Annotated in this window: 63 protein-coding genes, 2 tRNA genes and 1 other RNA gene (1 of these 66 running past the window's edge); 47 read left to right on the top strand and 19 right to left on the bottom strand. The window is 39.1% G+C overall.

Features of this window, described 5'->3' with window-relative positions:
* Positions 1-7: 7 nt before the first annotated feature.
* Positions 8-80: transfer RNA gene (locus ACTO1Y_RS00885), tRNA-Thr, on the bottom strand.
* Between the two features lie 107 nt (positions 81-187).
* Positions 188-937: a lysophospholipid acyltransferase family protein gene (locus ACTO1Y_RS00890; protein ID WP_373113076.1), complete on the bottom strand. Its 750-nt coding sequence runs from the start codon at positions 935-937 to the stop codon at positions 188-190.
* 131 nt (positions 938-1,068) lie between these two features.
* Between ACTO1Y_RS00890 and ACTO1Y_RS00895 the strand changes: the two genes are divergently transcribed.
* The 5 genes from ACTO1Y_RS00895 to galE all read left to right on the top strand — a co-directional run bounded on the left by ACTO1Y_RS00895 (position 1,069) and on the right by galE (position 7,205).
* Entirely contained in the window at positions 1,069-3,405 is a 2,337-nt protein-coding gene (locus ACTO1Y_RS00895; protein ID WP_441348012.1) for a cation-translocating P-type ATPase, read from the top strand.
* Between the two features lie 101 nt (positions 3,406-3,506).
* Positions 3,507-4,184 (top strand): tRNA (adenine(22)-N(1))-methyltransferase, encoded by a 678-nt coding sequence (locus tag ACTO1Y_RS00900; RefSeq protein WP_441348013.1) that lies wholly within the window; start codon positions 3,507-3,509, stop codon positions 4,182-4,184.
* A complete protein-coding gene (locus ACTO1Y_RS00905) occupies positions 4,171-4,968 on the top strand; it encodes a Nif3-like dinuclear metal center hexameric protein (protein ID WP_441348014.1) in 798 nt (265 codons plus the stop codon). The genes ACTO1Y_RS00900 and ACTO1Y_RS00905 overlap by 14 nt, the downstream gene beginning before the upstream one ends.
* A 16-nt stretch (positions 4,969-4,984) precedes the next feature.
* Positions 4,985-6,082 (top strand): NAD(P)/FAD-dependent oxidoreductase, encoded by a 1,098-nt coding sequence (locus tag ACTO1Y_RS00910; RefSeq protein ID WP_441348015.1) that lies wholly within the window; start codon positions 4,985-4,987, stop codon positions 6,080-6,082.
* A gap of 103 nt (positions 6,083-6,185) precedes the next feature.
* The gene (galE, locus tag ACTO1Y_RS00915) at positions 6,186-7,205 is read left to right on the top strand and encodes a UDP-glucose 4-epimerase GalE (RefSeq protein ID WP_441348016.1); all 1,020 of its coding nucleotides are present in this window, start codon (positions 6,186-6,188) and stop codon (positions 7,203-7,205) included.
* A 208-nt stretch (positions 7,206-7,413) separates the two neighbouring features.
* On the opposite strand, the gene ACTO1Y_RS00920 is transcribed toward galE, so the two are convergent.
* On the bottom strand, positions 7,414-7,617 hold the full coding sequence (locus tag ACTO1Y_RS00920; protein ID WP_441348017.1) for a ferredoxin: 204 nt from the start codon (positions 7,615-7,617) through the stop codon (positions 7,414-7,416).
* Positions 7,618-7,662: 45 nt separating this feature from the next.
* On the opposite strand from ACTO1Y_RS00920, the gene ACTO1Y_RS00925 reads away from it, so the two are divergent.
* The 6 genes from ACTO1Y_RS00925 (at position 7,663) to pdxT (ending at position 11,522) form a co-directional block, all read left to right on the top strand.
* Entirely contained in the window at positions 7,663-8,145 is a 483-nt protein-coding gene (locus ACTO1Y_RS00925; RefSeq protein ID WP_006149846.1) for an SAG1386/EF1546 family surface-associated protein, read from the top strand.
* Between the two features lie 8 nt (positions 8,146-8,153).
* On the top strand, positions 8,154-8,825 hold the full coding sequence (cmk, locus tag ACTO1Y_RS00930) for a (d)CMP kinase (protein ID WP_441348018.1): 672 nt from the start codon (positions 8,154-8,156) through the stop codon (positions 8,823-8,825).
* A gap of 137 nt (positions 8,826-8,962) precedes the next feature.
* Positions 8,963-9,301: a zinc ribbon domain-containing protein YjdM gene (locus ACTO1Y_RS00935; RefSeq protein WP_441348019.1), complete on the top strand. Its 339-nt coding sequence runs from the start codon at positions 8,963-8,965 to the stop codon at positions 9,299-9,301.
* A 2-nt stretch (positions 9,302-9,303) separates the two neighbouring features.
* The gene (locus tag ACTO1Y_RS00940) at positions 9,304-9,936 is read left to right on the top strand and encodes a Pr6Pr family membrane protein (protein ID WP_441348020.1); all 633 of its coding nucleotides are present in this window, start codon (positions 9,304-9,306) and stop codon (positions 9,934-9,936) included.
* Positions 9,937-10,073: 137 nt separating this feature from the next.
* Positions 10,074-10,949 carry a pyridoxal 5'-phosphate synthase lyase subunit PdxS gene (pdxS, locus tag ACTO1Y_RS00945; protein ID WP_441348021.1) on the top strand — a complete coding sequence of 292 codons (876 nt, stop codon included), beginning with the start codon at positions 10,074-10,076 and terminating at the stop codon, positions 10,947-10,949.
* Entirely contained in the window at positions 10,950-11,522 is a 573-nt protein-coding gene (gene pdxT / locus ACTO1Y_RS00950; RefSeq protein ID WP_441348022.1) for a pyridoxal 5'-phosphate synthase glutaminase subunit PdxT, read from the top strand.
* A gap of 32 nt (positions 11,523-11,554) precedes the next feature.
* On the opposite strand, the gene trhA is transcribed toward pdxT, so the two are convergent.
* Together trhA and ACTO1Y_RS00960 are read right to left on the bottom strand one after the other, a co-directional pair.
* Positions 11,555-12,202 (bottom strand): PAQR family membrane homeostasis protein TrhA, encoded by a 648-nt coding sequence (trhA, locus tag ACTO1Y_RS00955; protein WP_254727027.1) that lies wholly within the window; start codon positions 12,200-12,202, stop codon positions 11,555-11,557.
* On the bottom strand, positions 12,192-12,647 hold the full coding sequence (locus ACTO1Y_RS00960) for a DUF1836 domain-containing protein (protein WP_006149868.1): 456 nt from the start codon (positions 12,645-12,647) through the stop codon (positions 12,192-12,194). The genes trhA and ACTO1Y_RS00960 overlap by 11 nt, the downstream gene beginning before the upstream one ends.
* A 134-nt stretch (positions 12,648-12,781) precedes the next feature.
* On the opposite strand from ACTO1Y_RS00960, the gene ACTO1Y_RS00965 reads away from it, so the two are divergent.
* From ACTO1Y_RS00965 to trxB, 7 genes are all read left to right on the top strand, one after another.
* The gene (locus tag ACTO1Y_RS00965) at positions 12,782-13,282 is read left to right on the top strand and encodes a GNAT family N-acetyltransferase (RefSeq protein WP_006149788.1); all 501 of its coding nucleotides are present in this window, start codon (positions 12,782-12,784) and stop codon (positions 13,280-13,282) included.
* A gap of 13 nt (positions 13,283-13,295) precedes the next feature.
* Entirely contained in the window at positions 13,296-13,787 is a 492-nt protein-coding gene (locus tag ACTO1Y_RS00970; RefSeq protein ID WP_006149794.1) for a methylated-DNA--[protein]-cysteine S-methyltransferase, read from the top strand.
* Between the two features lie 11 nt (positions 13,788-13,798).
* Positions 13,799-14,155 carry a Spx/MgsR family RNA polymerase-binding regulatory protein gene (locus ACTO1Y_RS00975; RefSeq protein ID WP_036757721.1) on the top strand — a complete coding sequence of 119 codons (357 nt, stop codon included), beginning with the start codon at positions 13,799-13,801 and terminating at the stop codon, positions 14,153-14,155.
* A 156-nt stretch (positions 14,156-14,311) separates the two neighbouring features.
* Positions 14,312-15,112, top strand: a complete 801-nt coding sequence (locus ACTO1Y_RS00980; protein WP_006149849.1) for an amino acid ABC transporter permease — start codon at positions 14,312-14,314, stop codon at positions 15,110-15,112.
* On the top strand, positions 15,112-15,855 hold the full coding sequence (locus ACTO1Y_RS00985) for an amino acid ABC transporter ATP-binding protein (RefSeq protein ID WP_045615514.1): 744 nt from the start codon (positions 15,112-15,114) through the stop codon (positions 15,853-15,855). The genes ACTO1Y_RS00980 and ACTO1Y_RS00985 overlap by 1 nt, the downstream gene beginning before the upstream one ends.
* A gap of 79 nt (positions 15,856-15,934) precedes the next feature.
* The gene (locus ACTO1Y_RS00990) at positions 15,935-16,159 is read left to right on the top strand and encodes a DUF4059 family protein (protein ID WP_006149844.1); all 225 of its coding nucleotides are present in this window, start codon (positions 15,935-15,937) and stop codon (positions 16,157-16,159) included.
* Positions 16,160-16,224: 65 nt separating this feature from the next.
* Complete coding sequence (gene trxB, locus ACTO1Y_RS00995) at positions 16,225-17,136, top strand: thioredoxin-disulfide reductase (protein WP_303943868.1); 912 nt, start codon at positions 16,225-16,227, stop codon at positions 17,134-17,136.
* Between the two features lie 32 nt (positions 17,137-17,168).
* Here trxB and rlmB read toward each other — a convergent pair whose 3' ends face one another.
* On the bottom strand, positions 17,169-17,897 hold the full coding sequence (gene rlmB / locus ACTO1Y_RS01000; RefSeq protein ID WP_441348023.1) for a 23S rRNA (guanosine(2251)-2'-O)-methyltransferase RlmB: 729 nt from the start codon (positions 17,895-17,897) through the stop codon (positions 17,169-17,171).
* Positions 17,898-17,939: 42 nt separating this feature from the next.
* Complete coding sequence (def, locus tag ACTO1Y_RS01005; protein ID WP_414311231.1) at positions 17,940-18,551, bottom strand: peptide deformylase; 612 nt, start codon at positions 18,549-18,551, stop codon at positions 17,940-17,942.
* 159 nt (positions 18,552-18,710) lie between these two features.
* On the opposite strand from def, the gene ACTO1Y_RS01010 reads away from it, so the two are divergent.
* The 5 genes from ACTO1Y_RS01010 to ACTO1Y_RS01030 all read left to right on the top strand — a co-directional run bounded on the left by ACTO1Y_RS01010 (position 18,711) and on the right by ACTO1Y_RS01030 (position 23,567).
* Positions 18,711-20,030: a CapA family protein gene (locus tag ACTO1Y_RS01010; protein ID WP_441348024.1), complete on the top strand. Its 1,320-nt coding sequence runs from the start codon at positions 18,711-18,713 to the stop codon at positions 20,028-20,030.
* A 24-nt stretch (positions 20,031-20,054) separates the two neighbouring features.
* Complete coding sequence (locus ACTO1Y_RS01015; RefSeq protein ID WP_441348025.1) at positions 20,055-20,882, top strand: HAD family hydrolase; 828 nt, start codon at positions 20,055-20,057, stop codon at positions 20,880-20,882.
* A 1-nt stretch (position 20,883) separates the two neighbouring features.
* Positions 20,884-21,519 carry an SGNH/GDSL hydrolase family protein gene (locus ACTO1Y_RS01020; RefSeq protein ID WP_247922133.1) on the top strand — a complete coding sequence of 212 codons (636 nt, stop codon included), beginning with the start codon at positions 20,884-20,886 and terminating at the stop codon, positions 21,517-21,519.
* Positions 21,520-21,579: 60 nt separating this feature from the next.
* Positions 21,580-21,927, top strand: a transfer-messenger RNA (tmRNA) gene (gene ssrA, locus ACTO1Y_RS01025).
* Between the two features lie 305 nt (positions 21,928-22,232).
* A complete protein-coding gene (locus ACTO1Y_RS01030; protein ID WP_441348026.1) occupies positions 22,233-23,567 on the top strand; it encodes an Nramp family divalent metal transporter in 1,335 nt (444 codons plus the stop codon).
* A gap of 79 nt (positions 23,568-23,646) precedes the next feature.
* Here ACTO1Y_RS01030 and ACTO1Y_RS01035 read toward each other — a convergent pair.
* A tRNA-Ser gene (locus ACTO1Y_RS01035) sits at positions 23,647-23,734 on the bottom strand.
* A gap of 162 nt (positions 23,735-23,896) precedes the next feature.
* Here ACTO1Y_RS01035 and ACTO1Y_RS01040 point away from each other — a divergent pair.
* The 4 genes from ACTO1Y_RS01040 to ACTO1Y_RS01055 all read left to right on the top strand — a co-directional run bounded on the left by ACTO1Y_RS01040 (position 23,897) and on the right by ACTO1Y_RS01055 (position 29,922).
* Positions 23,897-24,637 carry a DeoR/GlpR family DNA-binding transcription regulator gene (locus ACTO1Y_RS01040; RefSeq protein ID WP_441348027.1) on the top strand — a complete coding sequence of 247 codons (741 nt, stop codon included), beginning with the start codon at positions 23,897-23,899 and terminating at the stop codon, positions 24,635-24,637.
* Complete coding sequence (gene pfkB, locus ACTO1Y_RS01045; protein ID WP_441348028.1) at positions 24,634-25,545, top strand: 1-phosphofructokinase; 912 nt, start codon at positions 24,634-24,636, stop codon at positions 25,543-25,545. Before ACTO1Y_RS01040 ends, pfkB begins: the two co-directional genes overlap by 4 nt.
* A complete protein-coding gene (locus ACTO1Y_RS01050) occupies positions 25,542-27,497 on the top strand; it encodes a PTS fructose transporter subunit IIABC (RefSeq protein WP_441348029.1) in 1,956 nt (651 codons plus the stop codon). Before pfkB ends, ACTO1Y_RS01050 begins: the two co-directional genes overlap by 4 nt.
* Positions 27,498-27,585: 88 nt before the next feature.
* Positions 27,586-29,922 carry a DNA translocase FtsK gene (locus ACTO1Y_RS01055; RefSeq protein ID WP_441348030.1) on the top strand — a complete coding sequence of 779 codons (2,337 nt, stop codon included), beginning with the start codon at positions 27,586-27,588 and terminating at the stop codon, positions 29,920-29,922.
* Positions 29,923-29,962: 40 nt separating this feature from the next.
* Here ACTO1Y_RS01055 and ACTO1Y_RS01060 read toward each other — a convergent pair whose 3' ends face one another.
* Positions 29,963-30,370 carry a DUF6556 family protein gene (locus ACTO1Y_RS01060; protein ID WP_414400862.1) on the bottom strand — a complete coding sequence of 136 codons (408 nt, stop codon included), beginning with the start codon at positions 30,368-30,370 and terminating at the stop codon, positions 29,963-29,965.
* Between the two features lie 136 nt (positions 30,371-30,506).
* Here ACTO1Y_RS01060 and ACTO1Y_RS01065 point away from each other — a divergent pair, with 136 nt between their 5' ends.
* From ACTO1Y_RS01065 to abc-f, 10 genes are all read left to right on the top strand, one after another.
* Positions 30,507-31,649 (top strand): cysteine desulfurase family protein, encoded by a 1,143-nt coding sequence (locus ACTO1Y_RS01065; protein ID WP_414400861.1) that lies wholly within the window; start codon positions 30,507-30,509, stop codon positions 31,647-31,649.
* Between the two features lie 8 nt (positions 31,650-31,657).
* Positions 31,658-32,872 (top strand): tRNA uracil 4-sulfurtransferase ThiI, encoded by a 1,215-nt coding sequence (gene thiI, locus ACTO1Y_RS01070; protein WP_368910779.1) that lies wholly within the window; start codon positions 31,658-31,660, stop codon positions 32,870-32,872.
* A 135-nt stretch (positions 32,873-33,007) separates the two neighbouring features.
* A complete protein-coding gene (locus ACTO1Y_RS01075) occupies positions 33,008-33,832 on the top strand; it encodes an alpha/beta hydrolase (RefSeq protein WP_441348031.1) in 825 nt (274 codons plus the stop codon).
* 21 nt (positions 33,833-33,853) lie between these two features.
* A complete protein-coding gene (locus ACTO1Y_RS01080) occupies positions 33,854-34,594 on the top strand; it encodes an esterase family protein (protein WP_006150028.1) in 741 nt (246 codons plus the stop codon).
* A gap of 12 nt (positions 34,595-34,606) precedes the next feature.
* The gene (locus tag ACTO1Y_RS01085) at positions 34,607-35,773 is read left to right on the top strand and encodes an ATP-grasp domain-containing protein (protein WP_441348032.1); all 1,167 of its coding nucleotides are present in this window, start codon (positions 34,607-34,609) and stop codon (positions 35,771-35,773) included.
* A gap of 158 nt (positions 35,774-35,931) precedes the next feature.
* Positions 35,932-36,837 (top strand): aquaglyceroporin Gla, encoded by a 906-nt coding sequence (gene gla, locus ACTO1Y_RS01090; protein WP_441348033.1) that lies wholly within the window; start codon positions 35,932-35,934, stop codon positions 36,835-36,837.
* 165 nt (positions 36,838-37,002) lie between these two features.
* Entirely contained in the window at positions 37,003-37,536 is a 534-nt protein-coding gene (locus tag ACTO1Y_RS01095) for a YutD family protein (protein WP_441348034.1), read from the top strand.
* 16 nt (positions 37,537-37,552) lie between these two features.
* Positions 37,553-38,638, top strand: a complete 1,086-nt coding sequence (gene rlmN, locus ACTO1Y_RS01100) for a 23S rRNA (adenine(2503)-C(2))-methyltransferase RlmN (RefSeq protein WP_000804756.1) — start codon at positions 37,553-37,555, stop codon at positions 38,636-38,638.
* 1 nt (position 38,639) lies between these two features.
* Positions 38,640-39,113 (top strand): VanZ family protein, encoded by a 474-nt coding sequence (locus tag ACTO1Y_RS01105; protein ID WP_441348035.1) that lies wholly within the window; start codon positions 38,640-38,642, stop codon positions 39,111-39,113.
* A 1-nt stretch (position 39,114) separates the two neighbouring features.
* Positions 39,115-40,656, top strand: coding sequence for a ribosomal protection-like ABC-F family protein (gene abc-f / locus ACTO1Y_RS01110; protein ID WP_049527818.1), 1,542 nt, complete (start codon positions 39,115-39,117; stop codon positions 40,654-40,656).
* 100 nt (positions 40,657-40,756) lie between these two features.
* On the opposite strand, the gene ACTO1Y_RS01115 is transcribed toward abc-f, so the two are convergent.
* From ACTO1Y_RS01115 to ACTO1Y_RS01145, 7 genes are all read right to left on the bottom strand, one after another.
* Positions 40,757-42,031 carry a hypothetical protein gene (locus tag ACTO1Y_RS01115; RefSeq protein ID WP_441348036.1) on the bottom strand — a complete coding sequence of 425 codons (1,275 nt, stop codon included), beginning with the start codon at positions 42,029-42,031 and terminating at the stop codon, positions 40,757-40,759.
* A gap of 115 nt (positions 42,032-42,146) precedes the next feature.
* Positions 42,147-43,421 carry a hypothetical protein gene (locus ACTO1Y_RS01120; protein WP_441348037.1) on the bottom strand — a complete coding sequence of 425 codons (1,275 nt, stop codon included), beginning with the start codon at positions 43,419-43,421 and terminating at the stop codon, positions 42,147-42,149.
* Positions 43,422-43,528: 107 nt separating this feature from the next.
* Positions 43,529-43,768 carry a zinc-ribbon domain-containing protein gene (locus tag ACTO1Y_RS01125; protein ID WP_441348038.1) on the bottom strand — a complete coding sequence of 80 codons (240 nt, stop codon included), beginning with the start codon at positions 43,766-43,768 and terminating at the stop codon, positions 43,529-43,531.
* A gap of 27 nt (positions 43,769-43,795) precedes the next feature.
* A complete protein-coding gene (locus ACTO1Y_RS01130) occupies positions 43,796-44,602 on the bottom strand; it encodes a peptidylprolyl isomerase (RefSeq protein WP_441348039.1) in 807 nt (268 codons plus the stop codon).
* A 53-nt stretch (positions 44,603-44,655) separates the two neighbouring features.
* Complete coding sequence (locus ACTO1Y_RS01135) at positions 44,656-45,486, bottom strand: HAD family hydrolase (protein ID WP_441348056.1); 831 nt, start codon at positions 45,484-45,486, stop codon at positions 44,656-44,658.
* A gap of 16 nt (positions 45,487-45,502) precedes the next feature.
* Positions 45,503-46,246: a DeoR/GlpR family DNA-binding transcription regulator gene (locus ACTO1Y_RS01140; RefSeq protein WP_441348040.1), complete on the bottom strand. Its 744-nt coding sequence runs from the start codon at positions 46,244-46,246 to the stop codon at positions 45,503-45,505.
* Positions 46,247-46,359: 113 nt separating this feature from the next.
* Positions 46,360-46,887 carry a hypothetical protein gene (locus ACTO1Y_RS01145; RefSeq protein WP_441348041.1) on the bottom strand — a complete coding sequence of 176 codons (528 nt, stop codon included), beginning with the start codon at positions 46,885-46,887 and terminating at the stop codon, positions 46,360-46,362.
* Between the two features lie 178 nt (positions 46,888-47,065).
* Between ACTO1Y_RS01145 and rpsP the strand changes: the two genes are divergently transcribed.
* The 7 genes from rpsP to ACTO1Y_RS01180 all read left to right on the top strand — a co-directional run bounded on the left by rpsP (position 47,066) and on the right by ACTO1Y_RS01180 (position 50,176).
* Positions 47,066-47,338: a 30S ribosomal protein S16 gene (gene rpsP / locus ACTO1Y_RS01150; protein WP_049520696.1), complete on the top strand. Its 273-nt coding sequence runs from the start codon at positions 47,066-47,068 to the stop codon at positions 47,336-47,338.
* 19 nt (positions 47,339-47,357) lie between these two features.
* Complete coding sequence (gene kphA / locus ACTO1Y_RS01155) at positions 47,358-47,597, top strand: RNA-binding protein KphA (RefSeq protein WP_000379617.1); 240 nt, start codon at positions 47,358-47,360, stop codon at positions 47,595-47,597.
* Positions 47,598-47,639: 42 nt separating this feature from the next.
* The gene (locus tag ACTO1Y_RS01160; RefSeq protein WP_153224793.1) at positions 47,640-47,984 is read left to right on the top strand and encodes a MazG nucleotide pyrophosphohydrolase domain-containing protein; all 345 of its coding nucleotides are present in this window, start codon (positions 47,640-47,642) and stop codon (positions 47,982-47,984) included.
* A complete protein-coding gene (locus tag ACTO1Y_RS01165; protein WP_441348042.1) occupies positions 47,974-48,525 on the top strand; it encodes a hypothetical protein in 552 nt (183 codons plus the stop codon). The genes ACTO1Y_RS01160 and ACTO1Y_RS01165 overlap by 11 nt, the downstream gene beginning before the upstream one ends.
* Positions 48,526-48,598: 73 nt before the next feature.
* The gene (rimM, locus tag ACTO1Y_RS01170) at positions 48,599-49,117 is read left to right on the top strand and encodes a ribosome maturation factor RimM (protein ID WP_441348043.1); all 519 of its coding nucleotides are present in this window, start codon (positions 48,599-48,601) and stop codon (positions 49,115-49,117) included.
* On the top strand, positions 49,107-49,826 hold the full coding sequence (gene trmD / locus ACTO1Y_RS01175; RefSeq protein ID WP_441348044.1) for a tRNA (guanosine(37)-N1)-methyltransferase TrmD: 720 nt from the start codon (positions 49,107-49,109) through the stop codon (positions 49,824-49,826). Before rimM ends, trmD begins: the two co-directional genes overlap by 11 nt.
* An 11-nt stretch (positions 49,827-49,837) precedes the next feature.
* Entirely contained in the window at positions 49,838-50,176 is a 339-nt protein-coding gene (locus ACTO1Y_RS01180; protein ID WP_004253071.1) for an ATP cone domain-containing protein, read from the top strand.
* 29 nt (positions 50,177-50,205) lie between these two features.
* Here ACTO1Y_RS01180 and ACTO1Y_RS01185 read toward each other — a convergent pair whose 3' ends face one another.
* The gene (locus ACTO1Y_RS01185) at positions 50,206-50,526 is read right to left on the bottom strand and encodes a hypothetical protein (protein WP_223332811.1); all 321 of its coding nucleotides are present in this window, start codon (positions 50,524-50,526) and stop codon (positions 50,206-50,208) included.
* A gap of 92 nt (positions 50,527-50,618) precedes the next feature.
* Between ACTO1Y_RS01185 and ACTO1Y_RS01190 the strand changes: the two genes are divergently transcribed.
* A complete protein-coding gene (locus tag ACTO1Y_RS01190) occupies positions 50,619-50,834 on the top strand; it encodes a YdbC family protein (protein WP_004253080.1) in 216 nt (71 codons plus the stop codon).
* 51 nt (positions 50,835-50,885) lie between these two features.
* Here the strand turns inward: ACTO1Y_RS01190 and ACTO1Y_RS01195 are convergent, their stop codons facing one another.
* Entirely contained in the window at positions 50,886-51,425 is a 540-nt protein-coding gene (locus ACTO1Y_RS01195) for a biotin transporter BioY (protein WP_004253081.1), read from the bottom strand.
* Positions 51,426-51,565: 140 nt separating this feature from the next.
* Positions 51,566-52,912, bottom strand: a complete 1,347-nt coding sequence (gene gor / locus ACTO1Y_RS01200; protein ID WP_441348045.1) for a glutathione-disulfide reductase — start codon at positions 52,910-52,912, stop codon at positions 51,566-51,568.
* A 238-nt stretch (positions 52,913-53,150) separates the two neighbouring features.
* On the opposite strand from gor, the gene ACTO1Y_RS01205 reads away from it, so the two are divergent.
* Positions 53,151-54,338, top strand: coding sequence for an efflux RND transporter periplasmic adaptor subunit (locus ACTO1Y_RS01205; RefSeq protein WP_441348046.1), 1,188 nt, complete (start codon positions 53,151-53,153; stop codon positions 54,336-54,338).
* A protein-coding gene (locus ACTO1Y_RS01210; RefSeq protein WP_254727123.1) for an ABC transporter ATP-binding protein crosses the window boundary here: on the top strand, positions 54,322-54,495 show its 5' portion. 528 nt of this gene lie beyond the right edge of the window; 174 of the gene's 702 nt are visible here — the first part of the coding sequence; its start codon is at positions 54,322-54,324; its stop codon lies off the right edge, out of view. The genes ACTO1Y_RS01205 and ACTO1Y_RS01210 overlap by 17 nt, the downstream gene beginning before the upstream one ends.

Raw genomic sequence — 54,495 nt, forward strand, 5'->3', positions numbered from 1 at the left:
TAAATGATGCTAATTGCCGGGATCGAACCGGCGACCTCATCCTTACCATGGATGCGCTCTGCCTACTGAGCTAAATCAGCTTACCAAGAAAGTATACTATAGATTTAGGCTTTTGTCAATATGTTGAAGAGTATCTTAACTCATTGAAAAAAGCCCAAGTAATCAACTTAGGCTTGTGAAGATTGGATTATTGTAGTTGTTTTCTCTTTTTGTCTGGGTCCCAAACAAAACTTGCTACAAAGGTAAAGAGAATTGTCAGAATTCCGATAACAATTGCGAGAATCAAGGCAGGGATACGGATGAACCACCAGAGTGGATTTGGTTTTTTGTTATTGTGCCATTGTTTTGTTTCTTCATCTAAACGTTGAAATTCAGATTGGATACGGTCTGCAACCATCTCAATTCCTTCATCATTCATCTTTTTAATATCAGAGATATCAATCGGATTTCCGAAGTTCATATCAATACGTTCACGGCTGACAAGCCCTTTTAGAGTCATAGGACCAGTATAGGTAACAGGCATGATGCGAACCTTGGCCATCTTTGCAATGAGAGCTACACCACCCTTAACATCATTGGAATGACGACTACCGCTTGGAAACATAATTAGTGAACGATTACTTTTTTTAAGAACATTGATTGGATACTTGATGGCAGAAGAATTTGGATTTTCTCGGTCAATCGGGAAGGCGCCACACATGCGAATCCACCAACCAAAGATACGATTTGAAAAGAGTTCTTTTTTGGCCATAAAGACAAATTGTTTCGGTTTTGTTGCAAAAGCCATGTAGACTGGATCCCACCAAGTACGGTGTGGGGCAACAAGGATATAGTTCTCATCTAAACTTGGAATTTTTTCAGTATTGTGAAAGTGAGCATTTCCATTGATCGACCATAAAATCAACATAACTAGCCCACGTAGATAAGTATAAAACATGGTGTCTCCTTCAGTTTTCTTTCTTTTATTATACCCTATCATAGTAGGACAGGCAAATGTTTTTTGTAAAGGCTGAAAAGCTCTTTATTTGAAATTAGAATTATTCAAAAAAAAATGATATGATAGAATTTATGGATAAAAATAAAATTATGGGCTTAAGCCAATCAGAAGTTAAAGATCGTCAGAAACAGGGACAGGTCAATGATTTCAAAGCTTCAGCTAGTACCAGTACCTGGCAGATTATAAAGCGAAATGTCTTTACTTTATTCAATGCATTAAACTTTGCCATCGCCTTAGCGCTCGCTTTTGTTCAAGCATGGAGCAACTTGGTCTTCTTTGCGGTTATCTGTTTTAATGCTTTTTCAGGAATTGTAACTGAATTACGTGCCAAGCATATGGTTGATAAACTCAATCTCTTGAATAAAGAAAAGATTACGACTATTCGTGATGGACAAGAGATCGCTTTGGACCCTGAAGAGCTTGTTTTGGATGATGTGATACGCTTGTCTGCAGGGGATCAGATTCCAAGTGATGCGATTGTATTAGAAGGCTTTGCAGAAGTCAATGAAGCCATGTTAACAGGCGAGAGTGACCTGGTACAAAAAGAAGTCGAAGACTTGATACTGTCAGGAAGCTTTCTTGCAAGTGGGTCTGTCTTTGCACAGGTTCATCATGTTGGAGCAGACAACTATGCTGCTAAACTCATGCTTGAAGCTAAGACCGTTAAACCAATCAATTCCCGTATCATGAAATCACTTGATCAACTTGCAGGCTTTACTGGGAAAATCATCATTCCATTTGGAATTGCCCTCTTGCTTGAAGCTTTGGTCTTAAAAGGTTTACCCCTTAAATCTTCTGTAGTGAATTCTTCTACAGCTCTTTTGGGGATGTTACCTAAGGGAATCGCACTTTTGACCATTACCTCTCTTTTAACCGCTGTTATCAAGCTAGGTTTGAAGAAGGTCTTGGTGCAGGAGATGTATTCTGTTGAAACCCTTGCACGCGTGGATATGCTTTGTTTGGATAAAACAGGTACCATCACTCAAGGGAAGATGCAGGTTGAGACTGTTCTTCCTCTGACCCAGGCTTATGACAAGGATGCTATTGCAAAAATACTAACCAGCTATATGGCACACAGTGAGGATAAAAATCCAACTGCTCAAGCTATTCGAAAGCGTTTTACGGGAGAGGTAGCCTATCCGATGATTTCTAGTCTTCCATTTTCTAGTGATCGAAAATGGGGAGCGATGGAATTGGAAGGTCTCGGAACTGTTTTCTTAGGTGCACCTGAGATGTTGTTGGATGCTGAAGTTCCTGAAGCTAGGGAAGCTCTTGAACGAGGGTCTCGTGTCTTAGTTTTGGCTCTAAGTCAAGAAAAGCTTGACCACCACAAAACGCAGAAACCATCGGATATGCAAGCCTTGGCTCTGCTTGAGATTCTAGATCCTATCCGAGAAGGGGCTGCTGAAACTTTAGACTATCTACGTTCTCAGGAAGTAGGGTTGAAAATTATATCTGGTGATAATCCAGTTACCGTTTCAAGTATTGCTCAAAAAGCAGGTTTTGCAGATTATCATAGCTATGTAGATTGTTCAAAAATCACGGACGAGGAATTGATTGCTATGGCTGAGGAGACAGCGATTTTTGGACGTGTCTCGCCTCATCAAAAGAAACTGATTATCCAAACTCTGAAAAAAGCAGGTCATACTACTGCCATGACAGGAGATGGTGTCAATGATATCCTTGCTCTCCGCGAGGCAGATTGTTCCATCGTGATGGCTGAAGGAGATCCAGCGACTCGTCAGATTGCAAATCTGGTTCTCTTGAACTCAGACTTTAATGATGTTCCTGAGATACTCTTTGAGGGTCGTCGTGTAGTTAATAATATAGCTCACATTGCTCCAATTTTCTTGATTAAGACCATCTATTCATTCTTATTGGCAATCATCTGTATTGCAAGTGCATTGTTAGGTCGTACTGAATGGATTTTGATTTTCCCGTTTATCCCGATTCAGATTACCATGATTGACCAGTTTGTGGAAGGTTTCCCGCCGTTCGTATTGACCTTTGAACGAAATATCAAACCTGTGGAACAAAACTTCCTCAGAAAGTCCATGCTTCGTGCTTTACCAAGTGCCTTGATGGTAGTCTTTAGCGTTCTATTTATTAAAATTTTTGGAACAAGTCAAGGTTGGTCAGCCATTGAAATTTCAACACTTCTGTATTATCTACTGGCATCGATTGGTTTCATGTCTGTAGTTAGAGCTTGTTTGCCATTTAGTCTGTGGCGTGTCCTCTTGATTATTTGGTCAGTTGGTGGCTTCCTTGGAACAGCTCTATTTCCAAAAATTCAAAAATTGCTTGAAATTTCAACACTTACAGGACAAACATTACCTGTCTATGGCATTATGATGGTCATATTTGCTGTCATTTTCATCCTGACAAGTCGTTATCAAGCTAGAAGATAAAGAAAGGCTGCAATCCTTGATTGCGGTCTTTTTTAGGTACAGGATTGCTAGATAAAATATGGTATAATAAAGGGAAATAGAGTTTTTGAAAGTGAGAGAAGATGATTTCAAAGAGATTAGAAACGGTAGCTTCCTTTGTACCTCAAGGAGCCGTTTTGCTAGATGTAGGAAGCGATCATGCTTATCTACCTATTGAATTGGTTGAAAAAGGTCACATCAAGCGTGCCATTGCAGGAGAAGTTGTAGAAGGTCCCTATCAATCTGCAGTTACAAATGTTGAAAGTCATGGTTTGACTGAGAAAATTCAGGTTCGTTTAGCCAATGGTTTAGCAGCTTTCGAAGAAAGTGACCAGGTCTCTGTCATCACTATTGCTGGAATGGGTGGTCGTTTGATTGCTACGATTTTGGAAGAGGGATTAGGTAAACTAGCCAATGTTGAGCGTTTGATTCTTCAACCGAATAATCGTGAAGACGAGTTACGTAGTTGGCTACAAGAGCATGGTTTTCAAATCATAGCAGAAAGTATCCTAGAAGAAGCTGGGAAATTCTATGAGATCATAGTTGCAGAAGCTGGCGAAATGAAGCTATCAGCTACTGATGTTCGGTTTGGCCCCTTCTTGTCCAAAGAAGGCAGTCCAGTCTTCATCCAAAAATGGAAAAAAGAAGCTGCTAAGCTTGAGTTTGCCCTTAGTCAAATTCCAGAAAAAAATCAAGAAGAACGTCAGGTTCTAGTAGATAAAATTCAAGCCATCAAGGAGGTGCTCCATGAAAGCAAGTGAAGTGATTAAGCGTTATGAAGCCTATTGTCCTCAAGAATTTTCTATGGAAGGCGATAGTCGTGGACTGCAAATTGGAGCCTTAGATAAGGAAATTCAAAAGGTCATGGTTGCTCTTGATATCCGTGAAGAGACAGTCGCTGAAGCTATTGAAAAGGGTGTTGATTTGATTATCGTTAAGCACGCCCCTATCTTTCGTCCAATCAAGGATTTGGTAGCTAGTCGTCCTCAAAATCAAATTTACATCAATCTCATCAAGAACGATATTGCCGTCTATGTTAGCCATACTAATATCGATATTGTTGAAAATGGTCTTAATGATTGGTTCTGCCAACTTTTGGGTATTGAGGATACAACTTATTTGCAGGAAACAGGTCCTGAACGTGGGATTGGCCGTATTGGAACTATTAGACCTCAAACATTTAAGGAATTTGCTGACCATGTTAAGGAAGTCTTTGGTCTAGATAGCCTTCGTATGGTGTATTATCATGAGAGTGATTTGCAAAAAACAATCTCAAGAGTGGCTATCTGTGGTGGCAGTGGGCAATCTTTCTATTCTGATGCTTTAGCAAAAGGAGCAGATCTTTATATCACTGGTGATATTTATTATCATACTGCCCAAGATATGCTGTCAGATGGTTTGTTAGCTCTGGATCCGGGACACTATATCGAAGTGCTTTTTGTCGAAAGAATCGCAGCGCTCTTGAACGAATGGAAGAAAGAGAATGCTTGGTCTCTCGAAGTTGTCGCAAGTCAAGCTTCTACCAATCCATTCCATCATATCTAGTTAGAAGGTAAAGACAATGAAAAAAGTTGCCATTGTAGGAGCAGGGATTGTAGGGGCAACTGCCGCCTACTACCTCTCTAAAGAAGCAGATATCGAAGTAACGGTTTTTGATCATGGAAAGGGCCAAGCAACTAAGGCCGCAGCAGGAATTATTAGTCCCTGGTTCTCTAAACGACGTAATAAAGCTTGGTACAAGATGGCTCGCCTAGGAGCGGACTTTTATGTAGATTTATTAGCTGACTTAGAAAAAATTGGTCAAAAGGTTGATTTCTACCAGCGCTCAGGAGTCTTCCTTCTCAAAAAAGATGATTCCAAGCTCGAGGAACTCTATGACTTAGCCTTGCAACGTAGAGATGAATCTCCCTTAATTGGCGAATTAGCCATTTTGGACCAAGCTGCTGCAAGCAGCCTATTCCCTGGTCTAAAGGGATTTGAGAGATTGCTCTATGCTTCTGGAGGAGCTCGAGTAGATGGCCAACTTTTAGTTAGTCGCTTGCTTGAAGCCAGTCAAGTGAAGGTGATAAAGAAAGAGGTCAGTCTAAAATCTCTATCATCAGGCTATCAAATAGACAATCATGTTTTTGATCAAGTCATATTGTCTACGGGAGCTTGGCTTGGTCACATTTTGGAACCTTTAGGCTATGAAGTTGATGTTCGTCCTCAAAAGGGGCAACTCCGAGATTACCAAGTGGAACAAGACATGGGAGCTTATCCTGTAGTTATGCCTGAAGGTGAGTGGGATTTGATACCATTTCCTGGAGGCAAGTTATCTCTAGGAGCTACTCATGAAAATGATATGGGCTTTGACTTGACAGTGGATGAAACCTTGCTCGATCAAATGGTTGTGGCGGCGAGTACATTTTATCCAGCCATGGCTGAGGAAATTTCATCTGGTGAACGTGTGGGGATTCGTGCTTATACAAGTGATTTCTCTCCATTTTTCGGACAGGTTCCCAACTTATCAGGAGTCTATACAGCAAGTGGTTTAGGATCTTCAGGTTTAACGACTGGTCCTATTATCGGTTATCATCTAGCTCAAATGGTTCAAGGGAGAAGTGGAGTATTAAATCCAGCAGATTATCCGACTGAAAGATACATTAAAAAGAAACAATAGTAAATCTTTTACTTAGATTTTACGATAGTGTTAGGAAAGTAAATGACTTTTCCTATCAAAAATGGTAAAATGAAAAAAATAATCCAGGAATTGAGGAAATGAAATGCAAGAAAAAATTCTGGTAACAGGTGGAGCAGGTTTTATCGGAACTCACACTGTCATCGAACTGGTCCAAGCTGGACACCAAGTAGTTGTCGTGGATAATTTGGTCAATAGTAGCCGTAAAAGTCTTGAAGTAGTCGAAAGAATCACTGGGGTAGAAATTCCTTTTTACGAAGCTGATATTCGTGATACAGATACACTTCGTGATATTTTCAAACATGAAGAACCAACAGGTGTAATTCATTTTGCAGGTTTGAAAGCTGTTGGTGAGTCAACTCGTATCCCGTTGACCTACTATGATAACAATATTGCAGGTACTCTCAGTCTCTTGAAAGTCATGGAGGAGACAAATTGTAAAAATATCATCTTTAGCTCATCAGCAACAGTATATGGAGATCCTCATACAGTTCCAATCTTAGAAGATTTCCCACTTTCAGCTACTAACCCTTATGGTCGTACCAAGCTAATGCTTGAAGAAATCTTGACAGATATCTATAAAGCCGATTCAGAATGGAACGTTGTGTTGCTTCGTTATTTCAACCCAATTGGAGCTCATAAGAGTGGTGACTTAGGTGAAAATCCAAACGGTATTCCAAACAACCTTTTGCCATATGTGACACAAGTTGCAGTTGGTAAGTTGGAACAAGTTCAAGTATTTGGGGATGACTACGATACTGAAGATGGAACAGGTGTACGTGACTATATCCACGTTGTTGATCTTGCGAAAGGACACGTTGCAGCACTTAAGAAACTTCAAAAGGCTTCAGGTCTAAATATTTATAATCTTGGTACAGGAAAAGGTTACTCTGTTCTTGAAATTATCCAAAATATGGAAAAAGCTGTTGGTCGCCCAATTCCTTACCGAATTGTTGAACGTCGCCCAGGTGATATTGCAGCTTGCTACTCAGATCCAGCAAAAGCTAAGGCAGAGCTCGGTTGGGAAGCAGAACTTGGTATTACAGAGATGTGTGAGGATGCATGGCGTTGGCAAAGTCAGCATCCAAATGGATTTGAAGATTAAATAAAAAGAGGTATTATAGAAAAAAGAGGAAGAAATTCCTCTTTTTTAACAATCAATAGAAAATAGCAACTAAAAATCCATCAGTTATAAAAATGTTTAACGAACAATTAAAATAGAATAAAATAAGTCTGTAAAAAGACTATAAATTTCTATAAAAATATGCTAAACTAGAGGGAGTGGAAAATAGAGGTCTATGCTCCACCAAAATTTAAGATTCATCTTTGATCAGAGCGCGGGTAGGGCAATTTTTAACGGCTTCTAAAACATCGTCGCTGCAAGTGATTTCTCTCTCTAATTGCTCAGAATCATCGAAAAAACGGACGATGCCATTATCATGGTAATCAAATAAATCCGAATAAGTTTGGCAAAGCCCACAGGCAATGCAGCGTTCAGGTATAAGCATAATTTTCATATTTACATTGTAATAAGAAATTAAAAAAAACTCAAGGAGTAAGGTATGGAAAAGGAACCGTGGCAAGAAGATATTTATGAAAACCAGGAAGAAGAAACAAGAACAGAACGTCGCCATCGTAATCAATATGATTCAGGTATCTTGGCTAATCATATTTTAACTGTTTTAGCAATTATTTTCTTTGTGATTGTTGTTGGGATGATAGTCGTACTAGTTTACTTGTCATCTGGTGGAAGTGACCGCACTTCGACATTGAAAGATTTTTATGATTCTTCAGCTCCAAAAGTAGAAGAAGTTACAACAGTGGCTACTACTGCTCAGTCAACAGAAGCAGAGACAACTCAACAAGAACATACAGAGGCGCATACTGATTCTGAAGGAACTATTACAGTTTTGCCAGGAGAAGGGGAAGCAGCGATTGCAGCTCGAGCAGGGATTTCTATTGCTCAACTTGAAGCTTTGAATCCTGGTCATATGTCTACTGGGACTTGGTTTGCAAATCCTGGTGATGTCCTTAAGACAAGATAGGAGTAACGATGAAAACAATTCAGATTGCTATTGATGGACCAGCTTCTAGTGGTAAGAGTACAGTAGCTAAGATTATTGCTAAGGACTTTGGTTATACTTATCTGGATACGGGTGCTATGTATCGTGCTGCGACTTACATTGCATTGAAAAACCAAATTAGTCCAGATGAGCCATCTCAACTTCTTGAATTATTGGAACAATATCCAATTAGTTTTGGTCGCGCTGAAAATGGAGACCAGCTTGTTTTTGTTGGAGATGTTGATGTGACAAATCCGATCCGAGAAAATGAAGTAACCAACGCTGTTTCTGCTTTTGCGGCAATTCTAGCTGTTCGTGAAAAATTGGTAGCCCTTCAGCAAGAAATTGCCCAACAAGGTGGTATCGTTATGGATGGCCGCGATATTGGAACAGTAGTCTTGCCTCAAGCTGAATTGAAGATTTTTCTAGTAGCATCTGTAGATGAGCGTGCGGAACGCCGTTACAAGGAAAACCTTTCAAAGGGTATCGAAACGAATTTGGAAACTTTGAAGGAAGAGATTGCTGCGCGTGATTATAAAGATAGTCATCGTGAAACTTCACCTCTCAAGCAAGCCGAGGATGCAATCTATTTGGATACGACTGGACTCTCTATTTTAGAAGTTGTTGAAAAAATTAAATCAGAAGCACAAAAACATTTATAAGAACTATAAAAACGATGAACTGAATTTCGGTTTGTCGTTTTTTATCATGATTTGTCAAATAGTCTGTTTTAAGGTATAATAGTTGCTGTTAAAGAAAATTTGACATTCAAATAATCATAAATTTTTAAGGAGATAACATGAGTCAATTACCAAATTGCCCAAAATGTAATTCAGAATACGTATATGAAGATGGCACACTTCTCGTTTGCCCAGAATGTGCTTATGAGTGGAATCCTGCTGAGCAAGCAGAAGCTGAAGAAGGTCTTGTTGCCATCGATGCAAATGGAAATAAACTTGCTGATGGAGATACAGTCACTTTGATTAAGGACCTTAAAGTCAAAGGGGCTCCAAAAGATCTCAAACAAGGAACTCGTGTGAAAAATATCCGTATTGTTGAAGGTGACCACAACATCGACTGTAAAATTGATGGTTTTGGCGCTATGAAACTTAAATCAGAATTTGTGAAGAAGATTTAATCATGATTAAAAACGAAAAAGTAATATTTTATAGTCGTATCTTTTTATTTATAGCAGCCTTTACCGGTGTATACTTGGAGATTACTAAACGCGGTGGTCTAGGGATGTTGCTTTACTACACAGTACTTTCTAACCTTTTGGTTGTACTCTTTACAGGTTATCTTTTGTTAAAGATGCGTAGTGGTGGTGATAGTTGGCAGAGTCCTGGTATTCTACGTCTCAAAGGTGGCGTCACTATGAGTATTATGATTACTTGTGTCATCTATCATTTCATGCTAGCTCCTTTGACGACAGATTTTTACCGTTTGGAGAATTTCCTTTGCCATTATATTGTCCCTCTCTGGTTTTTAGCAGATACAATTATTTTTGACAAGAGTCGCCAATATAAGTTGGTTGATCCCATGCTTTGGACCAGTCTTCCTTTGATTTATATGATTTTTGCCCTCTTAAACGGTTTTGTTCTAAAGATGGATGTCCCTAATGCTAAGGATAGTCCCTTCCCTTATTTCTTTTTGAATGCTACCAAACATGGTTGGGGCTTTGTCTTTAAATGGGCAGCCACTATCTTTGTTGCTTATATGGTTTCAGGATATCTCTTTTATCTTGTGAAAAGTATTAAAAAATCTAAGAAATAAAAGTACCCTATGTGGGTGCTTTTTTTGTGATAGAAATAATTGTACCCGGACAAATTGATTTATTTTATCTTGTCCTCGAGTCATTTCTATCTTAAAATAAACATGTAGCTACCAATACAAGTAATGAGGAAGAAAAAATGACTGAAAATCGTTATGAATTAAATAAAAATTTGGCACAAATGCTTAAAGGTGGCGTCATCATGGACGTTCAAAACCCTGAACAAGCAAGAATTGCAGAGGCTGCAGGTGCAGCAGCGGTTATGGCTTTGGAGCGAATCCCAGCTGATATTCGTGCGGCCGGTGGTGTCTCTCGAATGAGTGATCCAAAGATGATTAAGGAAATACAAGAAGCAGTCAGCATTCCAGTTATGGCTAAGGTTCGAATTGGGCATTTTGTTGAAGCTCAGATTTTAGAAGCCATCGAGATTGACTATATCGATGAGAGTGAAGTGTTATCTCCAGCTGATGATCGTTTCCATGTAGACAAGAAAGAATTCCAAGTTCCTTTTGTTTGTGGTGCAAGAGACTTGGGTGAAGCCTTGCGTCGTATCGCTGAAGGAGCATCGATGATTCGTACAAAAGGAGAGCCAGGAACAGGAGACATCGTACAGGCTGTTCGTCATATGCGCATGATGAATCAAGAAATCCGCCGCATTCAAAACCTCCGTGAGGACGAATTATATGTGGCCGCAAAAGAACTCCAAGTACCTGTAGAATTAGTTCAATATGTCCACGAACATGGAAAATTACCAGTTGTCAACTTTGCAGCTGGAGGCGTGGCAACACCAGCAGATGCAGCTCTTATGATGCAACTCGGTGCGGAAGGCGTCTTTGTCGGATCTGGAATTTTCAAGTCAGGTGATCCTGTCAAACGTGCAGCAGCTATTGTTAAGGCTGTTACGAATTATCAAAATCCTCAAATTCTAGCTGAAATCTCTGAAGATTTAGGTGAAGCCATGGTTGGTATCAATGAAAATGAAATCCAAATTCTCATGGCTGAGCGAGGAAAATAGATGAAAATCGGAATATTAGCTTTGCAGGGAGCCTTTGTAGAACATGAAAAAGTGCTTACTGAACTAAGAGTTGAAAGTATTGAATTGCGAAACCTAGAAGATTTTCTGCAACACCAGAGTGACCTGTCGGGTTTGATCTTGCCAGGAGGTGAGTCAACGGCCATGGGTAAGCTCTTACGTGATCAACAAATGTTGATTCCTCTAAGAGAAGCTATACTCAATGGCTTACCAGTCTTTGGGACTTGTGCCGGTCTGATTTTGCTAGCGAGACAAATCGCTTCTCAAGAGGAAAGTCATCTGGCGACTATGGATATAGTAGTAGAGCGTAATGCCTATGGGCGTCAGCTAGGAAGTTTTTATACTGAGACAGACTGTAAGGGTGTTGGCAAAATTCCCATGACCTTTATCCGTGGACCTATTATTAGTGAAGTTGGTAAGGGTGTTGATGTTCTGGCAGTAGTGAATCATCAAATCGTTGCTGCTCAAGAAAAGAATATGCTAGTGACTTCATTTCATCCGGAATTGACAAATGATCTTCGCTTGCACCAGTATTTTATCAATATGTGCAAATAAAAAAGAGGTTGGGATTTTCCCAACTTCTTTTTTTACATATAATAAACAATGGCAATGTATTGCAGAGCTGAGGCTGCTAGGATGAAGAGATGCCAAATCATATGAAAGTATGGTTTCTTCTTAGCGTAGAACCCAGCACCAACTGTATAGCATAGACCTCCTGATACCATGAGACACCAGAACATTGGATTTGTTTGGCTGATAATTGCTGGTAAGATTGCTACAACTAGCCATCCCATGATGAGGTAGAGAATGAGACTAAATTTTTCATTGACTTTTTTGGCAAAGATTTTATAAAGAATACCAAAAATAGTCGTTCCCCACTGAATGGCGATAATGAGATAACCAAACCAGTTGTTCATCAAAGTTAAAACCACAGGAGTATAAGATCCAGCGATTGCCACATAAATCATGGAATGGTCAATAATCCGCAAGACATACTTATGAGTCGAACCGTAAGCCATAGAATGATAAATAGTGGATGAAAGAAACATGAGAAAAAGGCTGATGACAAAAATCGAAACACCAATGGATGATAAAAATCCATGGGCTTCATAACTATAGGTTGATGAAATTGGAAGTAAGATGAGCATGATAACTGCACCGACAGCATGGGTGACACTGTTAGCTATTTCTTCTCCAAAACTAAGTCGCTTGCTAAGTTTTAAGCTAGTATTCATTTGTTTCCTCCTCTTCAGTTTCTGTATAGACTAGTGCTAGTGTTTGATGATAGAGTTTGACAGTTTGGCAGCTTGCCTGGATAATAGGATTTGCTGGGTCAATGTCTTCATTCATATAGTCCACAAAAGCATTGTAAAGTTTTTCTGAATTAGTGTCTGTGTGTAGGGTATTAAGGGTTTGAGCAATTTCTTGGATAGAAAAAACGGACTTGAGAGTAGTAATAGCTATCAATCGTGCGATTTGTTTGCGTTGGTATTTTTTCTTATCAGGTTTTGGCAGATAGCCATGTTTTACATAGTTATTGACCATAGAAGCTGTCAAACCTTTCTCCTTATCAGGAGAAACTGGAGGACAGATTTGATTGACATAAAGTAAAACCTGGTCCAGATAGAGATTGATATTTGGAATTTCTTTCCATTTTGGGTAGGAAAAAACAGATTTCATTTCCAACTCCTTTTTATCTAGTTTTGATAACTAGATTATAAAATAATAGAAATTAAAAGTCAAGTTTTAACTGCTTGTAGAAAGCCTTAAATTATGCTATGATGAGAGAAACTAGTCAGAAAAGAGGAGATAGGATGGAAATTCGTTTAGCCTTTCCAAACGAAGTTGATGCAATTATGCAAGTGATTGAGGGAGCCAAGAAATGTTTGGCAGAAGCTGGTAGCACTCAGTGGCAAAACGGCTATCCAGATGCAGATACGATTATCGAAGATATTATATCTGGTCAAGCTTATGTAGCCTTAGAGGAAGGAGAACTCTTAGCCTATGCAGCAGTGACTAAGAGTCCAGAAATAGCTTATGAAGCCATTTATGATGGAAACTGGGAAGGAAGAGAATCAGAATACTTAGTATTTCATCGTATCGCAGTTGCCAGTGATGTGCAAGGTCAAGGTGTTGCTCAGACCTTTTTGGAAGGCTTGATTGAAGGTTTTGATTACCTAGATTTTCGTTCAGATACGCACGCTAAAAACAAAGCCATGCAGCATATTTTTGAAAAACTTGGCTTTAAACAGGTCGGTAAAGTTCCAGTAGATGGGGAACGCTTGGCCTACCAAAAAATAAAATCAAATGCCTAAGAAGTATGCAAAAATGCTGTACAAGTCTCCGGTTGGGATTTTATCTCTGGTTGCAGATGACCACTATCTGTTTGGAATATGGATTGAAGAAGAGAGTGATTTTGAGAAGGGATTATCTGAAAATGATGTAACTCTTGTTGAAAGTCATCCCATTTTAAATCAAATTATTTCCTATTTAGAGACTTATTTTAAGGGGCAAGATCAAGACTTATCTAAGATGCCTTTAGCTCCTGTCGGTAGTGACTTCGAAAAAAGAGTCTGGAACTACTTGCGTGGAATTCCTTTTGGTCAGACAGTTACTTATGGACAAATAGCTAAGGACTTGCAGGTGGCTTCTGCCCAAGCAATCGGAGGAGCAGTAGGGCGCAATCCCTGGTCTATCCTTGTCCCCTGTCACCGTGTGCTAGGGGCTGGGAGACGTCTGACAGGCTATGCTTGGGGGCTCGATAAGAAGGTTTGGCTCTTGAATCATGAAGGTGCAAGTTATCAAGAAAATAAAAAATAGAAAGAGAAAAAATGTTAGAATTTATCGAATATCCAAAATGTACAACTTGTAAGAAAGCAAAGAAAGAATTAGATCAACTCGGACTAGAATATAAAGATGTTCATATCGTAGAAGAGACTCCGAGTGAAAAGGTTATTTTAAACTGGCTCGAAACTTCTGGGTTTGAATTGAAGCAATTTTTCAATACTAGTGGTATCAAATATCGTGAGCTTGGCTTAAAAGATAAGGTTGGAACTTTATCAAACAAAGAAGCAGCCAAACTTTTAGCTAGTGATGGTATGTTGTTAAAACGTCCAATACTAGTTGAAAATGGTCTTGTAAAACAAATTGGCTATCGTAAAACATACAATAACTTGGATCTGAATTAGTTTTTGTTTATCTCCTTGATAGATAAAATATATAACCTCCCACTTTTAAAGTATGATAAACTAGAAGGTAGATGAAATCTGATATGCTCGTAGCAAATATTTTTAATTAGAGCATAAGTATGATAGAATGAATCATTATCTTGAGAGGATGTTTCTATGAATGTTACAACGATTTTAGCATCTGATTGGTATCAAAATTTGATGCAATATATCCCAGACGGCAAACTCTTTAGTTGGCGTTCAGTCTTTGATGGGATTCCAAGAATAGTACAGCAATTACCGACAACTTTGATGTTGACAGTATTTGGTGCTTTTTTTGGAATTATGCTAGCCCTGCTTTTTGCCATTGTAAAAATCAATCGCGTTAGAATTCTTTATCCATTACAAGCCTTTTTTGTTAGTTTCTTAAAAGGAACTCCTATTTTAGTACAACTCATGTTGACTTATTACGGAATTCCTTTGGCACTTAAAGCATTGAATCAACAATGGGGAACTGCATTTAATATCAATGCGATTCCAGCTGCAGCGTTTGCAATTGTAGCCTTTGCCTTTAACGAGGCAGCCTATGCTAGTGAAACCATCCGTGCAGCCATTCTTTCTGTAAATCCTGGTGAGATTGAAGCTGCTCGCAGTCTTGGAATGACACGTGCACAAGTTTACCGTCGTGTGATTATTCCAAATGCAGCAGTAGTTGCGACACCAACCTTAATTAACTCCCTCATTGGCTTGACCAAGGGAACTTCCCTAGCCTTCAGCGCGGGTGTCGTAGAAGTCTTTGCCCAAGCTCAAATCTTAGGTGGTGCAGATTATCGTTATTTCGAACGTTTTATCTCAGTAGCTCTAGTTTATTGGGTTGTAAATATTGCTATTGAAAATCTTGGTCGTTTCATTGAAAGAAAAATGGCGATTTCAGCACCAGATAATGTTGAGACAGATGTGAAAGGAGAGCTTCGCTAATGATTAAAATTTCAAATTTAAGCAAATCCTTTTCAGGTCAGACTGTTTTGGACCATCTGAACTTAGATATTCAAAAAGGAGAGGTCGTTGCTCTTATTGGTTCATCAGGAGCAGGAAAATCAACCTTTCTTCGTAGCCTAAATTACCTGGAAACTCCTGATAGTGGAAGTATTCAGATTGATGATTTCAAAGTGGATTTTTCTCAAATTACGCAAGAAGAAATTCTGACTCTTCGTCGCAAACTATCTATGGTGTTCCAACAGTTCAATCTGTTTGAGCGTAGAACAGCCTTAGACAATGTCAAGGAAGGTTTGGTAGTAGTTAAAAAACTATCCGATGAAGAGGCGACTAAGATAGCTAAAGAAGAGTTGGCTAAGGTTGGTTTATCTGATCGTCAACAACACTATCCTCGCCACTTGTCAGGTGGACAAAAACAACGAGTAGCCTTGGCGCGTGCTTTGGCTATGAAACCGGACGTCTTACTCTTGGATGAGCCAACTTCAGCACTGGATCCAGAATTGGTTGGTGAGGTAGAAAGATCTATCGCCAATGCCGCTAAATCAGGCCAAACCATGATTTTGGTGAGTCATGATATGTCCTTTGTCTCTCAAGTGGCTGATAAGGTTTTGTTCTTGGACAAAGGAAAGATTATCGAATCTGGAACACCAGATGAAATCATCAATCATCCAAAAGAAGAACGAACAAAAGAGTTCTTTGCTAGTTACAAACGGACCTATATTTGATATAATAGAAGATAAGAAAAACTCAGTTGGCTAAGCTAACTGGGTTTACTCTTTAAAAATAATAGAAATGAGAGAAAGCATGTTAGTTCAGCTATTTGCTTTGTATTTAGAGAGTTTGGTTTTGACGATTTTACTAGTCTTGGTTATTTTAGGACTTTGGATTGGTTTTAGAGCTCTATCAGGTGCGGATAAAACTGCTAAGGAGCGTCAAGCTCACCTCTATGATATGATTATGATTGGAGTTCTAACAATTCCAGTATTGTCTTTTGCAACCATGAGCATCTTGTTGGTTCTCAAGGCATAATAGTTGTTAAATAGGATATAATCCGTTAGAATAAAAATAGTTACAACAAGAAAGAAGGAAAGAGAATGTACGATACGATTATTATCGGTGCAGGTCCTGCTGGGATGACTGCAGCCTTGTATGCAGCACGCAGTAATCTGAAAGTTGCTTTGATTGAAGGTGGCCTTCCTGGTGGTCAGATGAATAATACTTCGGATATTGAAAACTATCCAGGATATGCCAATATCAGCGGTCCAGAATTAGCTGAAAAGATGTTTGAACCACTTGAAAATCTTGGTGTTGAGCATCTTTATGGCTTTGTTGAAAATGTTGAGGACCATGGCGAATTTAAAAAAGTCGTAACAGACGACCAAGTTTATGAAACTCGCACAGTTATCGTAGCGACAGGTTCTAAGCACCGTCTATTGGAAGTTCCAGGCGAAGAAGAACTCAATAGCCGTGGTGTTTCTTATTGTGCCGTTTGTGATGGAGCCTTTTTCCGTGACCAAGATTTATTGGTCGTAGGTGGAGGTGACTCAGCAGTTGAAGAAGCAATCTTCTTAACACGATTTGCTAAGTCTGTAACCATCATTCACCGTCGAGATGAACTTCGTGCTCAAAAAGTCTTGCAAGATCGCGCCTTTGCCAATGAAAAAATCAAGTTCATTTGGGATTCTGTTGTCAAAGAAATCAAGGGTGAAAACCGTGTGGAGTTAGTTGTCATTGAAAATGTTAAAACAGGACAAGTGACAGAACAAGCCTTTGGTGGTGTTTTCATCTATGTTGGATTAGATCCTGTTAGTGATTTCGTTCAAGAATTACAGATTCGAGATCAGGCAGGTTGGATTGTGACTGATGACCACATGAAGACAAGTGTTGCTGGTGTCTTTGCAGTTGGGGATGTTCGTCAGAAAGACCTTCGTCAAGTTACAACAGCAGTTGGGGATGGTGCTATTGCAGGTCAAGAAGCCTATAAATATATCATTGAACATAATTAAAAAAGTTTCCAATCAAACGATTGGAAACTTTTTTATAATCGATTTCGGAAGACTTCGTACATGAGAATAGCAGCAGCAACACTGGCATTGAGGCTTTGTACATGTCCATTCATTGGAATAGTTATCATCTCGTCCACTTGCTTCTTGATGTTACTTGAAATACCTTTTCCTTCATTTCCGATAATGAGAGCAACTTTGCCACTTGTATTCCATTTATGGCAAGGTGTTCCGTTCATATCAGTTCCAAAAGTCCAGAATCCCTCGTCTTTGAGTTTGTCCAAGGTTTGACTAAGATTAGTGACTCGGGCAATAGGAACATGTTCAATCGCACCTGTTGCTGTTTTTGCTACGACAGGAGTGACGCCGACAGCTCGATGTTTAGGAATAATGACACCTGAAACATTGGTTGCATCGGCTGTTCTTAGGATAGAACCTAGGTTGTGAGGGTCAGTTAGTCCATCGAGAATCAATAGTAGTGGGTTTTCTTCTTGACGGGTCTTTGCAAGAATCTGCTCAAGTTCTGTATAGGCAAATTCAGAAACACGCAAAACAAAACCTTGGTGGACAGCACCTTCAGTCATTTCGGAAAGAGATTTTTTTGAAGTCCAAGAAATGGATACTTTCTTTTCGGTAGCTAGTTCCTTAACTTTTTCTACGTTTTTTCCTCGTAAATCATCCTGGAGATAGAGTTTATTTCCAGTATTTGCTAAAAGTGCTTCAGTGACGGCGTGAACGCCATAGACGATATCATTTGTTTTCATGGCTCTATTATAACATAAAACCCCGTTTTTCAACGGGATTTTTTATTCAAGAATGAGTAGACCTTCTTTGACTGCAAAGGGATCTTTTTCATTGATTCGGTCGTAAAACATAACACCATTTAAGTGATCAATTTCATGTTGTACAACGATTGAGTTGTAGCCTTTTAGCTTGATGCGATGTTTTTCACCATCCTTATCAAAGTAGTCGACTGTTACTCGAGCATGGCGGATAACATAACCTGGGACCGCTCGATCAACTGATAGACAACCTTCTCCCTCACCTAGAGCAGCATCTTGGACTGAGTGTGAGACGATTTTAGGATTGTACATTACAGCTTGTAAGTCATAGGCTTCCTGAGGTGTTTCACCATCTTCAGTGATATTTGGAACCAAAACAGCGATGATGCGTTTTGAAATGTCCAATTGGGGTGCTGCAAGTCCAACTCCTCCACGTAGACCTAACTTTTCAGCCATAACTGGATCTTGTGAATGTTTTAAAAATTGCATCATTTTCTCACCGAGAATGATATCTTGATCGCTCAATGGGAAAGTGACCTCCTCGGCAACAGCACGTAGGGTTGGATTGCCCTCTCGAATAATATCTTTCATATCAATCAAATGTGAAGCTTTTGTAATACGTTCTATAGCAGACATGTTCTCTCCTTCCTTCCATTACAATTACATGATAACACAAAACAGATGAGAAAGAAAGTGACAGAAGCCGTTAAAAAATAATAGAATAAAAGGAAATACCTATTTGTCTGTGGTATAATAAGATAAGGAAACTTGCATCAAAAAGCAAGGAGAAAAAAGATGGAAAAACGCAGTAGTAGAAATCAAAATGGTCCTATCTTACGGCTTGTCGAGAAATTGATTCGATTTTTTAGAAACTATCGCCAATGGAGTAATAAAACCTTTATTACTGTTTTGTTGATTGCCGTTGCAATCTCAATGGCTTTGACTTTATTAGTCGAGGGGCTAAAGGGATTTCCATTGACCAGTAGTAGTACAACTGTCGTAAGTCAGACAGCTGACTCTAAGGAGAAAACTACGGCAACAGAGCAAGAAACAAGTGCTCGGATCATGGCCAATGGTGATTTGCTCTATCATGACATTATCTATATTTCAGCCAAAAAATCAGATGGTACCTATGATTTCCATGAAAATTTTGAATACGTAAAGCCTTGGCTTAAGCAAGCTGACTTGGTCATTGGTGATTTTGAAGGAACTGTAAATAAAGATCACTATCTTGCAGGTTACCCCTTGTTTAATGCACCTGGTGAAGTCATGGACGCTATAAAAGATGCAGGCTATCAAGTGCTAGACTTGGCTCATAATCATATCTTGGATTCTCAAATTGAGGGAGTAGTTTCAACCGCAGATGCGATTGAAAAAGCTGGAATGACACCAATCGGAGTCTACACTCATGAACCACGAGATAAAGCACCTATTGTCATCAAGGAAGTCAATGGGATTAAAGTTGCCCTTTTAGCTTATTCCTATGGTTTTAACGGAATTGAACAAAGCATTTCTCAAGAGGATTATAATCGTTATCTTTCAGACTTAGATGAAGATAAAATGAAGGCTGAAATTGAACGAGCAGAGAAGGAGGCGGATATTACAATTATCATGCCTCAGATGGGAGTTGAGTATCAAATTGAGCCGACTGAGGAGCAAAAGAAACTTTACCATAAAATGATTGATTGGGGAGCAGATATTATCTTTGGTGGTCATCCTCACGTTGTTGAACCAGCTGAAACGGTTGAAAAAGAAGGTGATAAAAAGCTTATCATTTACTCTATGGGGAATTTCATCTCAAATCAACGGATTGAAACCATGCAGGATGTTGAAAATGCCAAGTGGACGGAACGTGGAGTTCTCATGGATGTGACCATTAAGAAGAAATCCGGTAAAACGACTATCGAAACTGCCCAAGCCCATCCAAGTTGGGTGAGTAGGACTCCAAAGGGAGGCTATTCTCCAGAAGGATACCCACTCTATCTTTACCAAACTTATATCCTGGAAGACTTTATTGAGGGTGGGAAATACCGTAGTCAGTTAGACGAGGCTACCAAGGAACGGATTGATACAGCCTATAAAGAAATGAATGAACATGTAGGTTTGAAGTGGTAGTGATTCGAATCTCAAGGAGACAAAATGGAAATTAAGATAGTAGCAACGGATATGGATGGTACTTTGTTAGATCCAAGAGGTCAACTAGACCTTCCTCGCTTAGAGAAAATTTTGGATCAGCTGGACCAACGTGGCGTTCGTTTTGTAATCGCGACTGGAAATGAAGTTCATCGTATGAGACAATTACTGAAGTATCTTGTAGAAAGAGTCGTTCTGGTAGTTGCTAATGGTGCTCGGATATTCGAAAATAATGAATTGCTTCAAGCACAAACTTGGGATGATGCCATGGTTGATAGGGCTTTAGCTCACTTTAAAGGTAGAGAATGTCAGGATCAGTTTGTCGTAACTGCGATGAATGGTGGTTTTGTAAAGAAAGGTACTGTTTTTACAGAACTTGATAAATTTATGACTCCAGAGATGATTGAGAAGCTCTATCAACGAATGAACTTTGTCGATGAATTTGACTCTAATCTCTTCGGTGGTGTTCTCAAGATGAGCATGGTAGTTGGTGAAGAGCGATCCGAATCGGTTTTACAGGAAATTAATGACCTATTTGATGGGCATGTGCGAGCTGTTTCCAGCGGTTATGGCTGTATTGATATCTTACAAGATGGGATTCATAAAGCGTGGGGGCTAGTAGAATTGCTCAAACGTTGGAACTTAAAACCTGAACAAATTATGGCCTTTGGTGATAGTGAAAATGACATTGAAATGTTAGAGTTGGCAGGAATTTCATACGCTATGGAAAATGCAGAAGAGGCTGTTAAAGAAATTGCGACAAAAGTAGCTCCAGCCAACAGTCAGGCGGGTGTTTACCAAGTTTTAGAGAACTGGCTAGAAAGAGGAGAATAACTTGGCAGTACAGCTATTAGAAAACTGGCTCTTAAAAGAGCAAGAGAAAATCCAAACCAAGTATCGTGAACTCAATCAGATTTCGGTAATTGAACCAGATATCATCTTTATTGGAGATTCTATTGTTGAGTATTATCCCTTGCAAGAATTGCTAGGGACAACAAAGACCATTGTAAATAGAGGTATTCGGGGTTATCAGACCGGACTTTTACTAGATAACCTTGATGCCCACCTCTATGGTGATGCGGTGGATCAAATTGTGCTTTTGATTGGGACCAATGACATTGGGAAAGATGTTCCGATGAGTCAAGCATTAACAAATCTTGAAAGTGTGATTCAAAGTATTTCTCGTGACTATCCGCTGTCACAGATTAAGCTAGTTTCTATTCTGCCAGTTCATCAAGGGGAAGAATACAAACAGACAGTTTATATTCGCACAAATGAGAAAATCAAGGCCTGGAACCAAGCCTATCAAGAGCTAGCTTCTGCATACATGCAGGTAGAATATGTGTCTGCTTTTGAAGAGCTACTCGATCAGGAAGGGCAACTCAAATCTGACTATACAACAGATGGGCTTCACCTTAGCGTTTCTGGCTATCAGGCTCTATCAGAAACCTTGAAAACTAGACTTTTCTAGACATCTACTTGCATTTTTGCTTTTTTAACCTAGATAAGGTATAATATCTTTATAGTCTTTGGGGTCGTTACGGATTCGACAGGCATTATGAGGCATATTTTGCAACTCGTGTGGCGACGTAAACGCTCAGTTAAATATAACTGCAAAAAATAACACTTCTTACGCTCTAGCTGCCTAAAAACCAGCAGGCGTGACCCAATTCGGATTGCTCGTGTCTGATGATGGGTCTTATTATTAGCGAGATACGATCAAGCTTTGTCTAGCAGTTTGGTAAGAGATTTATAGACTCGCAGTTCCTAGGCTTGAGTTATGTGTCGAGGGATTGTTAAAACAATACATAACCTATGGTTGTAGACAAATATGTTAGCAGGTGTTTGGACGTGGGTTCGACTCCCACCGGCTCCATTGATAATTTACATTGTTTTGTAAATCTTTCTAAAACGTTGTTTTTACAACGTTTTTTATTTTATTCTTTGGTATTCTTTTGCAAAAAAAGAATACAACATTTTGTTGTATCCTAAATATTAAATCAAGTCCTGAATTTTCTTAAGTTTTTATCATATTTTCTGTTATAATTAAGGTGCCTTAAGAAAAATAATGAAAAAACTAAATGTTTTTCATATAGTTTTCATTGTTTTAATAGTTTAAAGTCAATCTTATTTTTCTCTAATAGAAAATAATGAAAAAGTAGGTTTAGAAAGAGGTAAGTATCTATGTCTTCTCATAAAAAAGTGTCACTCTCTGAGATTAATCAATCTATCGATACTCCAAATAATAATCATTTCTGGCAAAATTTAAAGGCCTTTTTAGGTCCGGGTGCTCTTGTCGCAGTTGGTTATATGGATCCAGGAAACTGGATTACCAGTGTAGTCGGTGGTGCTTCCTATAAGTATAGTCTCTTGTTTGTTATCTTGATTTCATCTCTCATTGCCATGCAACTTCAGCAGATGGCAGGAAAGCTTGGGATTGTAACCCAGATGGACCTGGCTCAAGCAACGGCTCATCATTCACCTAAATGGCTTCGTTATAGTCTATGGGTGATTTTAGAATTAGCCTTGATGGCGACAGATCTGGCAGAAGTTCTAGGTTCAGCGATTGCTCTCAATCTTCTCTTTAAGATTCCGATTATGATAGCAATTCTCTTGACCGTGTTGGATGTTTTTCTCTTATTGCTTCTGATGAAATTTGGCTTTAAGAAGATTGAAGCTATTGTGACAACACTGATTTTAACCATTCTAGCAATTTTTACCTATCTGGTAGCTTTGTCACATCCAAGCTTCCAAGGAATCGTTGAGGGTTATCTACCGAATGCAACCTTATTTGAAAGTCCTTTGCCAGGACATGAAAGTCAATTAACCTTGGCACTAGGGATCGTGGGAGCAACGGTTATGCCCCATAACCTCTATTTGCATTCTTCCTTGTCTCAAACTCGGAAAATCAATCACAAGGACAAGAATGATGTTCGAAAAGCCGTGCGCTTTATGACCTGGGATTCAAATCTCCAATTATCCTTGGCCTTTGTGGTTAACTCCCTTCTATTAATTCTCGGGGCGGCTCTCTTTTTCGGCCATGCATCTGAGATTTCTGCCTTCTCTCAAATGTATATTGCCTTGCAGGATTCTACTATTGCAGGAGCTATAGCTAGCTCGACCTTATCAACCTTGTTTGCCTTGGCTTTATTAGCCAGTGGTCAAAATTCGACAATTACGGGTACCTTGACTGGACAAATCGTTATGGAAGGTTTCTTACATATGAGATTGCCACAATGGTTTATTCGTTTGGCGACACGCCTCTTTGCCTTGCTACCTGTTATGATAGTAGCGGTTTTGTTTGGTCATCAGGAAAAAACCTTGGATCAGTTGTTGGTCTATTCACAGGTCTTTCTTTCAATCGCTCTTCCATTCTCAATCTTTCCTCTGATTTATCTAACTTCTAAGAAATCACTGATGGGAGAATTTACCAATGCCAAGTGGAATACCATTCTTGGTTATATTGTTTCCGTCATTTTGACTATCCTCAATGTGAAATTGCTGTTTGATATTTTTTAAGAAATTCACCCGAGCTTTAAAATAAACATATAAGAAAAAAGATACCCAAGATTTCCTGGGTATCTTTTTTGAATGTATACGGAAGACATGGGATTCGAACCCACGCACGCTGTTACACGCCTACCGCGTTTCCAACACGGCCTCTTAAGCCTCTTGAGTAATCTTCCAATAGTTACTAACCTAGTCTACCACAAAGCCTACTTTCTTGCAAATTTATTTAAAAACTGAAGAAGTTTTGACAGAAAATGAAAGAAAATGATAAAAAATGCTTGACTTTGATTTTTTTTGTGATAGAATGATTAATGTAATCGTTAACAGGAGGTGAGTCGATGCTAAAAACCGAGAGAAAAAAGTTGATTTTAGAAGAATTGAGTAAGCATAAAATCGTCTCTCTAGAGAAATTGGTAGGCTTGCTAGATACTTCAGAATCCACAGTTAGACGTGATCTAGATGAGTTAGAGTCTGAAAATAAACTTCGTCGAGTGCACGGGGGAGCAGAGTTGCCTCACTCCTTGCAAGAAGAAGAAACTATTCAAGAGAAATCTGTCAAAAACCTTCAAGAGAAAAAGTTGATTGCGCAAAAAGCAGCTTCCCTCATCAAAGAAAAAGATGTTATCTTTGTGGATGCAGGAAGTACGACAGCCTTTCTCATTTTGGAATTGGAGCGAAAAGACATTACTGTTGTAACTAACTCCATTCACCATGCGGTACAATTAGTGGATAAGCAAATCCCGACAGTCATTATTGGTGGTGGCGTAAAGATGACAACGGATGCCAGTATCGGAGGGGTGGCTCTTAACCAGATTAACCAATTACACTTTGATCGTGCCTTTATCGGAATGAACGGGGTAGACGAGGGTTATTATACAACTCCAGACATGGAGGAAGGAGCGGTTAAGCGAGCTATCTTAGAAAATGCCAAACAAACCTATGTCTTAGCGGATTCATCTAAGATTGGCCAGTCTAGTTTTGCTAAGGTTGCCCCTCTAAAACGAGCTATAGTCATTACTAGCAAGGGTCATGAGCTCTTGCCAGCTATCAAAGAAAAAACGGAGGTAATAGAAGTATGATTTATACAGTCACGCTCAATCCATCTATTGACTACATTGTCCGTTTGGATAAAGTAGAAGTTGGTAGTGTTAATCGTATGGATAGTGATGATAAGTTTGCTGGTGGTAAGGGAATTAATGTCAGTCGCGTCTTGAAACGTCTAGACATTCCAAATACAGCGACTGGATTTATCGGAGGCTTTACAGGTAAATTTATCACAGATACTTTAGCTGAGGAACAAATTGAAACGCAATTTGTGCAAGTTGCAGAAGATACGCGTATCAACGTTAAAATCAAAGCAGACCAAGAAACCGAAATCAATGGGACTGGTCCTACTGTTGAAGCAGAGCAACTGGAGGAGTTGAAAGCTATCCTTTCAAGTCTAACAGCAGATGATACAGTTGTATTTGCGGGATCGAGTGCTAAAAACTTAGGCAATGTTATCTATAAGGATTTGATTGCCTTGACCCGTCAGACGGGTGCTCAAGTAGTCTGTGATTTTGAAGGTCAGACCTTGATTGATAGTTTGGATTATCAACCACTTTTGGTCAAACCAAATAATCATGAACTTGGAGCTATCTTTGGAGTGAAGCTCGAAAGCTTAGATGAGATTGAAAAATACGCTCGAGAGTTGCTGGCTAAAGGTGCACAAAATGTTATCATCTCTATGGCTGGTGATGGTGCCCTTCTGGTAACATCCGAGGGAGCCTACTTTGCTAAGCCAATCAAGGGAACAGTGAAAAACTCAGTGGGAGCTGGTGACTCAATGGTTGCTGGATTTACTGGTGAGTTTGTAAAATCAAAAGACGCAGTAGAAGCCTTCAAATGGGGTGTGGCTTGTGGAACAGCAACTACCTTCTCTGATGACTTGGCTACTGCAGCATTTATTAAAGAAACTTATGAAAAAGTTGAGGTAGAAAAAAGATGAAAATTCAGGATTTACTGAGAAAAGATGTGATGTTGCTTGATTTGCAAGCAACTGAAAAAGTAGCAGCTATCGAAGAAATGATTCATAGCTTGGTAGAGCACGGATATGTGACAGATTTCGAAACCTTCAAAGAAGGAATCTTGGCGCGTGAAGCTTTGACTTCTACAGGTTTGGGTGACGGTATCGCAATGCCTCACAGCAAAAATGCTGCAGTTAAAGAAGCGACTGTTCTCTTTGCTAAGTCAAATAAGGGTGTTGACTACGAAAGTCTAGATGGACAACCAACTGACCTCTTCTTTATGATTGCTGCTCCAGAAGGTGCCAATGATACTCACTTGGCGGCCTTGGCAGAATTATCTCAATACTTAATGAAAGACGGTTTTGCTGACAAACTTCGTCAAGTAACATCAGCTGACCAAGTTATTGAACTCTTTGATCAAGCGTCAGAAAAAACTGAGGAACCAGCTCAGCCTTCTGCTAATGAATCTGGGGACTTTATCGTAGCAGTTACAGCTTGTACAACAGGTATCGCCCACACTTACATGGCTCAAGAAGCTCTTCAAAAAGTGGCTGCTGAAATGGGTGTTGGTATCAAGGTTGAAACTAATGGTGCCAGCGGTGTAGGTAACCAATTGACAGCAGAAGATATCCGTAAGGCTAAAGCTGTAATTATCGCTGCAGATAAAGCAGTTGAAATGGATCGTTTCGATGGCAAACCATTGGTAAATCGTCCAGTAGCAGACGGTATCCGTAAAACTGAAGAATTGATTAACCTTGCTCTTTCTGGAAATGCTGAAGTTTACCATGCTGCTAATGGAGCAAAAGCAACAACAGCATCTAATGAAAAACAAAGTATCGGTGGTGCCTTTTACAAACACTTAATGAGTGGTGTATCTCAAATGTTGCCATTCGTTATCGGTGGTGGTATCATGATTGCCCTTGCCTTCTTGATTGATGGTGCTTTGGGTGTGCCTAATGAGAGCCTTGGAAATCTTGGTTCTTACCATGAACTCGCTTCGATGTTCATGAAAATTGGTGGCGCAGCCTTTGGTTTGATGCTTCCAGTATTTGCAGGATATGTTGCTTACTCAATCGCAGAAAAACCAGGTTTGGTAGCAGGTTTCGTAGCTGGTGCTATCGCCAAAGAAGGTTTTGCCTTTGGTAAAATCCCTTATGCTCAAGGTGGTGAAGCAACTTCAGCCCTTGCAGGTGTATCATCAGGTTTCCTAGGAGCTCTTGTTGGTGGATTTATCGCAGGTGCCTTGGTACTCTTAGTTAAGAAATATGTGAAGGTTCCTCGTTCACTTGAAGGTGCAAAATCAATCCTTCTCTTACCACTTCTTGGAACAGTCTTGACAGGATTTGTCATGCTTGCTGTTAACATCCCAATGGCAGCTATTAACACTGGTATGAACGACTTCCTTGGCGGTCTTGGAGGCGGATCAGCTGTCCTTCTTGGTATCGTTCTTGGAGGAATGATAGCTGTTGATATGGGTGGACCAGTCAATAAAGCAGCTTATGTCTTTGGTACCGGTACTCTTGCAGCAACAGTGTCAACAGGTGGTTCAGTAGCCATGGCTGCAGTAATGGCTGGCGGAATGGTTCCTCCACTTGCAATCTTTGTCGCAACTCTTCTCTTTAAAAATAAATTCACAAAAGAAGAACGTAACTCAGGTTTGACGAACATCGTCATGGGATTGTCATTCATCACTGAAGGTGCGATTCCATTTGGTGCAGCTGACCCAGCTCGTGCTATTCCAAGCTTTATCCTTGGTTCAGCAGTAGCAGGTGGACTTGTTGGTCTTGCAAATATCAAACTCATGGCTCCTCATGGAGGAATCTTCGTTATCGCCCTTACAACAAATGCTCTTCTTTACCTTGTCTTTGTCTTGATTGGAGCACTGGTAAGTGGTGTGGTTTATGGTTACCTTCGTAAACCATTAGAAAAATAATTGTAATATATTCAAATGACTGAACACGAAAGTGTCAGTCATTTTTTTAACCCCTCGAAAAGTTCATGAAATATGGTATAATAGAAGCATGGCAAACAAGAATACAAGTAAAACAAGACGTAGACCGTCTAAAGCAGAATTAGAAAGAAAACAAGCGATTCAACGAATGTTGATTTCTTTAGCTTTGGCTATCTGTTTAATTTTTGCAGCCCTCAAATGGGGAGCTGTCGGAATCACTGTTTATAACCTGATTCGCTTACTCGTAGGGAGTTTAGCATACTTAGCTATTTTCTCTTTCTTGATTTATCTATTCTTCTTTAAATGGATTCATAAACAAGAAGGCTTGCTAGCAGGTTTCTTCTTTATTTTTGCAGGCTTGCTCCTCATCTTCCAAGCTTATCTTGTCTGGAAGCTTAGCATGGCAAATGCTGTTTTTCAAGGAACGATTGGACAAATCTTTAAAGATTTAACCAGTTTTCAAGTAACAAGTTTTGCAGGGGGAGGCTTGTTAGGGGTAGGACTCTACATACCAGTAGCCTTTTTGTTCTCAAACATCGGTACCTATTTCATAGGGGCAATCTTAATCCTAATCGGAGCTCTTTTAATGAGTCCATGGTCTATCTACGATATCGCTGATTTTCTCTCAGCTCGATTTGCTATCTGGATGGAGCGCCATGAGCAGAAAAAACAAGAACGCTTTATCAAGCGTGAAGAAGAAAAGGCACGAAGAGAAGCAGAAGAACAAGCAAGACTTGAGAAAGAAAGAGAAGAGCAGGCTTTGATTGATATGCCTCCTGTAGATATGGAAACTAGAGAAATATTATCAGAAGAGCCACTGCACGATTTTCCTCCACTTCCAGAGGAAGAATGGGTAGAGCCTGAGATTATTCTCCCTCAAGCCGAGTATGAATATCCTGAAGAAGCCTACCTTCCTGAGGAAGAAGTTTTACCTGAAGAGGAAGAGGATGACGAAGAAGTAGAAGTCGATTTTTCTGCTAAAAAAGCCTTAGAGTATAAACTCCCAAGCTTGCAACTTTTCGCCCCAGATAAGCCAAAAGACCAGTCTAAAGAAAAGAAAATCGTACGGGAGAATATCAAGATTTTGGAAGAAACCTTCGCAAGCTTTGGTATTAAGGTAACGGTTGAAAGAGCAGAAATTGGACCATCTGTTACCAAGTACGAAGTAAAACCTGCTGTAGGTGTTCGTGTCAATCGCATTTCCAACCTAGCAGATGACTTGGCTCTGGCTTTGGCTGCCAAGGATGTCCGTATTGAGGCTCCAATTCCAGGGAAATCTTTGGTCGGTATCGAAGTTCCGAACTCTGAAATTGCAACTGTATCCTTCCGAGAACTTTGGGAGCAATCGCAAACGAAACCTGAAAATCTTTTAGAAATTCCTCTTGGGAAAGCAGTGAACGGAACAGCTCGTAGTTTTGACTTAGCTAAAATGCCTCACTTGCTAGTTGCAGGTTCTACTGGTTCTGGTAAATCCGTTGCAGTTAATGGAATCATCGCAAGTATTTTGATGAAGGCCCGCCCAGATCAGGTTAAGTTTATGATGGTCGATCCAAAGATGGTTGAGCTTTCAGTCTATAATGATATTCCTCATCTCTTGATTCCAGTTGTGACCAACCCTCGTAAGGCCAGCAAGGCTTTGCAAAAAGTTGTTGATGAGATGGAAAACCGCTATGAGCTCTTTGCTAAAGTCGGAGTTCGAAATATCGCTGGTTTCAATGCTAAGGTAGAGGAGTTTAATGCACAATCTGAGTATAAACAAGTACCTCTACCTTTCATCGTCGTGATTGTGGATGAGCTTGCTGACCTCATGATGGTTGCCAGCAAGGAAGTAGAAGATGCTATTATCCGTCTCGGACAAAAGGCGCGTGCAGCTGGTATCCATATGATCCTTGCAACCCAACGTCCATCGGTTGATGTTATCTCTGGTTTGATTAAGGCCAATGTGCCATCACGTGTAGCCTTCGCTGTTTCATCAGGTACGGATTCACGAACTATCCTAGATGAAAACGGTGCTGAGAAATTGCTTGGACGAGGAGATATGCTCTTTAAGCCAATCGATGAAAACCATCCAGTTCGTCTCCAAGGTTCCTTTATTTCAGATGATGATGTCGAGCGTATTGTAAACTTTATCAAGGCCCAAGCAGATGCTGACTATGATGAAAGCTTTGATCCTGGAGAAGTGTCCGAGACTGAAGGTGATTTTGGTTCTAGCGATGATGCTGGAGATCCACTCTTTGAAGAAGCAAAAGCCCTTGTCATCGAGACACAAAAGGCGAGTGCTTCTATGATTCAGCGTCGTTTATCAGTTGGTTTTAACCGAGCAACTCGATTGATGGAAGAATTAGAGATGGCTGGTGTTATCGGTCCAGCTGAAGGTACAAAACCTCGAAAAGTCTTACAACAATAAAAAAATAGCTTCTTTCCGAAACTGGAGAGAAGCTTTATTGTTAAGGATTTGTTTTATTGTCTGTCGCAACTGTATCAGATTGAGTAGCTCCATCAGTTTTATTTTTTTGGACGTTGTTAGAAGCTTGAGTATTTTCTTCAGGTTGAACCTTGTTGTCATTTTTATGATCAACTCCACTAGTTGCAGCATTAGTATCTTGGTTACTTCCTTGATTCTGAGCAGGCGCGTTTGATTGAGCAGGGCTTTCCTTTTGAATTTCCTTGATAATGGTTGTCTGCGGATTTGTATCTTTTTTATCTTTATCTTTATCAAAGGCATTCATAATCGTGATACTAGCAGTAATCAAACCTAGAATACTAGCAATCGTTGCAATGGTTTTTTGAAAGACAGTAAACCCTTTTTTGATGTGTTCTGTTTTAGGTTTTGATCTTCTACGATAGTTAGACATAATAGCTCTCCTTTACTATGATTCATTATACCCAAAATCTTTAAAAAAAACTTAAATAAACCTGAACGGCCTTTCTTGTCGCCTGAACTGTTTCGTGTTACAATAGAAGCAGTGATTTTAGAAAGCGTGAGAAACCATGATCTACTTTGATAATTCGGCTACGACCAAGCCTTATCCAGAAGCACTTGAAACCTATATGCAGGTGTCTACAAAAATTATTGGAAATCCTTCTAGTCTTCATCGTTTAGGAGACCAGTCTACCAGAATTTTAGACGCATCTCGTCAACAGATTGCAGATTTGATTGGCAAGAAAAGCGAGGAAATTTTCTTTACCTCTGGAGGTACGGAAGGGGATAACTGGGTTATCAAAGGAGTTGCATTTGAAAAAGCGCAATTTGGTAAACACATCATTGTGTCTGACATTGAGCATCCAGCAGTCAAAGAGTCAGCTCTCTGGCTTAAGACTCAAGGTTTTGAAGTGGATTTTGCACCTGTAGATAAAAAGGGATTTGTAGATGTAGCTGCTTTAGAAAAACTACTTCGTCCTGATACGACCTTGGTCTCCGTCATGGCAGTTAACAATGAAATTGGCTCTATCCAGCCCATCCAAGCTATTTCAGAGCTTTTAACAGATAAACCAACCATTTCTTTCCATGTAGATGCTGTTCAGGCCTTGGCAAAAATACCAACAGAAAAGTATTTGACAGACCGAGTTGATTTTGCAACCTTCTCCAGTCATAAGTTTCATGGAGTTCGTGGTGTTGGCTTTGTCTACATCAAGTCTGGAAAGAAAATCACTCCCCTATTAACCGGTGGTGGTCAGGAGCGTGATTATCGTTCAACAACCGAAAATGTAGCAGGAATTGCAGCGACAGCTAAGGCTTTACGTCTAGCTATGGAAAGACTGGAATTGTTTGCCAGCAAAACGAGTCAGATGAAGGAAGTCATCTGTCAGGCCCTTCTTGAATATCCAGATATTTTTGTCTTTTCAGGTGAGGAAGGCTTTGCCCCTCATATTCTGACCTTTGGGATTAAGGGAGTTCGTGGGGAAGTCATTGTTCACGCGTTTGAAGACTATGATATTTTCATTTCTACAACATCAGCTTGTTCGTCTAAGGCTGGAAAACCTGCTGGAACCTTGATTGCTATGGGCATCGAAAAGGATAAAGCCCAGTCAGCAGTTCGTCTCAGTCTGGATTTAGAAAATGACATGAGTCAAGTTGAGCAATTTTTGACCAAACTAAAATTAATTTACAATCAAACTAGAAAAGTAAGATAGGAGCATTCATGCAATATTCAGAAATTATGATTCGCTACGGGGAACTTTCAACCAAAGGTAAAAACCGTATGCGTTTCATCAATAAACTACGTAATAATATCTCAGATGTTTTATCTATCTATCCTCAAGTCAAGGTAACTGCTGATCGCGACCGTGCCCATGCTTATCTTAATGGAGCCGACTATGCAGCAGTAGCTGAGTCTCTCAAACAGGTTTTCGGGATTCAAAACTTTTCTCCAGTATATAAGGTTGAAAAATCTGTCGAGGTTCTTAAATCTGCTGTCCAAGAGATTATGCAGGACATCTATAAGGAAGGCATGACCTTTAAGATCTCTAGCAAACGCAGTGATCACAACTTTGAACTGGATAGTCGTGAACTCAACCAAGTTCTTGGTGGTGCTGTTTTTGATGCCATTCCAAATGTACAAGCCCAGATGAAAAATCCCGATATCAATCTGCAAGTGGAGATTCGTGAAGAGGCGGCTTATCTTTCCTATGAGACCATTCGTGGGGCAGGTGGTTTACCAGTTGGAACTTCTGGGAAAGGAATGCTTATGTTGTCAGGGGGGATTGATTCGCCCGTAGCAGGTTATCTTGCGCTGAAACGTGGTGTAGATATTGAGGCTGTCCACTTTGCTAGTCCACCATATACTAGTCCAGGAGCCCTCAAGAAAGCCCAAGATTTAACCCGTAAATTGACTAAGTTCGGTGGGAATATTCAGTTTATCGAAGTGCCTTTTACTGAGATTCAAGAAGAAATTAAAGCCAAGGCTCCAGAAGCCTATCTGATGACGCTGACTCGTCGATTTATGATGCGCATTACAGACCGTATCCGTGAAGTGCGAAATGGCTTAGTCATCATCAATGGTGAAAGTCTTGGTCAGGTAGCTAGCCAAACCCTTGAAAGCATGCAGGCTATCAATGCGGTGACCAATACACCAATTATCCGTCCAGTTGTGACTATGGATAAATTAGAAATCATTGACATTGCTCAGGAAATTGATACCTTTGAAATTTCTATCCAACCTTTTGAAGACTGCTGTACGATTTTTGCGCCTGATCGTCCGAAGACAAATCCAAAGATTAAGAATGCTGAACAGTATGAAACACGTATGGATGTTGAAGGATTGGTTGAGCGAGCAGTAGCAGGAATTATGATTACTGAAATTACCCCTCAAGCTGAGAAAGATGCGGTTGATGAGTTAATTGATGACCTCCTTTAATCAGAAAAACCAGAGGAAAGAATAAAATAAGTAAAAAAAGTTAGTTTATTGTCCTAAATTTGGACGGAAACTGACTTTTTTTCTATTTTTATGATATAATTAGGTAAAATTTTGAATATAGAGAGTTTTCTGACAATGAATCAATCCTACTTTTACCTGAAAATGCGAGAGCATAAACTCAAGGTTCCATACACAGGCAAGGAGCGCCGTGTACGTGTTCTCCTCCCGAAAAATTACGAGAAAGACACGGATCGAACTTATCCGGTTGTCTATTTCCATGATGGTCAAAATGTCTTTTACAGTAAAGAATCTTATGTCGGTCATTCATGGAAGATCATTCCTACCATTAAACGGAATCCAGATATCAGCCGTATGATTGTAGTGGCCATAGATAATGATGGTCTAGGACGGATGAATGAGTATGCGGCATGGAAATTCCAAGAGTCTAACATCCCTGGTCAACAATTTGGTGGTAAGGGAGTCGAGTATGCAGAGTTTGTAATGGAAGTGGTTAAGCCTTTTATCGATGAAAACTATCGGACAAAATCAGACAGAAAACATACTGCTATGATAGGATCTTCTCTGGGTGGGAATATTACCCAGTTTATCGGATTGGAGTATCAAGATCAGATTGGTTGCTTGGGAGTTTTCTCATCAGCTAACTGGCTGCACCAAGAAGCCTTTGATCGCTATATTGAACGTAAAAAGCTTTTGCCTGACCAACGAATCTTTATCTATGTTGGAACGGAAGAAGCAGATGACACAGATAAGACCCTAATGGCTGGCAATATCAAGCAGGCCTATATTGATTCTTCTCTTCGTTATTATCATGATTTGATAGCAGGAGGGGTACGGTTAGAAAATCTCTCTCTCAAGGTTCAGGCTGGAGCCATTCACCATGAAGTGCCCTGGTCAGAAAATCTACCAGCTTGCCTACGTTTTTTTGCAGAAAATTGGTAAATAGTAAAAAGGAGACAGGATATGAATATTGAACATCTTAGCCACTGGAGTGGACATCTAAATCGTGAAATGTACGTAAACCGATATGGACATGCGGGTATCCCTATTGTAGTTTTTCCTTCTTCAGGTGGTAGCCACAATGAATACTATGATTTTGGCATGATTGATGCTTGTGCATCCTTTATCGAGGAAGGCCGTGTTCAGTTCTTTACACTTTCAAGTGTTGATAGTGAGAGCTGGCTTGCTACTTGGAAAAACGGGCATGACCAAGCTGAAATGCACCGTGCCTATGAACGATATGTCATTGAAGAAGCCATTCCTTTTATCAAGCATAAAACAGGTTGGTTCGATGGTATGATGGCGACAGGATGCTCCATGGGAGCTTACCATGCTCTCAACTTTTTCCTACAACATCCGGATGTCTTCACGAAAGTGATTGCTCTTAGTGGTGTTTATGATGCACGTTTCTTTGTGGGTGATTACTACAATGATGATGCCATCTATCAAAATTCACCAGTAGACTATATCTGGAATCAAAATGATGGCTGGTTCATCGATCGTTACCGTCAAGCTGAAATCGTGATCTGTACTGGACTAGGAGCCTGGGAACATGATGGCCTACCTTCTTACTACAAACTCAAAGAAGCCTTTGATCAAAAACAAATTCCTGCCTGGTTTGCAGAATGGGGACATGATGTCGCCCATGACTGGGAATGGTGGCGCAAACAAATGCCTTATTTCCTTGGTCACATGAGTCTATAAAAGGAGTCGCTTATGAATTATCTTGTAATTTCACCCTATTACCCACAAAATTTCCAACAATTTAGTATTGAACTAGCCAATAAAGGAATCACAGTTCTAGGGATTGGGCAAGAACCCTATGAACAACTAGATGAACCATTGCGCAATAGCTTGACTGAGTATTTCCGAGTTGATAATCTTGAAAATATCGATGAGGTTAAACGTGCAGTAGCCTTTCTTTTCTATAAACATGGTCCAATTGATCGCATTGAATCACACAATGAATACTGGCTAGAGTTGGACGCTGCCCTTCGTGAACAATTTAATGTCTTTGGTGCCAAACCAGAAGACCTTAAGAAGACTAAGTTCAAGTCCGAAATGAAGAAACTCTTCAAGAAAGCAGGAGTTCCAGTTGTGCCTGGTGCTGTTATTGAAACAGAAGCAGATGTTGATAAAGCTGTGAAAGCAATCGGACTTCCAATGATTGCCAAACCTGACAATGGAGTGGGAGCTGCCGCAACCTTCAAACTTGAAACAGTAGATGATGTCAATCACTTTAAGGATGAATGGGACCACTCAACCGTCTATTTCTTTGAAAAATTTGTAACCTCAAGTGAAATCTGTACCTTCGATGGTTTGGTAGATAGAGATGGAAATATCGTCTTTTCTACGACCTTTGACTACGCACACCCCCCCCTAGATCTCATGATCTACAAGATGGACAATTCTTATTATGTTCTCAAGGAGATGGATCCAAAATTGCGTAAATATGGTGAGGCAATTGTCAAAGAATTTGGCATGAAGGAACGTTTCTTCCATATTGAGTTCTTCCGTGAGGGTGATGATTATATTGCCATTGAGTACAATAATCGTCCAGCGGGTGGCTTTACCATTGATGTCTATAACTATGCCCATTCTTTTGACTTGTATAAGGGATATGCAGCGATCGTTGCAGGTGAACCATTCCCAGCTTCTCAATTCGAGCCCCTATACTGTTTGGCGACATCACGCCGTGCTAATGCCAACTATGTTTATTCAGAAGAAGATTTGCTGGCTAAATATGGGAACCAGTTCAAGGTCAAGAAAATTATGCCAGCAGCCTTTGCTGAATTGCAAGGAGACTATCTCTATATGCTAACGACACCAAGTCGTGAAGAAATGGAACAAATGATTAAGGACTTTGGTCAGCGTCAAGAATAATTAAAATTTGGACTTAACAAAGGATGTTTGTTAGGTCTTTTTTGTAGACTTGAAATAAAAGCGTTTTCCCCTTGGATTCTTTTAAAAAATCTGTTGCTAAAAGGTTTAAAAATTGATAGAATAGGGATTGTCTAAAAAATATTAAGGAGAATCTATCAATGGATTTCACATGGGCAGTCAAATATGCCACTGAATTTTTGGGAACAGCCATCTTGATTATCTTGGGTAATGGTGCAGTTGCCAACGTTGAACTTAAAGGTACGAAAGGTCACCAAAGTGGCTGGCTCGTTATCGCTGTTGGTTACGGTATGGGGGTTATGATCCCTGCCTTGATGTTTGGTAATGTTTCTGGTAACCACATCAACCCAGCTTTCACACTTGGTTTAGCAGTTAGCGGACTTTTCCCTTGGTCACAAGTAGCGCAATACATCATCGCACAAGTTTTGGGAGCAATCTTCGGACAAGCCTTGGTTGTTGCAGCTCACCGTCCATACTACTTGAAGACAGAAAACCCAAACAACATCTTGGGAACTTTCTCAACAATTTCAAGTATTGACCACGGAACAAAAGAATCACGCTTTGCAGCTTCAGTTAACGGTTTTATCAACGAGTTCGTTGGTTCATTCGTACTTTTCTTTGCAGCACTCGGTATGACAAAGAACTTCTTTGGTGCTGAGTTGCTTTCTAAAGCTCAAGGATTGATTAACGATCAAGTTGCACAAGCGACTGCCCAAGGTCAAACAATTCCTCAAGAACAAGTTACTGCAGCTCTTGAACAAGCAAAAAATCAAGTAGCTCCATTCTTGTCACCAGGACTTGCTGTTGGACACTTGGCTCTTGGTTTCCTCGTAATGGCCTTGGTTACTTCACTAGGTGGACCTACAGGACCAGGTTTGAACCCAGCTCGTGACTTTGGACCACGTCTTCTTCACGCAGTACTTCCAAAATCAATCCTTGGTGAACACAAGGGTGATTCAAAATGGTGGTATGCTTGGGTACCAGTAGTTGCACCGATTGCAGCTGGTATTGCAGCAGTAGCACTCTTCAAATTACTTTACATGTAATTATAAAAAAACTGGGAAGACCCAGTTTTTTTCTTTTTTATAATGAAAGGATCTTCAACAATCAATACTTAAATCGTCAGACTTTTTTCATTTTAAAACTAAAAGTGAAAATATGGCAAAAATATGGTAAAATAGAGTATTAAGTAAACGTTAAAAAGGAATATTATGCGTAAAGAGATTGCACCCGAATTATATAATTACAATAAATTCCCTGGTCCTGAATTTCATCTATCTGGAGATAAAGTCGAAGCTGAAGGGTTTACCTTTACCTTGGTTGAAAATAGCAAGGACGCTTTTGATGCAACAGCATTTACTCAACGCTTTTCAGAAGTTTTAAACAAGTATGATTATATTGTAGGAGACTGGAGCAATGAGCAGCTACGCTTACGTGGTTTCTACAAGAATGAGCGAGCTGAAGAGTCTCTCGAGAAAATCAGCCGTTTACAAGATTACCTACTTGAGTATTGCAGTTATGGTTGTGCCTATTTTGTCCTAGAAAATGAAACTCCTAAACGAGCACCATTTGACCAAAAAATGCGCAAAAAAGAGGAAGAAAAGGATACCCGAAAAGGGAAGAAAACATCTCAAAATAAAAAAAGAAATAACACGGACAAGAGAAATAGACGACGTCGTAAGGAACAGAAAACTCAGAACGAAGAAAAAGGGCAACGTCATTTCGTCATCCGTCAGAAAGATTAGAGAATAAGGAGAAAACATGAAACCGTCGATTTATAGTTTAACACGCCAAGGCATGCAAGAATGGGTCTTGGAACAGGGCGAAAAGAAATTCCGTGCCGACCAAATCTGGGAGTGGCTTTACCGTAAACGTGTTCAGACATTTGAAGAAATGACCAACTTGTCTAAGGATTTGATTGCCAAACTCAATGACCAATTTGTAGTCAATCCCTTGAAACAACGCATCGTTCAAGAGTCAGCTGACGGGACAGTTAAATATCTCTTTGAATTGCCAGATGGGATGCTGATTGAGACAGTTCTGATGCGTCAGCACTATGGTTTGTCAGTCTGTGTAACAACTCAAGTAGGATGCAATATCGGTTGTACCTTCTGTGCATCAGGTTTGATCAAGAAGCAACGTGACCTCAATAACGGGGAAATCGTTGCGCAGATTATGTTAGTTCAAAAATATTTTGACGAACGTGGACAAGATGAACGTGTTAGTCATATCGTTGTTATGGGTATTGGAGAACCTTTTGATAACTACAATAACGTCTTGAACTTTATCCGTACCATCAACGACGATAAGGGAATGGCAATCGGAGCTCGCCATATCACTGTTTCAACTTCTGGCTTGGCCCACAAGATTCGTGAATTTGCTAATGAAGGTGTACAGGTTAACCTTGCTGTTTCTCTTCATGCACCAAACAATGAACTCCGTTCAAGTATTATGAAGATTAACCGTGCCTTTCCAATTGAAAAACTCTTTGCAGCGATTGAGTATTACATCGAAACAACCAACCGCCGTGTGACTTTTGAGTACATCATGCTCAATGAAGTTAATGATGGAGTCGAACAAGCGCTTGAGTTGGCAGAATTGCTGAAAAATATCAAGAAATTGTCATATGTCAACTTGATTCCTTACAACCCAGTTAGTGAACATGACCAATACAGCCGTAGTCCTAAAGAGCGCGTCATGGCCTTCTATGATACTCTCAAGAAAAAAGGAATCAACTGCGTCGTTCGTCAGGAACATGGTACTGATATCGATGCAGCTTGTGGACAATTGCGTTCAAATACCATGAAGCGTGATCGTCAAAAAGCAGTAGCTGAAGTAAATCCATAATATGAACCGAAAAAAATTACTAGGCTTGGGAGTTTTTCTATACAGTCTTTGTATCGTCTGTTTTTGCTTTACTCCTCAGCCTCAACTTCCTACAGGAGTGGAAACTCCAGGTATTCAAACTATTGGACGCCTGGTTTTTCTTTTGACGCCTTTTAACTCTTTGTGGAAATCGGGAGAAGTAACAAGCTTTTTACAACTGTTCTGGATTTTTTTGCAAAATGCCTTAAATATCCTTTTACTATTCCCACTGATTTTCCAACTTCTCTATCTCATGCCTAGTCTAAGAAAAACGAAGAAAGTGATTCTTCTCAGTTTTCTATTGAGTCTAGGAATCGAATGTACACAGCTAGTTTTAGACTTTTTCTTTGATTTTAATCGGGTCTTTGAGATTGATGATTTGTGGACCAATACCTTGGGTGGCTACCTGGCCTGGCTCCTCTATAAACTACTACATAAAAACAAGATAAGGAATTAAAATGAGTATCTTAGAAGTAAAAAATTTAAGTCACGGTTTTGGAGACCGTGCGATTTTTGAAGATGTATCCTTCCGTCTTTTAAAAGGTGAACATATCGGTCTGGTAGGTGCCAATGGTGAAGGAAAATCAACTTTCATGAGTATCGTGACTGGTAAAATGTTACCTGATGAAGGTAAGGTGGAATGGTCTAAATATGTGACAGCTGGCTACCTAGATCAGCATGCGGTGCTCAAAGAAGGCCAAACTGTTCGTGACGTTCTTCGTACAGCTTTTGACGAATTATTCAAAGCAGAAGCACGTATCAATGAACTCTACATGGAAATGGCAGAAGAGGGCGCTGATATTGATGCATTGATGGAAGAAGTTGGAGAACTTCAAGACCGTTTGGAAAGTCGTGATTTCTATACCTTGGATGCCAAAATCGATGAAGTAGCGCGTGCCCTTGGTGTCATGGACTTTGGAATGGATACGGATGTGACAGCCTTGTCTGGTGGGCAAAGAACCAAGGTGCTTTTAGCCAAATTGCTTCTTGAAAAGCCAGATATCTTGCTGCTTGACGAGCCTACTAACTATCTCGATGCCGAACATATCGACTGGCTCAAACGCTATCTTCAGAACTATGAAAATGCTTTTGTACTCATTTCGCACGATATTCCTTTCCTCAACGATGTGATTAATATTGTCTATCACGTTGAAAATCAACAGTTGACACGCTATTCAGGCGATTACTACCAGTTCCAAGAAGTCTATGCCATGAAGAAATCGCAACTGGAAGCAGCCTATGAGCGTCAACAGAAAGAAATTGCGGATCTCAAGGATTTTGTGGCTCGAAACAAGGCGCGTGTTGCAACGCGTAACATGGCTATGTCTCGTCAGAAAAAATTGGACAAGATGGATATCATCGAGCTCCAAAGTGAGAAACCAAAGCCATCCTTTGAATTCAAAACGGCTCGTACACCTGGACGCTTTATCTTCCAAGCTAAGGACTTGCAGATTGGCTACGACCGTCCCCTTACCAAACCCTTAAATCTTACCTTTGAGCGCAATCAAAAGGTTGCCATCATTGGTGCTAACGGTATCGGGAAAACAACCCTATTGAAGAGTCTCTTGGGGATTATTCCTCCAATTGCTGGGGAGGTTGAACGTGGGGACTATCTAGAACTTGGCTACTTTGAGCAAGAAGTGGAAGGTGGCAATCGCCAGACACCACTGGAAGCAGTTTGGAATGCCTTTCCGGCGCTCAATCAAGCAGAAGTCCGTGCAGCTCTTGCCCGCTGTGGTTTGACGACTAAACACATTGAAAGTCAGATTCAAGTCTTGTCAGGTGGAGAGCAAGCCAAGGTTCGTTTCTGTCTCTTAATGAACCGAGAGAATAATGTCCTTGTTCTTGATGAACCTACCAACCACTTGGATGTGGATGCCAAGGACGAACTCAAACGTGCTTTGAAAGAATACAAGGGTTCTATCCTCATGGTTTGTCATGAACCTGATTTTTATGAAGGCTGGATGGATCAAATCTGGGATTTCAATGAGCTAACATAAATAGTCATAAAAAGCCAAGTCTATGTGACTTGGCTTTTTTACGGGGATTGCAACTAGTAGAAGTCATACTGCTATCTCCTAGTTTTTGTATCAAAAATAACTAATTGGTTTGATTTCCCACGATTTCATCCTCTTCAAAGTGTCCCACACCATCTTCAACAACAAATGGGCAAGTAACTTTCTTTTTTATTCCATTTTCATCATAAGAACAACTCATGTTATAGATTCCATCGGAAAATGAATTTTTTGGTAAAGATAAGATTCTCTCCTTAAAGGCATATAAAGGACTTCCATTTTCTGCCTTGATTTTCGTAAGGTCACAATCAAAATCGAGAGTAAGTCCCTTGTTTTTCATGAGATCTTTTGTTGTAATATTATAAAAGCCAGCTGCGTCAGAATCTCCTTTTTCTCGATTGCTGACAGCCTGCGCCATAATTGCCACATAGTAGTTTTCTATTGGATATTTTCCAAATTTAAAACTAGAAGTTATTGGTGTCGCAAAGAGTTTATCTATTTTTTCAGCAGTAGCATTTTTGATACTGTCTTCTTCTTGTTGGAAATTAGGCCTTTCTTTGTATACATCTAGTAAGAAACTGAATTCATCTTGTTTGACAGTGTGAAATAGTGCCTTTTCTTTGTCGTTAAGAAGTGTTTCAAGATCTGTTCCTGAAAGAAGAAAGAAATTTGATAAATGTTCTCCACTCGTTCCTTGAATTTTTGCAGTAGTAGTTTCTTTTAAAATAGTTCCATCTGATAATTTTTCTGTATATGTTAGCTTGTAGGCTGTTCCGTAAAATGCTTCAATCTCTCGGTGTTTATCAACTAACTCAACCTTTCCCTTAAGTCCCAGTGATTGAAATTCTTTAGCGAAAGAAGGAGTAGTATTTTTAATTGAGGAGGAAGTGGCTGTGATTAGTCCTAGGCAAGTGTATAAAATTACCATAAATGCAAAGACAAAGCCAAGTATAGCCAAAATATCTTTCTCTTGCCCTAACTTGATCGTCTGATAAATTCCGACAAGGAGGATGATAGAGTACACAATACTGGCACAAATTAATACTGGATAATTATCAATGTAATTAAGTGGAAAACCTATTATTTGCATGAAAAATCCAATTGTAGCTAGAACCAACTGTATAGTACATGTCTTTTGAATCAACTCATTATCTTCAAAGGAGGCTTTTAATTTTGAAATATCTCTAAAAATAAAAATATTTCCTAGCGCTATTCCAGCATATGATGCGAAAAATGCCGGCCACAAGATTATAAAAGCAAAACCTCCAGAATCATAAGTAATCGAATAAACAACATTAAAGACTAAATATGTTGGCAAGAGTAAACCAAGCCGGAATAGGTTTATTTTATAGGGTTTCATAGGGGAACCTCCTTTGTTACTGTTAACTGCATTATTTCATAATTGAATAAGAAAATAGAGCGTTTACACGGAAGCGTAAAATGATAAAGCCGAGTCTATTTGACTAATTTAGTTGCTAATCAGTATCTTTTTCAAAGTAACTCTTACCATTTTCAACCACCATAGTGATTTTGACGTTGCCGTCAGATAATGTGCTAACAGTGAATTTATAGATACCATCTGATAGAGTTCCAACTGGAAGTGATGTTAATTTATCTTTTAAGTAGTCTACACGATTATCAATTTTATGATTTTGTTTATCCTCGATTTCAATAAAATTGAAGTGCTCGATAGAAACTATTAAAGTTTTATCGTTGATATGTTTGTTAATATCGATATTGTAAAATCCTGCAACATCTGTATCTCCATTTTCTCTGTTTTTTACAGCCTCTTTAATAAGATCACTATAAAATTTTATTTTGTCAGCTGGTTTAATCTCGACATTATAATTCTCTAGTAATTTGCCACCAACTGCCTCATTTATTTTAGTCGCTATATCATCTTCTAATTTTAGATTATATATTCTTTCTTCATAGACTTTTAAGACGAATTCAAATTGTTCAAGTGTAACTTTATCAAATAACTCTTTTTCCGTATCGTTTTCAAGATAGGAACGAATTTCTTCCTTGTCCTTTTCATCCAATGTTGTCACGTGTGTTCCATTTTGCACATCAGAAACATTAATAAAATCGATAAAACTTTTTCCATTCGATAAAGTCTCATTATAGAATAAAGTAGTAAGTGTTCCGTTATAGGGTTCAATTAAATGTTTTTTCTCATATACTTCGACTTTTCCTTTTAGGCCAAAGTCTTTAAAGTCTTGTACATATTGATCCGTCGAACCCCATACTGAAACGTTGCTATTCATGATTAACAATGAATTACACAACAAAACGACTATAGTACCAAATACAAAACTTGAAATGCTAGAAAGTTTTTTGTCTAGATTAAGCTTCACTTTTTGAAAGTTTCCAATAAGGAAGATAATAGAGTATAGGAGACTAACGCTAAACAATGTTGGAAAATTATTAATATAATTGATTGGCCCCCAATGTAGATACAGCATATTTGATAGTTGTAAGCAGACTCCTATAGTCGCTAAAATTACTTGTATGGTACTAGTCTTTTGGACTAACTGATTATCTTTAAAGCTTGATTTTAATTTCAGAGGATCTCTAAAGGCAAAAAAATTACCTAAAAGAATCAAACCTATTGCTAAAAAGAATATAGGCCATAGAATGAAAAAAGCATAACCTGCTGAATAGAAGAGGGCAAAATAAACTAGATTATAGATTAAATATCCTAATAAGACCAAGCAAAGTCGTATTAAGCTTATTTTATATGGTTTCATAGGAAAACCTCCTCGTTACTATTAACTAAATTATATCATATTTGAAGCAAAAGAGAACGCTTACATAAAAGTGAAAATAAAAAAGATAGGCCGAATGACCTATCTTTTTAATAGTTGAGATATTGTTCGATCTCAGACTTTTGAATTTCTTTACCGTAATGACAAATAGGGCAAGAAACAAAATATGTTTTACCGTAAGGAAAGAGTGGAATCCAGTAAAGAGTAAACTTACGTCCGGTTTCTGTAATTTCCCAAGTGCCTACATTGTTACAGTGCCCACACTCAATAGTAGTTCGAGTATGTCCGAGCACTTTTTGATAGCCTTTTGAACCCCAAAGTAAAAGCATTTTAACATCTCCTTAAAGTTAATGAGTTTATTGTTTACTGAAATCGTAGTCTTTAACAATTTCGATACTGTCGATGGTAATAGCAGTAGTTGGTTTATCTTTTTCGTCTTTTTCAGCCTTGGCAATTTTATCTACTACATCCATCCCATCAATCACTTGACCAAAGACTGGGTGTTTCCCATCGAGAGTAGGATTTCCACCTTCTTTGTAAGCTTGGATAATTTTCTTAGGATAGCTATTTGTAGGAAGTTTAGCAGAATAGTCTGTTGTACTTTGGTTGATGAAGAACTGGCTACCATTTGAGTTTGGTTGACCAGTATTGGCCATAGATAGAGAACCACGAATATTATAGAGATATGGAGAAATTTCGTTTTTGAAACCTGTTCCCTTGTCCTTGGTTTTATCCTTATCATGCCAGATAGATTCACCACCTGTTCCATCTCCCTTAGGATCCCCAGTTTGTACCATAAATCCATCGATTACGCGGTGGAAAGTCACACCATTGTAGTAACCTTCTTTAGCATGAGTAAGGAAGTTTTCAACTGCAAGAGGGGCTAGCTTTGGAAAAAGTTTGATACGAATATCACCCAGACTTGTGTGAATGATAGCTTCAGCTTCGTCTTCAGCTACTTCCTTAGAAAGTTGGGGGAAGTTAGCATTTTCATTTGTTAAGGCGTCTTTCAAATCTTTTTCTGCTTGAGTAGCGGCTTTAGAACTTTCTTCAGTAGCAATCTTAGAATCTACGTAATCATCACCACGAAGTGCACGTTGGATGCTTGTACATCCACCAAGAGCAAAAGTTGAAATGAGTAGTAGTGTAGCTAATTTTTTCATGTTAATCCTCTCAAAAATCATTTTTTCCATTGTACCCTAAAAAGAAGTGGATTTCAAATATTCAATTGTGATGATTCCGATAGTACATACAATTTTATGGCCTTACTTACACCATTTTGATCATTAGAATCTGTTACTGTATTTGCGCAATTTTTGACATCTGTAGGTGCGTTTCCCATTGCAACACCAAGTCCAGAAGTCTCAATCATTGGAATATCATTATAATTATCTCCAATAGTCATAATTTCAGAAAGTGAAAGTTGATAATACTTGGCTAATTCTAATAAAGCTTGTTTTTTGGATACTTGATTATGTGTAACTTCTAGATAGTTATCTTTAGAGAGATAGAAGTTGGTTTGAGGGAAATCTATTGAGGATAAGTTTTTTTGAAGTTTCTGTATGGTATCCGTATTATCTATCAGCAAAAGTTTATGAACAAGAGTTTTCTCGTCTTTTATAAAATCTGCTAAAGATGTAACTTTTGGACTTTCTCCAGTAATAGTTGCTTCGATTTCTACCCACTCATCAATTGTATTCACAAGCCAATCTTTTCCGGAGTAAACATTGATAGAAACTGTCGGGAATTCTTTTTTTAAAAAATCATGTAGTAAGAGTAATTCCTTTTTATTAATAGTATGCTGACTTAGGATTTTATCTCCTGAACTGATGAGTGCTCCATTATAGCAGGCAATGGGACATTCGGTGATGCCAAGCTCTTTAGAAATTGGCGCTATACCGAGAGGAGATCTAGCAGAAGCTAAAACAAAAGGAATATCACATTGTTTTAAAAGTGGCATCAGTTCTATCAAATGAGAATCTAATTGGTGATTTTTATCCAAAATAGTACCGTCAATATCACTCATGATTAACTTTATTACTGACATATTTTTCTCCTTTTTATTAAAATAGAATAGTTGTTTTGCCATCTAAAGATTGTTGAATGTCTAAGTCGGGTTCTTTGTCTGTAATCCAATAATCAAAATCAGTAAGTTCGGAAAGAATATAATGAGAGTGTTTGTTTATTTTGCTAGTTTCAGCTAACAAGACGCGAATTTTACTAGTTTTAAATGCTCTTTTTTTCATGAGAACATCTTCTTGATCCTCAAAGCTAACTTGTCCGTCTGAAAGACTAGCTGCACCAAAAAATGCTATGTCAAATTTAATTCTATTCAAAGATTCGGATTCTTCTAATGAGTAATAGAAACGATTCTTTTTATGAAATCGTCCACCGATAATGTGAAAATCAACATTTTCATTTTCTCCTAAGACCAGTGCATTATCCAATGAATGGCTGAAAATAGTAACTTTTTTATCTGTTATTTTTGCTAACTCAAGTACAGTTGTTGAAACATCATAGAAAATTAATTGTGAATCAGAAATGAGTTGGGTAGCTAAATGAGCAATTTTCGCTTTTTCTTTAGAAGATTGTTCTGCTCGACCTTGGAAACCAAGAATCCTTTGCTTTTGAATTGGCAATAAACCTCCATGAGTTCTTTTTGCTCGTTTCTCCTTTGCGAGAATTGCAAAATCTCTACGGATGGTATCTTTGGAAACATGGAAATGTTCAACCATTTCTTTTGCTGACAGACTTCCTCTATCCTCTAAAAGTTTTATGATTTCTTCTAATCGTTGTTCTTGGTACATAGGAATTCCTCCTTTTAATACTAATATACCTCTTTTGTAAGTCGTTGTCAATAAATGTAATGATTTATAAGTGTTTTAAATGGTTTATAAAAAAATCAACCAGTCTTGGTTGATTAAAGATTCTTTTTCGGATGGCGTTCAATGATTGCTTGATGATCCTTGAGTGCCTGTTTTCCTTTGGGAGTTAGTTTATAGCCACGGATAGAGAAGCAGTTGGTCAATTCTTCTTCTGAAAAATGATCATGAAGTGCTTGATTCAAGTCAGATGCCTTCATCTTAGAGACTCCGGTGACACCCTTCTTTTTAAGGATATTCTTTTTCATGGTAGCATTTAGATGATCAAGCGAGTAAAAGGCTGTTTCGATAATAGCATAGCCTTTTTCAACGAGTTTTTCTATTGGTGCGTCAATCCCATAAGTATACTCAAAATATTTTGGAAACCAAGTTTCAGTGGTGAAAGTTCCAAAGTTGATTCTCCAGAGAAGGATGATATCACCTGCTAATAAATTATTCTCAAGGAGTTCCATATTGCGTTTTGGTACAGGTTTAGGATTTAGGAGCCAAGCTTCCATATCACGATTTGGAGATATGTAGGGTTTGACTGGATAGTCTTTATAGATGGTACTCAAAATAGTGTTCATAAAATTATTCTTTCTTTTTTTCCTTACCAGTCTAACAAATTTCAAAAAAATTTAAAAATATTTAAACTCTGTCAAGTTTTTTTCTTGACACCTCTCAGAAATCTGATATAATAGAACATGTGCTAAATAGCTTAGCTATTTCACCGAACTAAAAAATAAAAGAAAAGAGATATTAAAAATGGCAGTAAAAATCCGTTTGACTCGTATGGGTTCTAAGAAAAAACCTTTCTACCGTATTAACGTAGCAGATTCACGTTCACCACGTGACGGACGTTTCATCGAAACAGTTGGAACTTACAACCCACTTGTTGCAGAAAACCAAGTGACTTTGAAAGAAGACCGTATTCTTGCATGGTTGGCTGATGGAGCTCAACCTTCAGATACAGTTCGCAACATCCTTTCAAAAGAAGGCGTATTGAAGAAATTCCACGATTCTAAATTCTCAAAATAAGTTTAAAGTAGGTTGACAGATGGATACGATTGAAAATCTTATTATTGCAATTGTGAAACCTTTGATTTCACAACCAGATGCCCTAACTATCAAGATTGAAGATACACCAGAATTTTTGGAATATCATTTGGATCTTGACCAAAGCGATGTGGGTCGTGTAATCGGTCGTAAGGGTCGCACTATTTCTGCGATAAGAACGATTGTCTACTCTGTCCCAACTGAAGACAAAAAAGTAAGAATCGTTATTGACGAAAAATAAGAAAAGCGGGACAATGTCTCGCTTTTTTGCTAGGAGTAGGATATGAAGGATTTGACAGTTAGACAACTACAAGCCTATTTACTAGAACATTACCAGCAATCTAGAACAGAAGAAGGGCTCTTTATAAAACTAGTTGAAGAAGTTGGTGAAGTAGCCGAGGTTTTGAATGGACGTTCTGGACGAAAAGAGGGTGTTCAAGACTCAAATGAGGAACTTGCTAAAGAACTTGCTGATATTATACATTATACGGTTGCAATCGCAGCTATCAACGATATTGATCTAACCAAGACCATTTTTGAAAAAGATAAGAAAGCTGCCATCAAGTATCACCATGAACGAGATTTGGAAGGATATTTGAAAGGAGATTTGAGAAATAATGGACACTGATTATTTTCTAAAAATAGATTGGGCAATGTATATTGATTGGTTATTGCGAATTGTACAGATTTTGACGTTTATCGGTGTAATTTTAAAAATTAGTTTCCAGAATAAAGCATATATCAATAATATTGAAATTCAGGCAATTAAACCAATCGAATTTGATTCCTTACATACAAGATTTCATCATATTTATGAGTTTAAACATGATGAAAATGATAAACATTATCACCATTTGATTTTTTTTCCAAAGGAAGTTGATATTGAAATTGTAGAATTTTATTCTTTAGCCTATGATTCAAAAAGTAATCGATTAGTTGTTAACGATAAACTGCATACAGTTAAAAATTTAAAGAATTATACATGTCTATTGATTCATACAAATTTACCTGAGAATATACCTAGTTTAAGGATGAAATGGAAGACAAGTCAGGGTCAAATCGGGGAGTATACATTTTATAGTAATATGTATAACGGGAATATAAATATTTCTTCTTTCAAATATAAATTAACATTAAAGAGGAAACTACTAGCACTTTTGGGATTATAGCTGATTTTTCTCCAACTTGTGAAAATCCCTGTAACATGATAAAATAAAGGGAGTAAGATACACAGGAGACAAGATGAACTACTTTAACGTTGGGAAAATCGTCAATACGCAAGGTTTGCAGGGTGAAATGCGAGTCTTGTCAGTGACAGATTTTGCTGAAGAACGCTTTAAAAAAGGGGCAGAGCTTGCCTTATTTGATGAAAAAGATCAGTTTGTGCGAACAGTGGTCATTGCAAGCCACCGTAAACAAAAAAACTTCGATATCATCAAGTTTAAAGATATGTACCATATCAATGATATCGAAAAATACAAGGGTTACAGTCTGAAGGTTGCTGAGGAGAATCTCAATGACCTCGATGAGGGTGAGTTTTACTACCACGAAATTATCGGTTTAGAAGTCTATGAGGGAGATAACTTGATTGGAACTATCAAGGAAATCCTTCAGCCAGGCGCCAATGATGTCTGGGTAGTCAAACGAAAAGGCAAACGAGACCTACTCTTACCTTATATCTCGCCTGTAGTTCTTAATATAGATATTCCTAATAACCGTGTGGATGTTGAACTCTTAGAAGGGTTAGACGATGAAGATTGATATTTTAACTCTTTTTCCAGAAATGTTCACACCCTTAGAACATTCCATCGTTGGCAAGGCTCGTGAAAAAGGACTCTTAGATATCCACTATCATAATTTTCGTGACTACGCTGAAAAGGCCCGTCATGTGGATGATGAACCTTACGGAGGTGGTCAAGGGATGCTCCTTCGAGCGCAACCGATTTTTGACGCCTTTGATGCGATTGAAAAAAAGAACCCGCGGGTGATTCTCTTAGACCCTGCTGGGAAGCAGTTTGACCAATCTTATGCTGAAGATTTGGCGCAAGAAGAAGAGCTTATCTTTATCTGTGGTCACTACGAAGGCTATGATGAGCGTATTAAGACCTTGGTAACCGATGAGATATCTCTTGGAGATTATGTCTTGACTGGTGGAGAACTAGCAGCGATGACCATGATTGATGCGACGGTGCGCTTGATTCCAGAAGTTATCGGGAAGGAAGCAAGTCACCAGGATGATAGCTTTTCATCAGGTCTCTTGGAATATCCTCAATACACGCGGCCTTACGATTTTCGTGGTATGTTAGTTCCTGATGTGCTTATGAGTGGACACCATGAAAACATACGTCAATGGCGACTCTATGAGAGCCTTAAGAAAACCTACCAACGTAGACCTGATTTGCTGGAAGAGTATGAATTGACAGCAGAAGAAGAGAAAATGTTAGCAGAAATTAAAGAAAATAACAATTAAAGGAGAAAACTATGCAAGTAATTAAACGTGATGGACAAGTCGCTGATTTTGATCCAGATAAAATCTACCAAGCTATCCTTAAGGCGGCTCAGACAGTCTATGTTTTGACTGACGATTTGCGCCAAAACCTAGCTCAAGTTACTAAAAAGGTTGTTTTGGATTTAGAAGAAGCAAAAGTAGAACGTGCGACTATCAGTATGATTCAATCAATGGTTGAGCACCGCTTGCTTGGTGCTGGCTACATTACAATTGCAGAACACTATATCTCTTATCGTTTGCAACGTGATTTGGAGAGAAGTGGTTATGGCGACCACATCGCTGTTCATCTTCATTTTGAACAAATTCGCTAAGATAAAAAGAGTGAGATGATAGAAGCATCTCACTCTTTCTTAAATCTTCTTTTTTGGGCCGTTTGGATAGTAGAAGGAACGAAAGTTACTCTTCGAATATCCGACACTCGAATAATACGGCTAACATTTTTGGCGAAATTTTTAACGATAATTTGTTGGCGGTCAGTATCATACTTGATAATATCGCCTGTAAAACTTGACTCAGCAAAAATGATGTGTACAGCTGTTTTTTTAGCTAAGGCTTCTTCAAGTCTAGCAATTAGGGGATCGCTTTTTTCAGGAATGGAATCTTCATGTCCATTGACAAAATCATGGACTTTTTGCAAAGCCTGTTTTAATAAATCTTTCATTCCGGCCTCCCTTCTTTTAATCATTATATAAAAATTTTATGAAATCTACAAGATTTTTCGAATAATCAATTGAGAACAAAAAGGAGAAAAACATGGCAGAATTTACATTTGAAATTGAAGAACACTTGCTTACTCTATCTGAAAATGAAAAAGGATGGACCAAAGAAATCAATCGTGTCAGCTTTAATGGTGCACCGGCGAAGTTTGACATTCGTAGCTGGAGTCCTGACCACACCAAGATGGGGAAAGGAATTACCCTCTCAAATGAAGAATTTCAAATCATGGTGGATGCTTTTAAGAATCAATAAACTTTCATCTAAGATTCATTAAAAAGAGGCTAGGGAAATTCCCGGCCTCTTTTATTTGCTTGAAAAATAAGCTTGTGTACGGAGACGTTGGAGTAGTGGTCGGCTGATGAAGCTAATGGCTACAATTTTAGCAAGATCAGGTATGATAAAGGGAATAACACCGACAGCCAATGCTTTATCAAAAGGCATTCCAGCTAAGAAGTGGAGACTGAGAATACCACCGACAAAAACAAGTGAATCTCCCAAGAGATTTGCAAAGAAAATACGTAGGACACCACTATTGGTGTGAATGAGATAGGAAGCAAGCCCTGCATAGACAAGGTCGAACCAAAGATAACCAGCGCTTGGTCCAACTAAAACATGAAATCCAGCTCCACCGTTAGCAAATACCGGAAGACCAATAGCTCCAAGTAAGAGATAGAGTCCGACAGAGAGAACAGCTTCCCTTGGTCTAAAAACAGTAGCGATGAGTCCAATAGCAAAGTTTTGCAGAGTGAAAGGAACTGGACCAATCGGCATACTAATTTGTGCCAATACTGCAATCAGTGCAGCCCCGATAGCTGGGATAGCGTAAATGTGTGCTTTTTTCAAAATAGTTAACCTCTTCTATAAATTATAGTAACTATTATACCGAATGAGATATAAATGTCAACCTATTTTAAAATAAAAGGTTACAAATTTGTAACGGCCGATTTAGAGTAAAAAAGAGACCAAGGGGTCTCTCTTTTCTTTTAACGCATGGTCACAAATTCTTCTGAGCCAGTTGGGTGGATAGCGACAGTAGCATCAAAGTCAGCTTTTGTAGCTCCCATCTTGATAGCAACTGCGAAACCTTGAATCATTTCGTCAACGCCATAGCCGATTCCATGAAGGCCAACTACCTTTTCGTCTGCACCAGCTGTTACGAGCTTGAAGCGAGCTTCTTGACGGTGACTAGTAACAGCAGAATACATAGATGCAAATTTTGAAGTATAGACTTTAACGTTTTCTTGGCCGTACTCTTTGATAGCTTCTTCCTCAGTCAGACCAACTGTTCCGATTGCTGGGTGTGAGAAAACTACAGTTGGAATAGTCGAGTAGTCCATTTTAGCATTTGTTTTACCGTTGAAAAGTCTTTCGGATAGGGTACGACCAGCCTTGATAGCAACAGGAGTTAGTTCCTTTTCACCTGTGACATCTCCAAGAGCGTAGATACCTTCAACGACAGTATTTTGGTATTCATCAACCTGGATAAAGCCACGTTCATTGAGGGTAACACCAGCTTTTTCGAGTTGAAGTCCTTCAACATTTGAACGGCGACCAGTTGCCCAGATAACTTGACTGGCAGTGTGGCTGCTACCATCTTCAAAATGAATGGTAATGCCTTGTTCAGTTTCTTCAAGTTTAGCAGGAACCTTATGTGTGTGGAGGTTTAGTCCTGTATTTTCCATTTCCTGAACTAGACTCTCAACGATATAGCTATCAAATCCACGTAGCGGACGTTCACGACGGACGAATAAATCTGTCTGAACACCAAGTGTATGGAGTACACCAGCCAATTCGACAGCAATGTAACCAGCACCTAGAATAGCTACCGATTCAGGCAATTCTTCCCAGGTAAAGAAATCATCTGAGCTACCGCCTAGTTCAGCACCAGGAATGGCAGGAATATGAGGATGTGCCCCAGTCGCAATCACAATATGCTTAGCATGGATCAATTCGCCATTAACGCTGACAGTATGAGCATCAACGAACTCGGCACGTCCTTCAATCAAATCAACTCCGTTGCGCTTGAAGCTTCCATCATAAGATGAACGAGCACGGTCAATATAGGCTTCACGATTCTTACGAAGCGTTGCGTAATCAAATTGATTCCCAGTACTTGTAAAACCATAGTCAGGTCCATATTTGTGGATACTCTCTGCGATTTGAGCACCGTACCACATGATTTTTTTAGGGACACAGCCCTGGTTGACACAAGTTCCACCTAATTTCTTTTCCTCAATAACTGCCGCTTTAGCACCATGTTCGCCAGCACGATTCATGGTAGCAATTCCTCCGCTACCTCCTCCGATGGCGATAATATCATATTCTCTCATAAGAAAGCTCCTTTATTTGTTTTCTAGTCATATTCTATCTTTTTTTGGAAGTCAATGCAAAAATCTGCTACGCTTAAATTTCTTAAGAAAATGCTTGCAAAAATAAAAAAGAAGTTGTATTATATAACTAACACAACAATAAAAGATTTGGCAATTATTTTTGGATGGTCAGAAAGCAATTGTCCATTTTTATGACTTGTGCTATAATCTTAATATATGTTTATAAAAGAGGTATGATATGAAAAAGAAGTCAAAAGCTAAAAAATGGCCCCTATTTACAGCTATAGGAGTTACGTCAGTTCTTGTAGTAGGAGCAGCTGCTGTCCTTCTATTGAGACAACCAAATCAAGTTGCAACACAAGACGAAACTGCAAAAATCGTTCTTGCCAAAGAGGGGTCAGTGGCTTCATCGGTTCTCTTATCTGGTACCGTAACAGCTCAAAACGAACAATATGTTTATTATGATGCTAGTAAAGGTGACTTGGATGAGGTTTTGGTTTCTGTAGGAGATAAGGTTAGTGAGGGGCAAGCACTAGTCAAGTATAGTAGTACAGAAGCCCAGGCTGCCTATGATGCTGCCAGTCGTGCTGTAGCTAAAGCTGACCGTCATATCAATGAATTAAACGATGCACGTAATACCGCCGCAGCAACACCAAGTCTTCCTCAAGCAGGTCTAGAAGGAGCAACTGGACAAGCACCAGCTCAGTCATCCGGTTCTGCCACAGCTGCTATTGATTCTCAAATCAGCGATGCACGTGATGTGCGTGCAGATGCAGAAGCGCAACTCGAAAAAGCTCAAGCCCAATTGAATTCTGCTACTGTATTGAGTACTGTAGAGGGAACAGTTGTTGAAGTGAATCGTAATGTTTCAAAATCTCCAACAGGAAATAGTCAAGTTTTGGTTCATATCGTAAGTAACGATAACTTGCAGGTCAAGGGAGAGCTTTCTGAGTACAATCTTGCAAACCTTTCTGTTGGCCAAGAAGTCACCTTTACTTCTAAGGTCTATCCAGATAAAACTTGGAATGGTAAGATTAGCTATATTTCAAATTATCCAAAAAATAACAGTGAAGCAAGCGCAAGTGTTGCGGGATCAAACTCAGGTTCTAAATATCCATATACCGTCGATGTAACAAGTGAACTCGGTGACTTGAAACAAGGCTTTACAGTTAGTGTCGAAGTGAAAAGTACTAGTAAGGCATTACTTGTTCCGATTACCAGTATCGTCATGGAAGAAGATAAAAACTATGTTTGGATCCTTGATGAAAATCAAAAGGCCAAAAAAGTTGAAGTTGGATTGGGCAATGCAGATGCAGAAAATCAAGAAATCACATCTGGTCTGACAGATGGAGCAAAAGTCATCAGTAATCCGACAGCTTCCTTGCAAGAAGGAAAAGAGGTGAAGACTGATGAAGCAACTAATTAGCCTCAAAAATATTTGCCGTAGCTATCGTAATGGTGACCAAGAACTTCAAGTCCTTAAAAACATTAATCTAGAAGTTCATGAGGGAGAATTCGTAGCTATCATGGGACCATCAGGTTCTGGTAAGTCCACCCTCATGAATACCATCGGTATGTTAGAT

It is taken from the genome of Streptococcus sp. V728, from assembly GCF_052077995.1.
Classification (GTDB): domain Bacteria; phylum Bacillota; class Bacilli; order Lactobacillales; family Streptococcaceae; genus Streptococcus; species Streptococcus infantis_B.

Bases quoted from the DNA above. Each gene is read 5' to 3' on its own strand.
- ACTO1Y_RS00890 (WP_373113076.1), bottom strand. From the start codon at position 937: ATGTTTTATACTTATCTACGTGGGCTAGTTATGTTGATTTTATGGTCG.
- ACTO1Y_RS00895 (WP_441348012.1), top strand. From the start codon at position 1,069: ATGGATAAAAATAAAATTATGGGCTTAAGCCAATCAGAAGTTAAAGAT.
- ACTO1Y_RS00900 (WP_441348013.1), top strand. From the start codon at position 3,507: ATGATTTCAAAGAGATTAGAAACGGTAGCTTCCTTTGTACCTCAAGGA.
- ACTO1Y_RS00905 (WP_441348014.1), top strand. From the start codon at position 4,171: ATGAAAGCAAGTGAAGTGATTAAGCGTTATGAAGCCTATTGTCCTCAA.
- ACTO1Y_RS00910 (WP_441348015.1), top strand. From the start codon at position 4,985: ATGAAAAAAGTTGCCATTGTAGGAGCAGGGATTGTAGGGGCAACTGCC.
- galE (WP_441348016.1), top strand. From the start codon at position 6,186: ATGCAAGAAAAAATTCTGGTAACAGGTGGAGCAGGTTTTATCGGAACT.
- ACTO1Y_RS00920 (WP_441348017.1), bottom strand. From the start codon at position 7,617: ATGAAAATTATGCTTATACCTGAACGCTGCATTGCCTGTGGGCTTTGC.
- ACTO1Y_RS00925 (WP_006149846.1), top strand. From the start codon at position 7,663: ATGGAAAAGGAACCGTGGCAAGAAGATATTTATGAAAACCAGGAAGAA.
- cmk (WP_441348018.1), top strand. From the start codon at position 8,154: ATGAAAACAATTCAGATTGCTATTGATGGACCAGCTTCTAGTGGTAAG.
- ACTO1Y_RS00935 (WP_441348019.1), top strand. From the start codon at position 8,963: ATGAGTCAATTACCAAATTGCCCAAAATGTAATTCAGAATACGTATAT.
- ACTO1Y_RS00940 (WP_441348020.1), top strand. From the start codon at position 9,304: ATGATTAAAAACGAAAAAGTAATATTTTATAGTCGTATCTTTTTATTT.
- pdxS (WP_441348021.1), top strand. From the start codon at position 10,074: ATGACTGAAAATCGTTATGAATTAAATAAAAATTTGGCACAAATGCTT.
- pdxT (WP_441348022.1), top strand. From the start codon at position 10,950: ATGAAAATCGGAATATTAGCTTTGCAGGGAGCCTTTGTAGAACATGAA.
- trhA (WP_254727027.1), bottom strand. From the start codon at position 12,202: ATGAATACTAGCTTAAAACTTAGCAAGCGACTTAGTTTTGGAGAAGAA.
- ACTO1Y_RS00960 (WP_006149868.1), bottom strand. From the start codon at position 12,647: ATGAAATCTGTTTTTTCCTACCCAAAATGGAAAGAAATTCCAAATATC.
- ACTO1Y_RS00965 (WP_006149788.1), top strand. From the start codon at position 12,782: ATGGAAATTCGTTTAGCCTTTCCAAACGAAGTTGATGCAATTATGCAA.
- ACTO1Y_RS00970 (WP_006149794.1), top strand. From the start codon at position 13,296: ATGCTGTACAAGTCTCCGGTTGGGATTTTATCTCTGGTTGCAGATGAC.
- ACTO1Y_RS00975 (WP_036757721.1), top strand. From the start codon at position 13,799: ATGTTAGAATTTATCGAATATCCAAAATGTACAACTTGTAAGAAAGCA.
- ACTO1Y_RS00980 (WP_006149849.1), top strand. From the start codon at position 14,312: ATGAATGTTACAACGATTTTAGCATCTGATTGGTATCAAAATTTGATG.
- ACTO1Y_RS00985 (WP_045615514.1), top strand. From the start codon at position 15,112: ATGATTAAAATTTCAAATTTAAGCAAATCCTTTTCAGGTCAGACTGTT.
- ACTO1Y_RS00990 (WP_006149844.1), top strand. From the start codon at position 15,935: ATGTTAGTTCAGCTATTTGCTTTGTATTTAGAGAGTTTGGTTTTGACG.
- trxB (WP_303943868.1), top strand. From the start codon at position 16,225: ATGTACGATACGATTATTATCGGTGCAGGTCCTGCTGGGATGACTGCA.
- rlmB (WP_441348023.1), bottom strand. From the start codon at position 17,897: ATGAAAACAAATGATATCGTCTATGGCGTTCACGCCGTCACTGAAGCA.
- def (WP_414311231.1), bottom strand. From the start codon at position 18,551: ATGTCTGCTATAGAACGTATTACAAAAGCTTCACATTTGATTGATATG.
- ACTO1Y_RS01010 (WP_441348024.1), top strand. From the start codon at position 18,711: ATGGAAAAACGCAGTAGTAGAAATCAAAATGGTCCTATCTTACGGCTT.
- ACTO1Y_RS01015 (WP_441348025.1), top strand. From the start codon at position 20,055: ATGGAAATTAAGATAGTAGCAACGGATATGGATGGTACTTTGTTAGAT.
- ACTO1Y_RS01030 (WP_441348026.1), top strand. From the start codon at position 22,233: ATGTCTTCTCATAAAAAAGTGTCACTCTCTGAGATTAATCAATCTATC.
- ACTO1Y_RS01040 (WP_441348027.1), top strand. From the start codon at position 23,897: ATGCTAAAAACCGAGAGAAAAAAGTTGATTTTAGAAGAATTGAGTAAG.
- pfkB (WP_441348028.1), top strand. From the start codon at position 24,634: ATGATTTATACAGTCACGCTCAATCCATCTATTGACTACATTGTCCGT.
- ACTO1Y_RS01050 (WP_441348029.1), top strand. From the start codon at position 25,542: ATGAAAATTCAGGATTTACTGAGAAAAGATGTGATGTTGCTTGATTTG.
- ACTO1Y_RS01055 (WP_441348030.1), top strand. From the start codon at position 27,586: ATGGCAAACAAGAATACAAGTAAAACAAGACGTAGACCGTCTAAAGCA.
- ACTO1Y_RS01060 (WP_414400862.1), bottom strand. From the start codon at position 30,370: ATGTCTAACTATCGTAGAAGATCAAAACCTAAAACAGAACACATCAAA.
- ACTO1Y_RS01065 (WP_414400861.1), top strand. From the start codon at position 30,507: ATGATCTACTTTGATAATTCGGCTACGACCAAGCCTTATCCAGAAGCA.
- thiI (WP_368910779.1), top strand. From the start codon at position 31,658: ATGCAATATTCAGAAATTATGATTCGCTACGGGGAACTTTCAACCAAA.
- ACTO1Y_RS01075 (WP_441348031.1), top strand. From the start codon at position 33,008: ATGAATCAATCCTACTTTTACCTGAAAATGCGAGAGCATAAACTCAAG.
- ACTO1Y_RS01080 (WP_006150028.1), top strand. From the start codon at position 33,854: ATGAATATTGAACATCTTAGCCACTGGAGTGGACATCTAAATCGTGAA.
- ACTO1Y_RS01085 (WP_441348032.1), top strand. From the start codon at position 34,607: ATGAATTATCTTGTAATTTCACCCTATTACCCACAAAATTTCCAACAA.
- gla (WP_441348033.1), top strand. From the start codon at position 35,932: ATGGATTTCACATGGGCAGTCAAATATGCCACTGAATTTTTGGGAACA.
- ACTO1Y_RS01095 (WP_441348034.1), top strand. From the start codon at position 37,003: ATGCGTAAAGAGATTGCACCCGAATTATATAATTACAATAAATTCCCT.
- rlmN (WP_000804756.1), top strand. From the start codon at position 37,553: ATGAAACCGTCGATTTATAGTTTAACACGCCAAGGCATGCAAGAATGG.
- ACTO1Y_RS01105 (WP_441348035.1), top strand. From the start codon at position 38,640: ATGAACCGAAAAAAATTACTAGGCTTGGGAGTTTTTCTATACAGTCTT.
- abc-f (WP_049527818.1), top strand. From the start codon at position 39,115: ATGAGTATCTTAGAAGTAAAAAATTTAAGTCACGGTTTTGGAGACCGT.
- ACTO1Y_RS01115 (WP_441348036.1), bottom strand. From the start codon at position 42,031: ATGAAACCCTATAAAATAAACCTATTCCGGCTTGGTTTACTCTTGCCA.
- ACTO1Y_RS01120 (WP_441348037.1), bottom strand. From the start codon at position 43,421: ATGAAACCATATAAAATAAGCTTAATACGACTTTGCTTGGTCTTATTA.
- ACTO1Y_RS01125 (WP_441348038.1), bottom strand. From the start codon at position 43,768: ATGCTTTTACTTTGGGGTTCAAAAGGCTATCAAAAAGTGCTCGGACAT.
- ACTO1Y_RS01130 (WP_441348039.1), bottom strand. From the start codon at position 44,602: ATGAAAAAATTAGCTACACTACTACTCATTTCAACTTTTGCTCTTGGT.
- ACTO1Y_RS01135 (WP_441348056.1), bottom strand. From the start codon at position 45,486: ATGTCAGTAATAAAGTTAATCATGAGTGATATTGACGGTACTATTTTG.
- ACTO1Y_RS01140 (WP_441348040.1), bottom strand. From the start codon at position 46,246: ATGTACCAAGAACAACGATTAGAAGAAATCATAAAACTTTTAGAGGAT.
- ACTO1Y_RS01145 (WP_441348041.1), bottom strand. From the start codon at position 46,887: ATGAACACTATTTTGAGTACCATCTATAAAGACTATCCAGTCAAACCC.
- rpsP (WP_049520696.1), top strand. From the start codon at position 47,066: ATGGCAGTAAAAATCCGTTTGACTCGTATGGGTTCTAAGAAAAAACCT.
- kphA (WP_000379617.1), top strand. From the start codon at position 47,358: ATGGATACGATTGAAAATCTTATTATTGCAATTGTGAAACCTTTGATT.
- ACTO1Y_RS01160 (WP_153224793.1), top strand. From the start codon at position 47,640: ATGAAGGATTTGACAGTTAGACAACTACAAGCCTATTTACTAGAACAT.
- ACTO1Y_RS01165 (WP_441348042.1), top strand. From the start codon at position 47,974: ATGGACACTGATTATTTTCTAAAAATAGATTGGGCAATGTATATTGAT.
- rimM (WP_441348043.1), top strand. From the start codon at position 48,599: ATGAACTACTTTAACGTTGGGAAAATCGTCAATACGCAAGGTTTGCAG.
- trmD (WP_441348044.1), top strand. From the start codon at position 49,107: ATGAAGATTGATATTTTAACTCTTTTTCCAGAAATGTTCACACCCTTA.
- ACTO1Y_RS01180 (WP_004253071.1), top strand. From the start codon at position 49,838: ATGCAAGTAATTAAACGTGATGGACAAGTCGCTGATTTTGATCCAGAT.
- ACTO1Y_RS01185 (WP_223332811.1), bottom strand. From the start codon at position 50,526: ATGAAAGATTTATTAAAACAGGCTTTGCAAAAAGTCCATGATTTTGTC.
- ACTO1Y_RS01190 (WP_004253080.1), top strand. From the start codon at position 50,619: ATGGCAGAATTTACATTTGAAATTGAAGAACACTTGCTTACTCTATCT.
- gor (WP_441348045.1), bottom strand. From the start codon at position 52,912: ATGAGAGAATATGATATTATCGCCATCGGAGGAGGTAGCGGAGGAATT.
- ACTO1Y_RS01205 (WP_441348046.1), top strand. From the start codon at position 53,151: ATGAAAAAGAAGTCAAAAGCTAAAAAATGGCCCCTATTTACAGCTATA.